The sequence below is a fragment of the Streptomyces sp. NPDC047880 genome (assembly GCF_040706515.1).
Taxonomy (GTDB): domain Bacteria; phylum Actinomycetota; class Actinomycetes; order Streptomycetales; family Streptomycetaceae; genus Streptomyces.
This window is the reverse complement of record NZ_JBEZOK010000009.1, coordinates 222,793-269,532: the sequence shown is the minus strand read 5'-3', so window position 1 is coordinate 269,532 and position 46,740 is coordinate 222,793. Positions and strand designations below refer to the sequence as shown.

Sequence of the window (46,740 nt, the reverse complement as noted above, 5' to 3'; positions counted from 1 at the left end):
GACAAACGCGACTACATCTTCAACGGCACCCTGACCGTCACCGCGATCGTCATCTGGCTCCGAGACACCGTCCAAGAGCCATCAGAAACGGCCTAATCGTCGTCCGGCTCGGCCGGCGGGGTGGGCCGGGGGCCTTCGTCTGGCACAACCACCAGGCGTACAGCCATGCGCCGTGAGTCAGGCGGGTGGTCACCGGGCTCGGTCAGATGCTTGCGCAGCAGCGTCTGGTACTCCTCGACGAACGTGGCGACCTGCTCCTTCGTCATCCGCAGCCCTGAGCGTTGGATCTGGTTCCAGCCTGCGGAGGAGTCGTACCCGGCGTATGCGCTCACGACCAGGTTCAGGTCATGGGTCATCCAGTGTGGGCCCGACCGGCGTACCGGTCGGGCCCACACTGCTGGTCAGGTGTCGGCTCGTGTCTGTTTACCCGGTCAGACCGTGACGGGGGTGCCGAGCATCGCGGAGGCGTGCTGCATCGGGCTGAGAATGCCCAGGGGCGCTGCCTTCGGGACGGCGCGGCAGGTGAAGCCGAGCTGAGCCATGGCCCGCAGGACTTCGGCGGCGCTGAAGTCACGGCGGTCCTGGCGCGTGATGACCTGGCCGACCTGCTTGGCGGGGTAGTGGCGGCGGCCGATGATCACCGATTCGCCGGTGACCGGTTCGGGCTTGATGCCCTTCATCGATTCCAGCACGCCGCCCTTGGTGAGCTCGAAGGGGAAGCGGGCGATGACGCAGCGCATGTGGCCTCACAGAGAGAAGAGGGGAGAACGGTCCGACCAGGGGCGAGGTATTGCGGCAGGCCGACGGCCGTAACCGCCGGAGCGGACGGGGGCGCCGGTACGGCGCGGTGCCTGCGAGCCGTTGCCGCTGCCGCCCCTTCCGGCGCCGGCACGGCCGTCACCGGTGCGGGCGGGGCGGTCGTTCGGGTACGTGCGGTTCATGCGGAACCTTCCTCGATGTGGCACATATCAAGGAATTCCCGCCGCGATGAATGGCATGGAGAATTACAAGTATGGACCGGTGGCAAAAGAATGCAGATCTGGCCGGCGGATACATCCGTGGGCGCAGGTGCTGAAATGGGTGACGCGATGGGGACCCTGAGATCCGGGCGCCGGCTGCGGTGCAGTGCTTCAGGATACGTCCGCGTCCTGAGGGAGGAACCGCTTGTGGTGGTACTGCGGATTCCTCCGGGGCGTCCCGCGGGTGAAAGCCGCTGCGGGATACGCATGCAGCTGGGGCCCGCACCCCGAAGGATGCGGGCCCCAGCTACGGATTGCGCGTGACCGTCAGGCCGGAACGATGTTCTCGGCCGTCGGGCCCTTCTGGCCCTGCGCGATGTCGAAGTTCACCTTCTGGCCCTCGAGCAGCTCACGGAAGCCCTGCGCGGCAATGTTCGAGTAGTGGGCGAACACGTCGGCGCCGCCACCGTCCTGCTCGATGAATCCGAAGCCCTTTTCCGCGTTGAACCACTTCACGGTACCAGCAGCCATGTCATATCTCCTTTGGGGCAGTGCATCAGCATCCGCACCCTGCGGACGCCGTGTCGCCGCGATGATTACCCCGCCCGGAAATGACCGGAAATACAAAAGCGCTCCCGACCAGCAGAAGCCTGATGGGGACACTTGAAGTTTCGGGAACCACAACTGCAACTGAGATAGACAGTAGCACGCCGAAGCGGCCCGTGTGCGGTGGATAATTCCACTCTGCTCTTCGCTGCAAGAACTCACTGCCGCCCGGCCCCCCAAAATCTGATCCCTGGGGAACAGATATTAATTCACTCGGAGTTTGACGTCTCAGGAAGAGTTGCCGACCGGCGCTCATCATGGATTGGCCTGGACGCCCACGGACGGTCTCTACAACGTGCCATGTGGTACCGCGGCCCCCTGGCTGGCACCACGTACCACTCATCAAGATCCGGACCAGGTGCGGACCGAATCCAGCCTGGAACTCGACGTTTCCACTCTTTGTCGCAGGTCAGGAGCGAGGTCAGGCGTGTACCACCAGCAGACGAAGAACATGCTGGTGTCGTACTCGGCCAAGTGGCTGGGCTTCTTCTAGACGCGGAGGAAGGGCGCCTGCCGGGGCAGACACCCGCAGGCGTCCTTCTCGTGCACACTTCGCACGGTCGCGGCCCGCGTCGCGGTGGCCGTTACAGGGCCTCGAACATCACGGCCTGGTTCTTGCCTGCGGTTTTGGCGCGGTACAGAGCGACGTCGGCGTCCCGCAGCGCTTCGGCCGGTGTGGTCGGCCTGGTGATGCACCGTGCTCCGATGCTTGTCGTCACGCGGACCGAGTGGCCACGGTCGAGGATGAAGGAGTCCATGAAGGAGTCGAGGATCCGCATGGTGTAGTCGCACAGCGTTCCGGCGTCCACGCCTTCCGCGAGGAGGGCGAATTCGTCCCCGCCGATCCTGGCGACCGTGTCCTGCTCACGGACCCTGGCTGTCAGCCGCCGGGCGACGTCGATGAGCAGTTCGTCGCCGGACGGGTGGCCCAGGGTGTCGTTGACCTCCTTGAAGCCGTCGAGATCGAGCATCAGCAGCGCGGCGGGGAAAGATGCGGTACACCGGCTGAGAGCAGACTCCAGGCGCTGGTTCAGCAGCGCTCTGTTGGCCAGCCCCGTCAGCGGGTCGTGGGTCGCCTGATGGCTCAGCTGTTTCTGGAGCTCTTCCTGTTCCCGCAGTGATGCCGCGAGGTAGTGGGCCTGTGTCCGGGCTTCGATGGCCCTGCTCTGGGCGTACTGGGCCAGGAACGCGATGCGCAGCACCAGCAGCAGCGAAAGGGTCGCCAGCATGCCGACGATCACCGTGATGTTCACGGGCTGGCCCCGGATGCCCCCGACATTGGCCAGCACGATCAACGGCCCCACCAGGATGAGCGCGATCAGGATCGACAGTCGCTTCCGGGGCATCCTTTCCTTGCCGTCCGACAGCCGTGCCGGCCAGCCGACGGACGGATGCAGCGCCGCAACCCCCAGCAGGAGGGACGACACCATCCACCCCACTTCGGACACGTCCTCCGCGATCGCGGTCCCGGTCGTGGCCATCGTTCCGTAGTAGAGGCCGTCGGCGGCGAGGAGGACCAGCAGCCATCCGCTGCACAACAGAATCGAGGGGGTGCGCTTGCCGGTGGTGAGCATCAGCCGTGCGGCCACGCACAGCAGCACCAGGTCGGCGACGGGATAGGCCACGGACACCGCGAGCGGCCACGCGGACAGCTCGCTGCGCAGGTAGGGGGCGATGATGAACGCCCACGCCAGGATTCCGAACCCCAGCGTGACGATGCCCGCGTCGAGCCACCCCGCCCAGTGCAGGCGGCCGGTGTGCTGCCGGGCCAACGTCACCAGCCCCGCGGCGAACAACAGGTAGCTGCCCAGGTAGAGAATGTCGGCCACACCCGGGAACGGAACCTCTGCGTCGCGGACCTGGTACAGGCCCCAGATCGCGTCCGCCACCGCGAACGGTGCCATGGCCGCCGCGAAGAGGAGCCACGGCAGGAAGGACGGCGGCCTGTTCCTGATCACTCCCCATGCGATCGCGAAGACGACCGAGGCGGCAATCAGTACGGGCAGCATGTAGCGCGCCGTGGAGGAGGTGACCAGATAGATGGTGATCAGCACGGCCCCTGTTGCCGCATACATCCAGGCCGTCGCATCACGGCGGACGGGCACCAGGACTTGAAGCTTGCCCACAGTTCTCCTTCCCTCCGGCACGTACGCCCGCCAGGGGGCGATATCCGAGCGGCTCGTCAGCCGGGTTCGTGGCCTGGAGGGTGGGAGCGCACCGTGTCGAGGGTGCGACAGGTCCGGTCGAGTTCGTCCTGGAGGCGAGGAGCGGTCTCGGCGAGTGAGGCCGGCTCTCCGGACCGCGCGTGCTCTTCCAGCTCCTGGCAACAGGCGGCGAGGCCCACAGCGCCGATGTTCCCGGCGGCGCCTCTGAGGCTGTGAGCCTGGTCTGCGATCTCCCGCGAGTCGTGGCGGCCGAGCGCGTGGAAGAGCGCGCTGGTCATCTCGGGGGCCCGGACGAGGAAGTGGTCCACCAGCCTGTCGACCAGTTGGTGCTCAGCCGGGGTGCCGGCGCCGCGCAGTTCGTCCAGCCGCTGCTCGATGGAGACTCGCAGGTCGTCGTTTCCCGCCTGTGGTGGAGTGGCGTGGACCCAGCGCGCGAGGGCTTGTTCCAGCTCGTCGGCGCTGACGGGTTTGGTGACGTAGTCGTCCATGCCCGCGGCCAAGCACCGTTCCCGGTCCTCGGCGAGGGCTCCGGCGGTCATGGCGATCACCGGCAGGTGCCCGTGGTCCCCTTCCCGGCGGCGCAGTTCACGGGTGGCGGTGTAGCCGTCCATCCGGGGCATCTGACAGTCCATCAGCACGGCCTGATAGCTGTGCTCTTGGGTCATGAGCAGAGCTTGGGCGCCGTCGGCGGCGATGTCCGTGCTGTAGCCGAGCCGGGTGAGCAAGCCCTGGGCGACCATCTGGTTGATCTCGTTGTCCTCGACCAGCAGGAGATGGCCCCGGTGGGCGTGCTGGGGCGCGGTGGAGGGTTGCGCTGCCGGAGCCGTCGCGGCCACCGGCGATGTCCGGGTGGCGAGTTCGACCAGGGCGTCCAGGAGTTGGGACTGGTGGACGGGCTTGGACAGGCTGCGGGCGATGCCGGCCGCGTGCAGCTCGGCGGCGGGCGGCTGGGGGCCGGAGGTGAGGAGCAGCAGCGGTACGCGGGCGAAGTTCTGGTCGGTGGTGATCCGGCGGGCGAGTTCCAGGCCGTCCATGTCGGGCATATACATGTCGACGATGGCAAGGGTGAAGGGACGGCCCGCGGCCTCCGCCTCGTGCAGGGCCACCAGGGCCTGAGGGCCGCCGGCGACCATGGTCGGCCCGATGTGCCATCTGCGCAGCTGCGCGTCGAGGATCAGCCGGTTGGTGTCGTTGTCGTCGACGACCAGGACCCGCATCCCGCGAAGGATGTCGGGGTGCGGCGGGGCCGGGGGCAGTTCGGGGGCGTCGGGGGCGCGAACCGGTACGCAGAAGGAGAAGGTGCTTCCCTGGCCGGGCCGGCTGGTGACGCCGATGGAGCCTCCCATGGCCTCGGTGATCCGGCGGCAGATGGCCAGCCCCAGACCGGTGCCACCGTAGCGGCGGGTGGTGGAGGCATCGGCCTGGGAGAAGGCGTCGAACATCCGCTCCTGATCGGCCGCGGCGATGCCGATGCCGGTGTCGGCCACCTCGAACTGCAGCCATGGCGCCTGCTCTGCGGGGGGTCTGGCCGGGGCCGGGCCGGCACGCAGCACGACCTCGCCGGATTCGGTGAACTTCACCGCGTTGGACGCCAGATTGAGCAGGATCTGCCGCAGTCGTCCGGAGTCCGCGAGCACCATCGCGGGCAGGTCGGGATGGCAGTCGCTGAGCAGTTCCAGGCCCTCGGCCTGCGCGGTCTGCGCCACCAGCGAGACGACCTCCTCCACCAGCACCTGCGGGCTGAAGGGGACCTCGTCCAGTTCGAGCTTGCCGGCCTCCAGCTTGGAGAAGTCGAGGATGTCGTTGATCAGCGTCAGCAGCGCCCTGCCGGCGGCATGGATGCCCTCGGTGTAACGCCGCTGCTCGGCATTCTGCTCGGTGCCCAGCAGCAGCTCGCTCAGTCCGATGACGCCGTTCATGGGGGTGCGGATCTCGTGGCTCATCGAGGCCACGAACTGCGACTTCGCCTGGGACGCGGCGATCGCCTGGTCGCGGGCCTCCGCCAGAGCGGCCTCCGCCTGCTTGCGCTCGCTGATGTCCCGGATGAAGGCGTTGAAGCAGCGCGCCTTCGCCGACTTCAGCCTCCACACCGCCAGTTCGACCGGGATCTCGTGACCGTCGTGATGACGGGCGGTGAGCTCGACCTGACCGCCCAGCACATGAGACTCTCCGCCGGCCAGTACCCGTCGCAGACCGGCCCTGTGCGCGTCGTGGTACCGCTCAGGGATGATCGTCTCCGTCAGCGGACGGCCCATCGCCTCGTGGTGACTGAATCCGAACAGCTTCTCAGCACTCTGGTTCCAGTCGATGACCAGGCCGTCCTCGTCGATGGAGACGAAGGCGTCCCGGGCGGTCTCGATGACTGAACGTGCCTGATCCTGCAACAGCCGCAGCGCTTCCTCCCTGCGCCGCTGCCCCTCCGCCTCACGGATGAACCCGCGCACTTCGAGCGGCTCGCCTGAGGGGTCCCGCACCACCCAGCACGTCATCTCCGTCCACATCGGGTGCCTGTCGGCATGCCTCAGACGCAGGCACACCGCCACCCGGCCGTCGCGGAGCAGATCGCGCTCGGCCCACTCGAATTCCTCCGCATCGGCCGGGTGGACCCAGGACTTCACCGAGGTCCCCACGATCTCCTCGGCCGGCCGGCCCAGCAGTTCCTGCCCCGCGGCGGACACCTCCCGGTAGACGCCGTCCAGCGTCCGGCGGAAGACCATGTCCGGGGAGTTCTTGAGCAGCAGCCGAAACCGCTCCTCGTCGTCCGCCGCATACTGCCTCGGCGTGGCTGTCGACTCCGGTTCCATCGTCCGCCTCCACATGTCAGGCGCGACCACGAAGCGTGGCCGGGACCATCGAACAGACCGGTCGCGACGGTTTCGATGCGGCGCATGCGATGACGGCGATCAGGCGATCCGCTCGTCGGACATTTCAAGCAAAGAATGAACCAGAGAAGATCGCAAATCGGGCAGGCCGAGGTTGAAGGGCTACGTTCGGCCTGCTGCATTCGGGGTACCCGGTCGCCGGGCACCCGTCTGCCTTCGCTTCCGGTGACAGTCTTCTGACGGTCCATCAATTCCCGGAGGCGAGGCCAAGTCGTCACACCCTCGACTGAGCGCTGGGCGACGACTCCGCCCGCCGGCCTCAGCGATCCCCGTATCCTGCACGGCTGGACCCGAAGTCCGGTCGCAGCGGCTCACGTTCCCCCGCGGCACAGGCCGCCCTCGACCGCTTCAGCGTCGGCCGCGCGCGGACCGGACGGCGCACCACCTCCAGGACGGCACCTCCGAACCCGCCCGCTGCGGCGACGCCGTTCAGGCGGAGCCCGCCGCACCGTCCGTATGACCCGTGAGCGGCAGCCACGTGGTGATCGTGGTTCCCCGGCCCTCTTCGGAGCACACCTGCGTTCGGCCGCCGTGGTTCGCCACGATCGTGTGCACGATGGTCAGCCCCAGGCCGGTTCCCGGGATGGCCTGCTCGGTGGCGTTCGAGGCGCGGAAGAACCGCTGGAAGAGCTTGGTCTGCTCGGTCGCGGGGATGCCGATGCCGGTGTCGCTCACGCGCAGGACCGCCTCCCCGTCCTGCGCGTCGGCTCGTACGCTGACCGTCCCGCCGCCCTGGGTGAACTTCACCGCGTTGGAGAGCAGGTTCATCAGGACCCGGTCGAGTTGTTCGCCGTCCGCCTCCAGCACCAACGGCTGCTCGGGGCAGCGCGTCTCCAGTCTCACCGAGGCGGCCTCGGCGGCCGGTTTGATCGCGTCGGCCGCCGCGACCACCAGCTTTCGCAGGTCGATCGGTGCCTTCCGGGAGGTGAACGCTCCCGACTCGATCCTGGAGAGCGTGAGCAGATCCTCGATCAGGGCCCGCAGCCGGTTGGCGTTGCGGTCGACGACCTCCAGCATGCGCAGCTGGGACGGGGAGAGCGGATCGCTGTCCTCGTCCTTCAGCAGTTCGATGTATCCCACGATGCTGGTCAGCGGGGTGCGCAGCTCATGGGAGACGGTGGACAGGAAGTCACTCTTGGCCTTGTCCAGGGCGCGCAGTTTGTCCACCAGGCCCGACTCCTTCTCGTAGAGAAGGGCGGTGTGCAGGGCCCGGCCGATTCCTCCTGCCATGGACTCGGCGAACTCGACGTCCACCGGACGCCAGGGGCGGTCCGCGCTGGTTCGGGCCACGGACACGGCACCGATCGGTTCCTCCCCCACCCCGATGGGGATGATCACCGCCGAGTCCAGCCGCAGCGCGGCCACGGCGGTGCGGTTCCCTGCCGGCATACCGGTCTTCCCGAAGGAGCCGGGGGCACCTGGCATGGGTCGGGTGTCCGACACGTACTGGGACAAGTCGGTGACCAGCCAGGGCGTTCCCCGCCGGTAGTGGTCGCGGACCACGTCGGCCGGGATCGTCGGGATGCCCCTTCGCTCGTCGTCGGACAGCAGGCCCCGCTCCGCGGACCACACCCGGGCCAAGGGAAACCCGGAGCCGCCGTCCTCGGCGAGCATGATGAAGACGTAATCCGCAGCGAGGACCTCGCCGATGCCGTTGCACGCCTCGTCGAGGACGTAGCCGACGTCGAGGCGGTCCCTGATCCGGATGCCGGTCTCCTTCGCGGCCGTCGACAGTCGCTGCCGTTCCTGCTCGACCGCGCGCAGCCGGTCCCTCTCGTCCGCGAGCAGGTTGACGGACCGCGCCACCGCCCGGATCTCCTCCGGCCCCGTCACCTCGGCCCGGGCGGCATGGTCTCCGGCGGTGAGCCGGCCGAGCGTCCGCTCGGTTCTCCGCAGCGGCCCGGTCAGGGCGCGCGTGGTGTGCACCGACGTGTACACGGCCAGGGCGAGGGCCGCGGCCAGTGCGGCGGCGAACCCGGCGATGCCCGCCCGGATCGCGGTGTCGGCGCGGTCCTCCAGACGCTGCTCTTCTTCGCTCATCTGGTCGTCCAGGCGGGCGTTGGTCACCTCGAACGCGCTGAAGCGCCGAGAGGCCTCACGGGTGAGCGTGACGGCCCGCGCGCTTCCCGGGGTGGTCTTCGCCTGGTCGTCCGCTACGCGCAGATACGCCTCGATCTGCCGCTGCTGCGTCATGAGATCGTCTTCGTCCAGGACCGCGTGCGCACGGACGTCGGCACTGATCGACGCGATGCTCTCCCGGGCGGCACGGAAGTCGGCGAGCTCACTCCGGTCGCCCGTGACCAGGTAGCCCCGCATCGAACGCTGCGCGCTGACACACGCGTTGAGCAGGCGCACGTTGTCGTCCTGGGCGGGGAGCACGCGGTCGATGATCCGGTCGCGCTGGCTTTCCAGCGCCAGCGCGCCGATCAGCGTGCTGGCCCCGCACAGGGCGATCAGCAGGATCAGCAGCCCGAACGCGAGGGCGAGCCGGTGCGCCACCCGGCCGGCGCTCCATCTGGAGGCACGGCTCATGCCCGATCGCCTCCCTTCTCCCTCACCGGGGCGGGAGAGTCGAATCCGGCCCGGGTCATGGAACCCCACACCTGAGGGGATTTGCGCAGCCCGTCCCACATGCCGCGCAGCCGCCACCACGCTGTCATCTGGCGGTATCCGATGTTCTCGGCCACTACCCCGACGATGCCTCCCCAGACGTCCCGCCACCGCGTGAACCGGTGGAAGGCGTACTCCTCCACCGCGACCGACACCATGCCGACGACGATGGCGTAGATGTAGGCGACGGCCAGGAAGCGCCACAGGAAGTCCGCGTTCACCGCGCCCATCAGTACGCCCAGGGGTACGAGGACGAGCCCCGCGAGTTCCACCAGCGGGGCCAGCAGTTCGAAGACCACGTAGAAGGGCAGCGCGAGCAGACCGATCCGGCCGTAGCGGGGGTTACCGATCATGCGGCGGTGCTTGAGCAGGATCTCCGTCAGGCCGCGGTGCCAGCGTCGCCGCTGGTGGGCGAGGACCTTCCGCTGCGAGGGCGCCTCGCTCCAGGAGATCGGCTCGGCGACGAAGACGATGCGGTAGTCGCGGCCCTGCTCGCGCATGTGCTTGTGCAGGCGGATGACCAGTTCCGCGTCCTCGCCGATGCAGTCCGGGTCCATTCCGCCGACCGCCACGACCGCGTCCTTGCGGAAGAGACCGAAGGCTCCGGCGATGATCAGCAGGCTGCCGAGCTTGGACCATCCGGTGCGGCCGAGCAGGAAGGCGCGAAGATACTCGACGACCTGAACGCGTCCGAGCAGGTCCGGTGGCACGCGCGCCTCGACCACGCGTCCCGCCACGACGGTGCAGCCGTTGGCGAGGCCGACCACACCGCCGGAGGCGACCACCCGCTGCGGATCGTCGCAGAACGGTTTGGCCACCGCGAGCAGCGCCTGGGAGTCGAGGATCGAGTCGGCGTCCACCATGCACACCAGCGGGTAGCGCGCCAGGTTGATTCCGACATTGAGCGCGTCGGCCTTGCCGCCGTTGTCCTTGCGGGCCACCACGAGGCGTACCGGGCCGCCCCTGGGCAGATGGACGGAGGTGACCCTGCCGCGTACGGGGATGTCGTCGTGCACCACGTACTCCACCTCGGCGAGGTCGAAGGCTTCCCGCAGGGCGTCCAGCGTGCCGTCGGTGGAGCCGTCGTCGACGACGACGACCTCGAACTCCGGGTAGCGCAGCAGCAGCATGGCCCGTACCGCTTCGGCGATGCCGGCCGCTTCGTTGTGCGCGGGCATGATCACGGAAACGGGTGGGGTGAGGGGACTGGTGGCGGCCTCGTCGTGGCCTGCGAAGGGAGCCCGTCGCAGCGTTCTGACGAACTCCCCGAGGGCGATGAGGATCAGCACCAGATAACTGGTGTTGATCGCCAGGAAGTACACGATCACCACGCTGTCGCACACGGTGATCAGCGAGTGCACCGCGCCCAGCAGCGACTCCCACGGTTCGCCGGCCGCCACGCTCACAGCGCCACCTCCGCGCGGACGTCGTGGCGTGCGGCCCCGACCGCCGATTCGGCGAGCACGGCTCTGGCCTGGGCGGCGGCCGGTTCGCCGGAGCGGTCGTCGGCCGCCGCGTGCAGCTCGGCCCGTCCTTCCGGGCCGAGCTGCATCAGCGCGCGAGCCGCGGTGGCGGCCACATGCCGGTCAGGGTCGCCGAGCAGTTCCGCCAGCGGGCCCGTCGCGGCGACGGCTCCCAGCGTGCCGAGGGCCCCGGCGCCCACCATGCGCAGGGCGACCGGCTGGCCGGGCCGGACGGCCGCCAGCAGCGGCTCCAGGCCCTCGGGCATGCCCAGTCTGCCCAGCGCGCGTGCCGCTTTGACGCGGACCTCGATCTGGGGGTCCTCGCGCAGTGCACGGGCGATCTCGGACGTACGGGAGACCACTCCGGTCGCGCCGAGGACCTCGATGGCCACGGCCCTGGCGAGGGGTTGCGGGTGTTCCAGCCCCGCGGCCACACTCCGCTGTGCCTCCGGCCCCAGGGAGACCAGCGCCCTGGTGACCGCGGCGGGTGGCACGGCCCGCGGTCCGTGGAGGGACTCCAGCAGGTACGACACGGCCTCCGGTCCCCCGCACCGGCCCAGCGCCCGGGTGGCGGCCAGGCGTACCTCGGGGTCGCGGTCGGCCAGCAGACGGCACAGCGACGGGGCGGCGGGGCGGTGGCTGAGCTGACCGAGCACCTGCGCGGCGCGCCCCCGCCGGACCGCGCTGCGGCTCGACAGGTCGGCGACGGCGTCCACGGCGGCCCCGCGCAGCTCGTACAGGCGGACCAGCGCCGTGCGGGCCCCACCGGCGACCTTGCCCAGCAGCGCGGTGAGGGTCGGCTCCAGCGCGACCCAGGTCCGCCTGTCGATCTCCGCGAGCCGGTTCAGCAGCTCGGCCTGCTCATCCTCCTCCGCGCACAGGAGCTGCAGCAGGGAGCCGCGCACCGGTGCCGCGATTCGCTCGCGTCTGCGCTCCCGGTGACTGCGCACCAGACGGTTGCCGACGATCAGCAGGCCCAGCGCCAGGACGACGGCCAGCAGGATCAGCAGCGCGCCGCGGACGATGCCGGCGGAAATCACCGTTCCACCCGGTTGAGCACCGCGGTGACCCTGCTGGAGAGCTCTCGCGGGCTGAACGGCTTGATGATGTAGTCGTCGGCTCCCGCCGCGAAGCCGACCTCGACGTCCGCTTCCTGCGACCGGGCGGTGATCATGATGACGGGGAGTGTCGCGGTCTGGGCCGTGGCGCGCAGTTCCCGGCACACGTCCAGACCTGACATGCCCGGCATCCGGATGTCGAGCAGTGCCAGGTCCACGGTGTTCTCACGTGCTGCCCGGAGCGCCGCCATGCCGTCTTCCACGGCCGTGACCTGGTGACCGCTCTGGGTCAGCTTGAACGCCACCAGATCCCGGATGTCCGCGTCGTCGTCAGCGATCAGGACATGAGCCATTACTCCTCCTGGGACTCCTGGGACTCCTGGGCCACAGAGCTCCGGTAGGAGTCAACGAGCCGCACCACGGCCGACTGCCGGAACGGCTTGGGCAGCACCTCGTCCGCGAGGCCGAACAGTTCTTCCCGGTCGAGCACCGAGGTGACGACGAGACGGCATCTCCTCGTCCGGTCGTCCGCCCGCAGCCTGTGGACGACCTCCCGTCCGTCGATGCCGGGCAGCATCACGTCGACCACCGCGATGTCCGGCGGGTCGGCGAAGGCGAGGTCGAGCCCCTCTTCCCCCGAGTGCGCGACCGCCACGGGGCATCCCCGCTCGCGGAAGTGCCGCTCCAGCAGAGCGCTCACATCCTGGTCGTCGTCGATGACGAGTACGCGAGGTGGGAACATCACCGTCCTGTCCACGAAGCCGAACTGTCAGTCACACATTAGAACCGTTAGTTAACCTTCACCACATATGCCCCATTTGCCCCACCTTGGGCCCGCTGCTCGGCGAAGGCAGGGCGGACCGGTCCGAGGCCTGCGCCGCGCCCGAGGGGCCTCGGCGCCCCTCACCCGGAGCCGCTGGACCCGGGCGTCCTGCATCCCGGGGTGCCGGGCAGCGCGACGAACAGGGTCAGCGTGCTCCCGCGGTCCTGGCGAGGCGGCGGGCGGGCAACGTGGCGGTGGGCATCGGGAGGCTGTCATACGCGGGGCGGTGAAGACATCGCACGTACTGCTCTCGCGGCATGAGGATGCCTCCGAGATCACGGACGTGCGGGCTGTCCCGCTGCGCGTCCAGCAGCTCGCCGCCGGCCTGCGCGAAACGCGCGGCGAGGTCGCTCACCGCCACCTTCGAGGCGCCGGGGCGCTGGAAGAACATCGAGTCCATGCTGAAGACCGATCCGACCCTGAGGCCGAAGACGCCGCCGACCAGATCGCCGTTCTCCCACACCTCGACGCTGTGAGCATGACCCAGCTCGTGCAGGCGGACCAGGCTCGCGATCAGCTCCTCGGTGAGCCACAGCGGGACACGGTCGCCGCGGCATGCGCGGACGACCCGCTCGAACCCCTGGTCCAGGCTGGTCGACCACGACAGCCCGTTGCGCAGCCGCCGGGCGAGGCTGCGGCTGAGATGCGCGGCCGAGACGGGCAGCACTGGCCTGGGGTCGGGTGACCACCAGGAAACGGCGAAGGGATCGGCCGGCTCCTCCTCCCCCACGAGCGGGATGCGGCCCTCCTGCACCTGATCGGCGAAGACCACCTCATTGAGGGCACGGGTGTACTCGTCGGACGCCGGGAACGGATAGACCCCGGCTTGGTACGCCGCCAGGAGGCCGGCGGGGCTGAGGTCGGCGGAGAACGCCACCGGACCGTCGGGCGCCGCTTCCAGCACGTTCAGCGCCTCCCATCCGGGGCATCGACTCACCACCGTGCCGCTCCCTGCCCCCGGTCAGCCACCGGCCCCACTGGCTCGGCCTGTTGCAGGAAGTCGATGAAGCAGTCCATCATCTTGGCGTCCACGGGCGGAATGCCGATCCCGGCGTCCACCAGTGCCCGCTCCGCGTTGTCGCGGGTGAACTCCGGGAAAACCCCCTGGAAGTACATCTCGCTCACGGTGATGTCGGCGCCGTGGCACAGGTCGACGAAGAGCGGGACGAACGGCGTTATCGCGTCGGTGGGGTGCCCGGCCGCGTACTTCACCAGAGCGGCGATCCACTCGGCGTACGGGATCTCCTGGACCGGATACCCCCGTTGGCGCATGCGCTCGGCCAGCGAACCGAGCAGTGCGGGACGGGGGTTGGTGAGGTGATACACCTCGCCGCGCGGAGGACGGCGGGTGGAGATGTGCCCGATCGCGCGCACCAGGCAATCGGCCGGCAGGAAGTCCAGCGGCAGCCGGACGTCAGGGCACAGACCGGTCCGCGCGATGAAGCCGAAGAGGGCGGCCATCTCGCTGTTGGTGTTCATCACGCCGGTTCCACTGCTGCCCGCGATGTCCATCAGACGGTAGACGGCGACCGGCAGTCCCGCGTCGGATGCCTTCTTCAGCAGCGCCTCGGCGACCCACTTGCTCTCCACGTATCCCACCGACAGGTATTCCGGGAAGCCCAGCGGCGTGCTCTCCGTGACCTCGCGCACGCCGGCCGGCCCGAGTCCGGCGAGCACCGCCATGCTGGAGGCGAAGTGCACGGGGACGGCCCGGCCGGCGGCGAGGCGGATGATCTCGTAGGTCCCGTCGACGTTGACCGCGCGCAACTCGTGGTACGGGTAGATGAAATTGACCTGGGCGCCGAAGTGGTAGACGGCGTCGATGGTCGATCCCAGCTCCTCGAACCTGCCGGGAGGCAGACCGAGTCCCGGCTTGCCCAGGTCGCCGACGACCGGCTGGACGCGCGGGCTGGACAGATCCCTGAGGACGTACCGCTGGTGGCTCGCGCGGATCATCTCCATGCCGTGCTGCTCGTCCGAGGCCCTGACCAGGCAAAGGATCCGGCCCGTCGTGCTGCGCAGCAGCTCGTCGATCATGTGGGCGCCGCAGAATCCCGTCGCCCCGGTGAGAAGGACGTCGCCGGAGCGGCGGTGATCCGGAGCCGGCGCGTCACGGCCCACCTCCGGAATGCGCCGGCCGGTCTCCGAGGCGAAGTCGACGCTCAAACCGTCCGGGCGGGTCAGCGTGCCGGCACGTGCCTGGCGCACGGACTCGGCGAACGCGGCGAGCATCGGCTGGCGCAGCAGCGAACGGGTCAGGTCGCGGATCTGTGTGACGCCGATGCCGAATATGACGCGGGTCCGGGCGAGCATCTCCATGGCCAGCAGCGAGTTGCCGCCCAGCTCGAAGAAGTCATCGTGCGGACGGATGTAGTCCACACCCAGGATCTGGCACCACAGCTGTGCCATTCCCTGCACCACCGGACGGTCGTCGGCGCCGTCCGGCTTCGGCGCGGACCCCGATTCCGGTACGGCCTTGCGATCGAGCTTTCCGCTGGGCGCGACGGGCAGTTGATCCACCGGGTGGAAGACCGCCGGGATCATGTAGCCCGGCAGGACCTCGCCGAGTGCCGACCGCAGCCGTGCGGGCTGCGCAGCCTCGCCGCCGGCCGGCGGCGGGGCGGGCGTGTAGTAGGCGACCAGGTCCCGGTCGCCGTTGTCACGCGTCCGCGCCACCACCATCGCCTGGCCGATCTCCGGACGGGAGACGAGTGCGGCCTCGATCTCCGCCGGGTCGACCCGGAAGCCGCGGATCTTCATCTGGTCGTCGACCCGGCCCAGCACCTCCAGATTGCCGTCCGGGCGCCGACGGCCCAGGTCCCCCGTGCGATACATGCGGTCCCCCGGCGCGGAACCGTGCGGATCGGGCAGGAACTGCCGTGCGGTCAGGGCGGGTTGCCGCCAGACGCCGCGCGCCAGACCCTGCCCCCCGATGTAGATCTCGCCGCGCTCGCCCGGCTGCACCGGGCGCAGGTCGTCGTCGAGCACATGGACGTGACTCCCCTCCAGAGGCCGGCCGACCGGGGCGACGGCGGTGTCCGGCGCGGCGAGCACTTCCTGACTCAGTTCGCAGAGCGTGGAGGTGATGGTGGTCTCGGTGAGCCCGTAGGCGTTGACGAGCCGTACGCCGGGGATCTTGCGCAGAACGGCGCGGCAGTCCTTCGCGGTGACGATCTCACCGCCGACGATGGTGAGTCTCAGCGACGCGAGCATCTCGCCGCGGTCCGCGACGGAGACGACCCGCTGCCAGTACGCGGGGGGCAGGTCGGCGACGGTGATGCCGTACTCGGGCAGGCGGCGCAGCAGGTCGGTGGGCGCCCATGTCGGGGTGCCCGCGAGGATGAGCGTCGCGCCACTGATCAGCGTGGCGAAGATCTGCTCCAGTGAGGTGTCGAAGCCGAGCGCCGCGGCGTGCAGCACCCGGTCGGAGGGCGTCAGATCGTAGGCCCGGACCACCGCCGTGAGGGAGTGGGCCAGCGACCGGTGGCTGATCATCACACCCTTGGGCGGCCCGGTGGAACCGGAGGTGTAGATCACATAGGCGAGGTCGTCCGGGCAGGGTCCGGGTGCCGGCCGCGAAGCCTCCGGCGGCGCCTGCGCATCCGGTTCCCCGGCCTCCTCGGCGTGGACGATGCGCGCCTCGCAGCCGGCGAACATCGGGGCGTGCTCGCGGCTCGTGATGATGAGACGTGAACCGGTCTCACCGACCAGGTGGACCATCCGTTGCCGCGGGGTCGCCGGGTCGAGGGGCAGAAACGCGCCTCCGGATCCCAGCACCGCCAGCAGGGCGACGATCAGCTCCGGCACGCGGTCCAGGCACACGGTGACGACGCACTCCGGGCCGACGCCCCACTCCCGCAACCGGTCGGCAAGCCGGTCGGCGCGACCGCTCAGCTCGGCGTAGCTGAGCCGGCCGTCCTCCGAGAGCACCGCGAGAGCGGACGGCTCACGCCGCGCTCGCTCCCGCACCAGCTCGGGCACACCGCCCGGCCAGGACTCCGGTGTCCGCTCGGCGCGGGCACTCGCGGGCCGCATGTCGGTCCAAAGGCGCTCCACCAGAGCCCCGCACCCCGCGTCGGACTCCGGTCCGCCGATCTGATGCCACCCGGCCGGAATCCGGCGGTCTGCGGGCCAGATCGCGTACTGCTCCTCGTCGTTGCGCAGCACGACGCACGGTGCAACCGACTCTGCCCTCCGAGGATCACGTTCCGTCACCTCGAGCCTCCTGCCTCGCGCGGCATCTTGCGGAGCACGGTCTGCGCTCCTGGCGGGAAGGGGCCGCCGCCATCACTGCTTCCCTTCCGCGGGCCTCACAGGCAATTCGGCCAGGCGGCCGAGCGGCGGTGCGAGGATCAGTTGCCCGGCCTCCTCGGCACTGACCGGTTCTGCGAAGAGATAGCCCTGCGCCAACCGGCAGCCCATGGAGATCAGCAGCTCCTGCTGCCTCACGTTCTCCACGCCTTCGGCGATGACCGTGAGGCCGAGCGTGTCCGCGAGGTGTGCGATGCCCTCGACGAGGGCGTACTGTTCCGGCGATCGCCCGAGTTCGTCGACGAACGACTTGTCGATCTTGAGTATCGAGATGGGGAACTCACGCAGATAACTCAGCGACGAGTAGCCCGTTCCGAAATCGTCGATCGCAATGCGAATGCCGAGCTCGGTGAGCGCATTCATCTCGCCCAGAATACGCTCGTCGTTGTACATCAGCACACTCTCGGTCAGTTCCAGTACGAGAGACGACGGTTCGATACCCGAGAGATCCAGGGCACGCCGGACCACGTTGTAGAAGTCGTCGTCCCGGAACTGTCGCGGCGACACATTCACGCTGATGTAGGGCGGTTTGCGACCGGTCGTCCCGTCGCGCAGGACGGAGCCCTCCCAGCGGACCGCCTCGGCCGCGGCCTGGTCGAGCACCCAGGCGCCCAGGGGGACGATCTGCCCGCTCTCCTCGGCCAGAGTGATGAACTGCTCCGGCAGCACCATGCCGCGCGTGGAGTGGGGCCAGCGAACGAGCGCCTCGAAGCCGGCGATCTGACCACTGACCAGCTCCACGATGGGCTGGTAAAGCACCAGGAACGACGTCTCGATCGACGAACTGTCCAGGGCCTCCTGCAAATTGGCGCGCTCGGCCATGCCGCTCTGCAGCTCCGGGTGGTAGCGGCGCCACTGGCGCTTGCCCGCCGTCTTCGCCGAGTACAGCGCGAGATCGGCGTGTGCCAGCAGTTCGACCGAGTCGATGCTGTCCTCTGTCGTCGCCACGCCGATGCTGGCGTACGTGCTCATCGGCCCCACACTGAGCCGGAACGGCTCGTCGAACACGGTCATCACGTGTTCGGTGAAACGCTCCACGCCCTCTATCGCCGCGGAGCCTTCCACCAGCAGTGCGAATTCGTCACCGCCGATGCGCGCGGCGGTGTCGGAGGCACGGACCGTCGTCTGCAGCCGGAGTGACAGCGCGACCAGGAGCTCGTCGCCCACACCGTGGCCGTGTATGTCGTTGACGACCTTGAATTCGTCCACGTCGATGAAGAGCACGCCGACCACCGTGCCGTCGCGCTGAGCCTGCGCCAGGGCGTGGTTGACCCGGTCCTGGAAGAGCACGCGGTTGGCCAGATTGGTGAGCGAGTCATGGAACGCCTGGTGGGTGAGCTCGCGTTCGAGTTTGCGCTGTTCGGTCACGTCCCGCAACGTGAGCACCACTCCACCGACGGTCGCCTCCTCCCTCAGGTCGCTCCACTTGAGCTCGACCTCGATGGAGGACCGGTCGGCGCGGAGCACGCGCCAGTGCTCGCGCCCGGTCTGCGGCTCGCCCCTGCGTATCCGGCCGAGCGTCTCGACCACCGCGCGACTGTCCTGCGGTGGCACCAGATCGACGAGGAGGGTGCCCTCCAGGTCCGGCAGGCCGAGCACTTGGTCGGCGGAGGGGCTGGCGTAACGGACCCGGTCGTCCTCGTCGAGGATCAGGATGACATCGGAGGCGTTCTGCACCAGCGTGCGGAAGTACATCTCGCTGTTGCGCCGGTTGACTTCATGGGCGAGGGTGACCCGCTCCGCGGCAAGCGCGGCCTGCGCGGCGAGAGTCACCAGCGTGTCCCGGAGCACCAGCAGGTCGTGCTCCTCCCCCGCCACGATCAGCACCCCGATCACCGGATCGTCCGAGGGATGACCCTGCGCGGCGAGTCGGCAGACCAGCGCGTGGTCCTTGCGGGTCGGCTCCACCGTGAGGTGGTCGACGAGGGCGGGCCCCACACCGTCGAGGGCCACCAGGCGGTTCTCGCCGGTCGCGACCAGTTCCCGTGCGGCTGTGGTCGCCCGCGTGGCCAGGGGCCCGCGCAGGACGCTGTGAGCCCCGTTCACCCAGAGTGTGCTGTCCGGCAGGGTGAGCAGCGCGGAACGGGGCGGGCCGGCCGGCATCAGCTGCGTCACCGCGGAGTGGACTGCCGCGGCCACATCCCGCAGCTCGCCCGCTCCGCCCAGCGACGACACCGCGTCGCGCAGCGCCTTCTCCCGGCCGACCGCCCGCCGGTGGGTCGCCACCACCCCCGCCAGGCGGTAGAGCACGAGGAGGAAGAGCACCGCGGAGAAGACCCCGATGACGCCGACGTTGGACCTCACGCCGCGCACCGCCTCCGTCAGGAGGATGGCGGGCGCGATGAGCGACGCCAGGGTGAGCAGGGCCAGCCGGCCCGTGCCGGTCTCGGCTCGCCATGGCAGCGGCTGCGTCAGCAAGCGCATGGACGGATGGAGCGCGGCAACCGCCCAGGCGCCGTACAGGACGGCCCAGCCGAGTTCGACCGCGCTACCCGTGCGCCACGTCCCGTTCAGCTGGATCAGGCCGTACAGCACGTCGGCGGTGAGCAGGCCGACGGTGCCCAGGGTGAGCAGCATGAGCGAGCTGCTCTTGCCGCCACGGCCGACGAGCAGCCGCAGCAGCATCGCCAGGACGAGGATGTCGCCGAGCGGATAGGCGATGGCGAACGCCTTCTGCACCCAGGTGAGACCCTCGGCGCGGGCGTACGGATCGATGAGGAAGAGCCACGACAGCAAGGCCAGGCCGACGGTCAGCGTCAGCGCGTCGACGAGGTTCGCCCGGTCGCGCCAACTCGTGCGCCAGTGCGCGAAGCCCAGCAGTCCCGCCGCATAGAGCGGATATGCCGCGAGATAGAAGCCGTCAGCGATAGACGGGAACGGGATGTCTTCATTGAGTATCTCGATGAGAATGATCTGGGTTGCCTGGCCTGCGGCGAAGGCGAAGTTTCCTGCGGCGAGCAGCAGCCAGGGAAGTCGATGCGCCGGATGGTTGAGAAAGACACCAAGGACGATTCCGATGACGCCGGTCGCCCCTATGGCGACGAAGAGCAGCCGCTGTTCCGGGAATGCGTAGTACAACGCCGTCAACACGACGATACATGAGCTGACGACGACCGTCGCAGCCTGGCTTCGGAGTCGTGCGTTCATCCCGACTAACCTCCTGAGAGGACCACTTGGCGGGCGGGTCGAGCTGGGCGAACGACACCGGAAGGCGACGGAGAGGCCTGTCGGCCGAGCTGATGAAGGAGAATTCTCCGGGCCCCGGGACGGGACGCGACCCTGATCGCCTGTGAACGTGTTTTCCGGTGGACGTGGACTCCGGTATACACGGTCACCGTTATGCGGGCTCCTTCTGTTACGAGACATCGCCGTGCCCTCATCCAGCTTACCTGGATCGCCCTTTCTCGCACGCGAGCGGCGAGATACCGCGTCGCCTCGCGCAATACCACGACTTGCGCGAAAACGCAGGTCGCGGAGACCGGGCCCGGTCCGGTTTCCGCGACGAGTTGGCTTTGCCCGCGGCAGCCGTTGTTCGCCGAGGGCGTGGAAGGCCTCCGTACAACTCCTCATCGGAAATGTCCGATGGTGACGACCCCCTTCGACCTGGCGCCGGTCCTGTTGTCCTCGAGGACTTCGCCGGTGGACTTCTTCCAGATCTTGATGCGGAAGGTGTCCGGGTCGTCGGTGACGGTGACTCTGAAGGCGTAGCCACTCTCGGCACCCAGGGTGAACGCCGCCGTGCCGGTCAGCCTCGGCGCGGCCGGGGAGGCGCCGGCCGGGGAGGTGATCACCCGCTCGGTGTCGACGGAGGTCATGTCGTCACCGAGCGGGACGACGCAGGCGCGGCCGTTGCCCCCGTAGAGGTACTGCTTGCCGTCGTCGTCGGTGAAGACCGCCGGGTCGATCATCTGGCCGCGGAAGTCACCGCCCTTCAGCAGCGGCTCGCCCAGGGCGTCCTTGAAGGGGCCGGTGGGTGAGTCGGAGACGGCCACGCCGATGTTCGCGTCGGCGCAGACGTAGCCGCATCCGGCAGCACGCACGACTTCAACGAGCCGGTGACGTACGAGGTCACCGGATCCGACGCTACGACCGGGCCCTCACGGGCACCGAGGTCATGAGGCTCAGCGGCAACCCGGCGGGCAGACGGGCCGCTTGACGCCGTCGGTGTACGCGGCGATCACCGTGGCCGGCAGGACCGGTGCGTCGCCGACCCGGGTCTTCACCGACACGTCCTCGACGCTCTGCACGATCCGGTCGGGCTGGTAGGCGCGCAGCAGCCGGTGGTACTCGGCCTGGGTGACCGGCGGCACGGTGCCGTGGCGGCGTTCGGCGGGCAGGTCGTAGACCGGTGGAGGGGGTCCAGGTGCCGGAGTCGAGGTCGGTCGTCTCGAACGGGATGCAGCCCGGGGCTGCTGCGCGTGCTCAGCCGTCGCCCCTCGTCGCCACAACGGCCCAGGTGCGATGCGGGACTTGGACCACCTCGCCGGGGAAACGCTCGCGCAGCACGCGGCCGAGGGCGTCGTCGAAGCGTGCCACCTCGTCCGGCGGCAGGCTGGCGCCGACCCCGGCGCTGGCCCGGATCCGGCCCCGCCACGCCTCGGGCGGGTACGGCACGGTCAGGTCGAAGGAGAAGGTCTCGATGCCGGTGAAGCCGGCGGTGGCCAGGTCGGTCAGCCAGCGCGGGTACAGCCCGGTACCGCCGCCCAGCGTCCAGGCCGGGTTGAAGGAGCGAATCAGCTCCTCGGTCGCCTCGACCACGTTGCCCGGCAGGGGCAGCCAGTCGAAGTGGGCGATGACCGCCCGCCCACCGGGTCGCAGCAGCCGCCTCACCTCTGACGTGGCCTTCGGCGCGTCGAACCAGTGCCAGCACTGGCCGGCGGCCACCACGTCGTAGGACGCGTCCGGCAGCCCCGTCGATTCGGCCGTGCCGACCCGGTAGTCGATCTCCACCCCGGCTTCCCCGTCCAGCTCGCGAGCCTGCTCGAGCAGCGGCGCCGCCGGGTCCACGCCGGTGACCCGCGCCCCCGCCTGCGCGAACAGCCGGGCCAGGGTGCCGGTGCCCGTTCCGATGTCGAGTACGTCCTTGCCGGGGAAGGCGATGCCGTGCCGATGGAGGTGCGTGACGATCTGCGGCGGGAATCCGGCGCGGTGGCGGCCGTAGTCCTGCGCGGTGAGCCCGAAGTCAGGACGGAAGCTGCTGGACATGGCGGAGCTCCTGGAAGGCTGTACGTCGGCAGGCGGCGTCCACCCTGCCACCGTCACCACTGATCGACAAGGTGACCGGCCGTCGCACGAGTTCGGCCCCTGACCTGCCCGGAGCGGGACGTGGCAGAAGGCAGCGAGCGGGCGAAGGGGCCAACGCGGTGTCCCCCGGCTGTGTCGAGCGGCCGGGGCGCAGCGGTTCGGCCATGCTGGGGCAGGTCGCGCCCCTTCCCCACGACAAGGAGCCTCGCATGCCCACGGACCCGCTCGGACGATTCCTCGCAGCACTGGACCCGGAGCACCGTGAAGCGGTCGGTGCCAGGCCCCGCGAGGAGCAGGAACGCCTCGCGGCGGCCTGGGAACGGGAACTGGAGGCGGACGACGAGCTCGACACTCTCGACGAACTGTCCCCGCCCGCGGCCGAGGCCGAGGCCGCACGCCGCGTCCTGGCACGCGGCGACGACTAGAACGAACCGGTCCGGAGCACCCCCCGAAGCGCACCCGCACGATGCGCCCCGTCCGCGTCGCCGCCGGAACGTCGGTCGCCGTGTCCTCGCCGAAACGGGTTTGTCCGTGATCCGTAACAGACGGATCCACCGGGCGCCTTCCGCCCTCTTGCCGTATGCACGGGCTCCACGGCGACGGCGAAGGAACGGAAGACATGGTGCGAAGCGGCGGACGGGGATGGTACGCCAAAGTGGCGGCGGCGGCGCTCGGGGTGACCGCGGTGGCGGGCCTGACCTCGTTCTGGAACGCGCAACTCGGTTCCGCCGAAGGGCGACCCGCCCAGGGCGTCGCCGCGCCACCCGCCGCGTCGCAGGGCAAGACGACGCCCGTCTCGGCGGACATCGCGCATGCCTCGGACGCGGGCGACCGCGGCGTCAACATCACCATCGACGACGGACCGGACCCCGTGTGGACGCCCGAGGTGCTGCGGGTGCTGCGGGACAACGGTGTGAAGGCCACGTTCTGCATGGTGGGCGGGCAGGCCAAGGCCCACCCGGACCTGGTCAAGGCGGTCGTGGCGGCCGGGCACCGGCTCTGCGACCACACGGTCGCACACGACGTCACCATGGACCGCAAGCCCACGTCGTACCAGTCCCGGCAGATCCTGGACGCCGAGCGCATGATCACCGAGGCGTCCGGAGGCGTCCGCCCCCAGTACTACCGGGCGCCCGGAGGTGCCTTCACCCCCTACAGCCGTCGTCTCGCCGCATCGCACGGCATGCGCCCGCTCGGCTGGAACATCGACTCCAAGGACTTCGAGCGCCCCGGCACGAACGCCATCGTCGCCACCGTGAAGGACGAGATCGCCAACGGCCCGACCCTCCTCTTCCACGACGCGGGAGGAGACCGCTCGCAGACCGTCGCCGCCCTGCGCGAGGTCCTGCCGTGGCTGAAGGAACAGGGCTACTCCTTCGGCTTCCCCGAGCGACAGGCACGGGCGGAGTAAGGCGGCCCCGGACACGACGGACCCGCGGCACAGCGCTCCGGGGGGGCCAGGCGGGTACCGGCCTTCGGGGGAATTGCGGGCCCGCTCCGCGCTTCGGCGGCCGGTGGGTGGTACGGGCATGAGATGTCGACGCCCTCCGATCCCCCCGCCTCGGCGCTGCCGCGCCTGGACGACGCCGAGTCCCGCGTACCGGGCGTGCTGCGCACCGCGGCCGCGTACGCGTGGCGGCTCATCGCCGTCGGCATCGTCGTCAGGGTCGCGTTCTCCGTGCTCGGGCAGTTCCACCGGATCGCCGTCGCCCTCTTCCTCGGTCTCGTCATCACGGCGGTGCTCCGGCCCGTGGCGGGGCTGCTGGCCCGGGTCATGCCCCGGCCGCTCGCGGTGGCCACCGCCCTCATCGGCGGCATCGTCCTCGTCCTCGGGGCGCTGGCCCTGGTGGGTGAGACCGTGGCGGACCAGCGGACCGGGCTGGAGAAGGAGTTCGTGGCGGGCATCGACCGGATCGAACGGCGCCTTGAGGAGCCGCCCTTCCGGCTTCCCGCGAACGCGTTCGACGACCTCCAGTCCCGCATCGGCAAGCTCCTGTCGGACCACCGTTCCGCCCTCATCAGTACGGCGCTCAGCGGCGCGACCCGGCTGGTGGAGGTGCTGACCGTGCTCGCTCTGGCCCTGTTCTGCGCGGTCTTCTTCACTCACTCCGGTGAGAAGCAGTGGCAGTGGCTGTGCGCCCAGCTTCCCCGCCGGGCCCGGCAGCGGTTCGCGGTCGGGGCGGGGGCCGCCTGGCGGACCTTCACCGGGTATACGCACGGCATTCTGCTGGTGGCGGCGACCAACGCGGTCCTCGTGGGCATCGCGCTGTTCGCCCTCGGTGTGCCGCTCGCCGTGCCGTTGGCCCTGCTGGAGTTCATGGCCGCCTTCATCCCCCTGATCGGATCGCCCATCGCACTGGCGATCGCGGCGGTCGTCGCCCTGGCGTCGAAGGGACCGCTCATCGCCCTGGTGGTCGTCGCTCTGATCGTGGTCATCGGCCAGATCGAGGGGCACGTGCTGCACCCCGTGGTGATGAGCTGGGCCGTCCGGCTCCACCCGGTGGTGGTCGCCCTGGCGGTGGTCGGCGGGGCGGTCGCGGCGGGGGTGATCGGTGCGGTGGTGGCCGTACCCCTGGTGGCTGTGGTGTGGTCCGTGTACCAGGCGCTGCGGGGCACTGCGGGCGAACCCGCCTGAGTGCCCCGGAGGCGCCCGTGCCGGCTCGTCCCGTTCGCACCTCTCACCGCGTTCCTCCGCGAGAACCCGCAACAGGAAGGCGCCCGGGGCTCAGGCAGCGTCCGACAGCCGCCGCATCAGGCGTTGCTCCTCCTGCGCGAGTTCGTGCACCAGCTTCGACGCGTGCTGGAGGGGAGCCCGGTCCCTGGTGGTTCCCGCCTCGTGGAGGAGCTCAGCCACCCTGGTCCAGGTCCTCGACACCAGGCGGTACGCGTCCGACAGGTCGCGGAACTCCGCCGCACCCGTGAGTTCGGCGGTCTCGGCGAGGAAGTCCGCCCACATGGTGCGGAAGAAGCCGCCACCGGTTCCGCCCTCCTCCATGATCGTGGCGATCTCGACGAGCGCCTCCCGGGGCGATGCGAGGTCGTCGATCCAGCCGGGCATCAGATCGGCGGCCTTGTGCATGCCCTTGAAGCCCAGGTTGGCGATCGGAGGGTTCAGGAAGCTCTCCGCCGTCGTCCTGACGGCTCGGCGGGCGGCCTCGCCCAGGTCGGGCAGCGGGCCGTCCGGAGGGGCGATGGTGAAGGAGAGGTTGCGCGAGCTCATCGGGCCCCGGGCGCTGCGCGCACGCGTCAGGGACTCGCCGGAGGCCCACCGAAGCCCCAGCGGCCTGGTCTCGACGAGGGCGAATCTGTCGCCGTCGTAGCCGACGCAGGCGACGTAGTGGGCGGCGAACCGGTAGTCGTCCGTGGAGTAGTCGAGCTCGTAGCGGTCGAGCTTGAGACCGACCACCGTCCCCGAGTCGAGGTCCTGGAGCAGTTGTTCGCGGGCCCGCTTCTCGGAGGAGGTCTCCCTGACCCTCAGGCGCAGGCCGAGCACCTCGGTGACATGCGCGGTCAGCCGGTCCGGCTTGACACGGCCGCCGAGGAACGGTGCGGGCATCTGCTTGGTGCGCCAGTAGGTGAAGGACAAGCCGCTGCCGAGGCCGAAGACGAGTGGCTCCGACAGGTCGACACCGTGTTGCCCAAGGAGGTTGACCAGGGATGTCGATTCGCAGTGGTGACCGACATACGGTTGCCCGTCGACGAGTAACACGGCTCGCTTCTCCTCTTGGTTGACGGTTCATCACATAGTGCCGGCCATGTTCACCCGGGGGGCTCCTTGCCCAGCGCCATCAGGGACGTCCGCGTCGCCGGGTCCATCTTCTCGATGGCGTACCGGAAGGTGGTGCGGGCCATTCGGCCGTGCCACGTGCGCAGGAACGCGGCCACTTCGTCCTGATGGACCTCGGCGGTGACCTTGAGCAGCCACCCGCAGCCCTTCTGCACGTACACGTCCTGGTCGTGCATGAGCCGGGTGCAGTTGTCGAAGACGTGGGACAGGGGCAGTTCGAACACCGTGCGCCCCACGGTGCGCCGTACGAACTTCACGACGGCCACGTTCGCCGCGCGTCTCGCCCAGGGCGACCGGGACGCGACCCAGCGCCGCGTCCGCGGGATCCGGTCGAGGTGGCCGAGGAAGAACGGGTACAGCAGCTTCAGGCAGAGGTCGTCGCACTGCGCCCAGTTGGACACATACGCTTCGAGCCAGTGCTCGCAGCGGTCGAGGAGTTCGTCACCCAGCCCGGTCCTCGCGACCTTGTGCAGGAGCGCGAAACCCAGCAGGACCTCCTCGTGGTGCGAGGCGCGGGACAGCACCTCTTCCGTCAGGGCCAGGCGGGTCGCCGGGGGGATGTCCGGCCGGGCACGGAAGCAGCCGTTCGCGAGCTCGACGACGGAGGCGTTGCGCACCCCCAGGGCGCGAATGCCGTGGGGGAAGTACCGCTGCGCCCCGGCGGCGACATCCGCGTCGGCCCGTGCCGCCAGGGACGCCAGAAGGTCCCCGGCCACGGCTGGCACGTCCATGGCCTCAAGCCCCTCCCTCACCTCGATCCCGGAACGGGAGAGACCGACGTGATCACGATCGCCCCCGGTGCCTCGTTCGGCAGCGGTCAGATTCGCCCAGATCCGCCCCGGGTTCAAGTACCGGACGGTGCCTCGGCACGGCCGCCGGCAGCCGGCGGGTCCTCGGTCCGCGGCAGGACCGCAGGTCGGCGCCGTATCATCGCGCGGTGGGCACTGGGGTGGGGATCACGGCGCCGTTCGGCCGGCTGCTGCGCACGCTCCGGCAGAGCCGCCGGCTGACGATCGAGGAACTGGCCGAGGCGTCGGGGATCTCGGGGCGGGCCATCGGCGACATGGAGCGGGGCCGGAGCCGGCGTCCGCACCGGAGCACCGTCACCGCACTCGCCCAGGGCCTCGGTCTGGACGAGGCGGCACACGCCGGCCTCCTCGCGGCAGCCCGCGCGGCCCGCCCCGGAGCACGGACCGCCGAGTCGGTCAGGGCGTCGGCCACACGCTGCCGAGGGGCGTCCGGGACTTCGTCGGCCGGCAGGCGGAACTGACCGAGCTGCGCGCTCTCGTGCGGGAGGCCGCCGAGGGCCGGGGAGTTGCGCCGCCGGTGGCCGTGGTGTCCGGCCCGCCCGGAAGCGGGAAGACCTCGCTGGCGGTCCGGCTGGCCGAGGAGCCGTCGACGCCCTGCCCCGACGGGGCGTTCCTGGTGGACATGCGAGGTCTGGACGAGCGGCCACCGTCCGCGGAGCAGGCCGTGACGGGGCTGCTGGGCACGTGGGGTGTCGGGGACGCCGAACTGGCCCGGCTGACCGCCCAGGAGCGTCTGGCCCGCTACCACCAGGTCGCCGCGGGGCTGCGCGCGGTCCTGGTGCTGGACAACGCGGGCAGCGAGGCCCAGGTCAGGCCGTTGCTGCCGCGCGCGGGGCGGCTGCTCGTGGTGGTGACGAGCCGCCGTACGCTCGCCGGTCTGGAGGGGGTGCGGCGCGTCGCGCTCGGGGCGCTGAACCCGCGGGAGTCCGCCACCCTGCTGCGTGCCGTGGTGGGTGCCGGGCGCGTGGACGCCGAACCGGGGGCCGCGGACGTCGTGGCCGGGCTGTGCGGGCATCTGCCGCTGGCGTTGCGGGTGGCCGCGAACTGGGCCGCCACCCGCACCAACTGGAGCCTGGAGCGGCTGGCCGGCCGCCTCGCGGACGAGGACCGGCGGCTCGACGCGCTCAGCGCGGGCGACCTGAAGGTCAACTCGGCCTTCGCGTTGTCCTGTTCCCGGCTCGCCCCCGACGCCGCCCGGATGTTCCGCTTGCTGTCGCTCCTGCCGGGCGGGGACTTCGGCGCGGCCGCGGCCGCCGTGCTCGCGGACGTGCCGCCGGCCGACGCCGAGGACCTCCTGGAGGAACTGCTGGAGGCCGGACTGCTCATGACGTCTCGTCAGGACCGTTACCGGCTGCACGATCTGCTGCGCCTGTACGCGGCGGCCCGTCGCCGCTCGGAGGACGGAGAGGAGGGCTCGCTCGCCGCGCGGTCCCGGCTGCGGCACTGGCTGCTGGACACGGCCGTCCTCGCCGGCCGCTGGCACGAGCCGGACTACGGCAGACCACCGGAGGACCCGGGCCGGCTGGTCGCCCTGGACGACCGCGAGCAGGCGGCGCGCTGGATCAGGGCCGAGGGCGACACCTGGCTGGCCGCGTTCCGCGATGCCGCGGCGCACGGCGAGCACACGCGCGTCGTGGAGGTCGCGGAGGCCATGCACTGGTTCTCCGACCACTGGGTCTCGTGGGGCCACTGGGTCGAGGTCTACGAGCGGGCCGCCGCGGCCGGGGCGGCCCTGCGGGACGCCACACTGGAGGCGACCCACCGCAACTACCTCGCCTGGGCGTACTGGGCCTGCGCCCGCCGGCACGAGGAGGCGGTGGAGTCGGCCACGAGCGCGCTGCGTCTCGCCCGGGCGGCCGGGGACACCCTCCAGCAGGCATGGGCATACGCCTGTCTCGGCTGGCTGCGGGACGCCGTGGACGATCTGCCGCTCGCGGCCGATCACTATCACCGGGCCGCGCGGCTGTTCACGGCGGCGGACGACGTCAACGGTTACCTCCAGGTCTCCTGCGGGATGATCCGGGTGCTGCGCGGGGCGGGGCGCGCGCACGCGGCCGTGGAGACCTGCCGGGGCATCATGGACGCGCTCGCGGACCCCCGCCACCAGGACCGGATTCCGCCCAACGTGCGGGAGTTCACCGCCCTGTCGGCGCTCTACGCGGTGTCTTTCGTCCATCTCGACGAGGAGCGGTGGGAGGAGGCCGTCGACGCGCTGCGGTCCATCCGCGGGCAGTTCGACGCCCGCGGATGGCACAAGCAGGCGGGCAAGGTCCATCTGCATCTGGCCCACGCGCTGGCCCGTCTCGGCGAACGGGCCGAGGCCGCCGCCGAGTACCGTGCCGTGCTCGCGCTGGACGCCCGCGTTCCCGCGGACGTGCGGGACGACGCGCGCGCGGGTCTCGCCGCACTGTCCGCGGGCCGGCCGGCAGCGCTCACCCGGTTCGCGCAGTGACGCCTCAGCCCCGGCGGCCCGTCGCGGAGGCGAAGCCCAGCCAGGTGTGGCGGTTGTTCCACCAGCACCAGCCGACCTTGGGGGCGTTGCGGCGCTCGCGGCCGTCCCTGCCGGTGCCGTTGCTGATCCAGAGGGCCGGGGTGCGGGCGTCCAGGGTGCCGTTGGGCTTGCTCAGCCGGGAACCGATGGTCATGAAGCAGCGGTTGCGCTCCAGGGCCCCGGGTTGCTGGAGCACCCAGTGGATGCCCTCGGTGAGCACCAGCGGGGTGCGGTCCTCCTTGGTGAGGGCGGGCAGGGCCTCGTCCGGGGACCAGTTGGCCATGTGGTCCCCGCGGTCGATCCCCGTGACGAGGTAGAGCGGCGCGTCGGGCAGGTCGAGCGCGCTGGGGGCGAACTCGTCGACGTCGGGCATGTCGACGACGACGAAACCCGGCTTGCCGTCGCGGCGGAGCAGTGGCGCGAGGGCGGAGGCGGGGGCACGGTCCGGATGTACGGCCAGCAGGGCACCGTCGCCGACGGCCCCGGCCTCCGCGGCGAACGTGCGGATCTCCTCGGCGGACAGCCCGCCGATCTCGTGCACCCCCAGCTCGATCAGCCGCTCGGCCTGCACGCTCAGGGGCGGGAGTGCGGGGAGGGCGGTGGACGGGTCGGGCTCGGTGCCGGGCACGGTGCTCCTCGGGTCGGTGGTACGGGCGAACTCGGCCGCGGGCGCGTACGGATGGGGGCGAACGCGGACGGGCGAACGCGGACGGGCGAACGCGGACGGGCGAACGTGGACGGGCGAACGTGGACGGGCGAACGTGGACGGGCGAACTCATAGGCAACGAGCCGTTCCCTCGGGACGTTCCCGCTCCACCGCGTTGGTGCTCACGGCGCCCGCGCCCAAGCCTGCGACCGGCCTTGCGTCTGTGCCTGTGCCTGTGCCTGCGCCTGCGCCCGTGCCTGCGCCTGTGCCTGCGCCTGGCCCCACGCCCTTGCCCGTCCTCTCACCGGACAAGCCGTGCAGTTGCCACTCACGGGGCGTCATCCCGTACGCCGCTCGGAAGGAACGGCTGAAGTGGCTGGGGCTGGTGAAGCCCCAGCGCCTGGCGACGGCCGCGACCCCGGGCCCGGCCGCCGGGGAGCGCAACAGGTCCCGGCGGCGACGTCCCAGCTGCGGCGGACGGCCTCCTCGCTGATCCGCGGGTTGTCGTCGGACTTGAACAGGCAGGGCTCCAGGGAGGCGAGGAAGGCGACCTTGGCGACCCGGTCCGCGACCGGCTGCCCGGATCCGTGGTCCTCGTAGTAGAGGTCGATGGCGGTGGAGTTCTCCTGACCCACGGTGATGTACGGCATGTGCTGCTTCCTCGTTTCCGAGCGGCTGGTGCAAGGGACGTCACCACGCCAGGACCGGCGCGAGCGGAGCGATTGCCCTGGAGCGCACGGGTGTTTGCCCGGCGGCGCACACACACGGGCCGTGAACCGACCGGGTGCCCCGGCGCACCCGGTGCGAGGGCACCGGCCGCGGAGGGCCGCTCATCCGGGCAGCGGGCGGTCGTCGACGACGTGCTTCATGACGAGGGTGGAGTTGAGGCGCTGGACGCCGGGGAGCCGGGCGAGCTGCTGGTCATAGAGCTGCTGGAAGGCGGTCAGGTCGGTGGCGGCGACGCGCAGGAGGTAGTCGGGGTCGCCGAACAGCCGCTGGGCCTGGAGCACGTGCGGGACTGCGGCCACCGCCTCTTCGAACGCGGAGACCGTGTCGGCGTCCTCCAGGCGCATGGTGACGAAGACGAGGGCCTCGAAGTTCAGGCCCACGGCGGCCGGGTCCACCACCGCGCGGTAGCCGCGGATCGCACCTCCGCGTTCGAGGTCGCGCAGCCTGCGGTGACAGGGCGAGACGCTCAGCTTCACGCGCGCGGCCAGCTCGGTGACCGTGAGACGGCCGTCCAGCTGGAGCTCGGTAAGAATTTTCTGATCCAGGGCATCCATGGAGAAGATTCTGCCTCAGACAGCGCGATCAAGGAGTAAAGAAGGGAACACCTTCGACGCGATCCGGCCTAACCTTCCTCTCGTACCAAGGCATGTGAGAGGGAACGATCGATGGACACGACCACGCTGGCGGCCTTCCTGGCGGTGGATCTGCTGCTGATATTCACCCCCGGCGCGGACTGGGCCTACGCGATCACGTCCGGCCTGCGGGACCGGTCGGTCGTGCCGGCGGTCGCCGGGCTGGTCGCCGGATACGCGGGCTACACCCTGCTCGCCGTGGCGGGGCTGGTGGTGATCGTGGCGAGTTCGGCGACGCTGCTCACCGCGCTGACCGTGGCCGGGGCCGGTTATCTGGTGTGGCTCGGCTGGGGAGTGCTGCGGCAGCCGGCCGCCTTGACGGCCGCCGGGGAGGAGGCGGGCTGCGAGGGCGCCTCCCGTCTGCGGGTCATGCTCAGGGGCATCGGGACCAGCGGGCTGAACCCCAAGGCCCTGCTCCTCTACTTCTCCCTGTTCCCGCAGTTCATCGACCCCGCGGGGGCCTGGCCGGTCGCCGGCCAGACCGGTCTGCTCGGCTCGCTGCACATGATCGCCTGCGCCGTCGTCTACCTCACCGTCGGAGTCCTGGCCCGCACGGTCCTGCGGACCAGGCCCTCCGCGGCCCGGGCGGTGACCCGCGTCTCCGGTGCGATGATGATCGTCATCGGCGGCTTCCTGCTGGTGGAGCGCCTGGCCGGCTGACGGAGCCGGTGGCCTCCCCCCGAAGGCCCGGGCCGGTTCCCCGGCGCGGGATCACGTACGTCCGCCCTCGACGACCTCCCGGCCTTCGCGTCGGCGCACCGCTCGCGCCGGCCGGCGATCCGCGTGGCCATCCGAGCGTTCCTGCTGGTCACCGCGGCGCCTGTCGGCAGACGAGCCTCGGCGGGCCGGTAGCGGGACAATCGGGTGCAGGGAATGGAGAGCAGACGGGGCGGCACATCCGGAGGCACCGTGCTGGGACGCGTACCGGAGGACTTGGCGGTCGTCGTCGACGCCGGCGGGGCGATCATGGTGTGGAGCGACGGTGCGCGCCGCCTGCTCGGCTACGAACCCGCCGAGCTCGTGGGCACGGCCGTCGCCGACCTGCTCGCCGCGCGTCTCCCGGAGTCGACACGGCAGCGCGTGGAGGAAGGCCTGCGGTGGGCCGGTGAGGTCGCGCTGCGGCACCGGGTGGGCAACCGGATCGTGGTCCGGCTGCAGGGGACGCCGTTGCTGGACGCGGAGGGCCGGCGGCTCTGGCTCGTGACCGGCACCGCACCGGCGTACCCGCCCGCGCGGGCCGAGCGCGGGCGCGTGCCCCTGTGGGACCTCACGCTCGACCAGCTCCCCGTCCCGGTCGCGGTCTACGACCGGGACGCCCGGCTGGTGGGCGCCAACGACATCATGAGCGAGTTGATGGGCCGCTCCGAGGAGGAGATGAAGGGCCTGACCCTGTGGGAGATGGAGCCGAACCCGCCCTTCGACACCTACGACCGCCTCCAGCGGGAAGTGCTGCGCACCGGCGAGATGATCTTCCACGAGCAGTACGGCAAGGCCCCGGGCGAGGTACGGCCGCACGCCTGGTCCATGTTCCTCTCGCCGCTGAAGGACGAGACCGGCACGGTCCAGGGCATGTCGGCGACCGTGTTCGACACGACGGAACAGTCCTGGGCCCGACGCCGGCTGGCGGTGATCAACGAGGCCAGTCTGCGGATCGGGAGCACCCTGGACGTGAACCGGACGGCCGAGGAGATGGCGGAGGTGGCCGTCACCGCGGGGTTCGCGGACTTCGTCACGGTGGATCTGCTGGAATCCGTGGCGCGGGGCGACGAGCCGGGGCCGCTGCCGCCGGACACACCGGTCACGCTGCGGCGCGCCGCGCAACGGTCGGTGCTGGAGGGCAGTCCCGAGTCGGTGGTGGGCGTCGGCGGCACGGTCCACTACCCGGTGGGGACGCTTCCGCTGCGGACCCTGACCGCCGCGCGGGGCGCCCGGCACCGGCCGGGGGACCCGGAACTCCTGGAGTGGCTCACGGCCTCCCCGGCCCGCGCCGAGACCGTGACCAGGTACATGATCCACTCAGTGATGATGGTGCCGCTGCGCGCCCGGGGCGTCACCCTGGGCCTGGTGCACTTCCTGCGCCACCGGACCCCGGACTCGTTCAGCGAGGACGACCTGCTGCTCGCGGAGGACATCGTCGCCCGGGCCGCGGTGAGCGTGGACAACGCCCGCCGCTTCACACGGGAACGCCGCACGGCCCTGGCACTGCAGCGCAGCCTGCTGCCCGAACGGCTTCCGGAGCTGGCGGCGATGGACATCGCCTACCGCTACCTGCCGACCGGGGCCGGTGCGGACATCGGGGGCGACTGGTTCGACGTGATCCCGCTGTCCGGCACCCGGGTGGCCCTGGTCGTGGGCGACGTGGTGGGCCACGGCATCCACGCGTCGGCGACGATGGGCCGTCTGCGGACCGCCGTACGGACGCTCGCGGACGTCGACCTCGCCCCCGACGAACTGCTCACCCAGCTCGACGACCTCGTCATCCGGCTCGACCGGGAGGAGGGACCGGAGGTGCGCGGGGCGGAGGAGACGTCGGGGCAGGTCGGCGCCACCTGCCTGTACGCCGTGTACGACCCGGTGTCCCGCCGCTGCACCATGGCCCGCGCCGGGCATCCGCCGCCCGCGCTGGTCACGCCCGGTGGCGGCGTACGGTTCCTGGACCTGCCGGCCGGGCCGCCGCTGGGCCTGGGCGGCCTGCCGTTCGAGGCCTCCGAGGTCCGGCTGGAGGAGAACAGCCTGCTCGCCCTCTACACCGACGGTCTGATCGAGGCGCCCGGCCACGACGTCGAAATCGGGATCGCCTTGCTGCGCCAGGCCCTGAGCACCCCCGCGGACGGGCTGGAGGAGACCTGCGAGCAGGTGTTGCGCACGCTGCTGACCGGCAAGCCCGCCGACGACGACGTCGTGCTGATGCTGGCGCGGACGGCCGTGCTCGACGCCGGGAAGGTCCGCACCTGGCAGCTGCCACCGGACCCCGCGGCCGTCGCCCGGGCCCGCAAGATGGCCGGCGAGCAGCTGGCCGAATGGGGGCTGACGGAGGCGGAGTTCGCCACCGAACTGATCGTCAGTGAGCTGGTCACCAACGCGCTGCGGTACGGCGGCGCGCCCATCGAGCTGCGGCTGATCCGCGACGCGACCCTCATCTGCGAGGTGTCCGACGGCAGCAGCACCGCACCGCATCTGCGGCGTGCCCGGGTCTTCGACGAGGGCGGGCGGGGGCTGCTGCTCGTCGCCCAGCTCGCCGAGCGGTGGGGCAGCCGCCAGACGGCCACGGGCAAGACCATCTGGGCGGAACAGCCCCTGCCCGCCGGGGTGTGAGCCGGGCTACCGCGTGTCGACGATGCCGCCGGTCACCGCGATGACCTCGCCGACGGCGCAGCCGGAGACCGGCGTCGGAGGCGAGACAGACGTATGCCGGAGCGATCTCCTCGGGCCGGGCCGCACGTCGCAGCGGGGCCTCGCTGCCCCTGTGGGTGAGCCCGTCCGGTGGCATCTGCGGGCCGGCCTCGTTGAGGGGCGTCCGGGTCGGGCCGGGCGCGACCACGTCGGCGCGTACCCCTCGCTCGGCCGGGTGCGTGGTGACGGGCTTGGTCAGCGTGATCAGCGCGGCCTTGGACGCTGCGTAGTCGATCATCGTGGTGCTGCCCTCGAGGGCCCCCTCGGTCGCGGCGGCGATGACCGCGTCCCGGATACGGCAGGGACGTGCGCAGGTGGAAGTACGCGTGGACGTCCGTCTTGAACGTCAGCTCGAAGTTTTCCGCGGTCGGCTGCTCCCCTTACAGCTTGGCGCATGTCGGCCTCCAGGCCGGGCCGCCGCTGTTTGGCGGAGTCGAGGGGCGGGTCCGGCTCGGACACGGCCCGGGGTGCGGACTGTTCCTGCTCGGGCTGCACCTCTTCCCCTTTGCCGGTGTCGTCCACGGTGTCGCTCGGTTGACCGGCCACGCCGTCCTTGCCCGCCCCGCGTTCCCACCTCAGCGGCGGGCATGTCCCTTCTCGCCCGGAACGCGGCGCGGTGCCCGGAGCGGAATGCCGTCGGGCCCGGCGGGTACTCCGACGATCTTGCAAGCCGGCCTTCGGGCCGTACACCGTCGGAAGGAGAGCCGTGTCTGACGAGACGGTGAAGAACGTCTTCGTGATCGGGCTCGACGAGGCCAACCTGCCCACGCTCCAGCAGGTCCCAGGAGCCGACCAGCTGCGTTTTCACCAGCTGCTGACGATCGAGGAGCTGCAGGTCGGCGAAGTGGATCTGCCCGCGCTGCTCGACAAGGCCCAGGGCGTGCTCGACGCGTTCGACGGCAGCATCGACGCGATCGTCGGCTACTGGGACTTCCCGGTCAGCACTCTCGTCCCGATGCTGAGCGAACGCTACGGCACCCGCAGCACCGGCCTGGAGTCGGTGGTCAAGTGCGAGCACAAGTACTGGAGCCGGCTGGAGCAGCAGAAGGTCACCGACCGGCACCCGCGGTTCGGCCAGGTCGACCTGGCGGCCGAGCCGCCGCACCCGCCGGAGGGCGTGAGCTACCCGATGTGGCTCAAACCCGCTCTCTCGTACTCCTCCGAACTCGCCTTCGGAGTCGATGACGAGGAGGAGTTCCGCAAGGCCGTCTCCGAGATCCGCGACGGCATATCCCGCATCGGCCGTCCCTTCGAGCACATCCTCGAACGCATCGACCTGCCCCCGGAGATGAACGGCGTGGGCGGCCGGGTCTGCCTCGCGGAGGAGTCGATGTCCGGCGTCCAGGTCGCCGTAGAGGGCTACGTCCACCAGGGCGAGGTGACCGTCTACGGGGTCCTGGACTCCATCCAGTACCCGGACTCCCCCTGCTTCCTGCGCCACCAGTACCCCTCGATGCTGCCGCCCCCGGCCATCGCGCAACTGCACGACGTCAGCGAGCGGGTGATGCGGCAGATCGGGATGGACTCGGCCACCTTCAGCATCGAGTACTTCTACGACCCGCGGACCCGGGAGATCAACCTGCTGGAGATCAACCCACGGCACTCCCAGTCGCACGCGGAGCTGTTCCAGTACGTCGACGGCGTGCCCAACCACCACTGCATGGTCCGGCTCGCCCTCGGCGAGGACCCGCGCATGCCGCACCGCGAGGGCGAGTACGCCATGGCCGCGAAGTGGTACCACCGCTGGTTCACCGACGGTGTGGTGCGCCGGGTGCCGGGCCCCGAGGAGATCGCCCGCATCGAGCGGGAGACGCCGGGCGTGCGCATCGAGGTCGTCCCCGCGGAGGGCGACCGGCTCTCGGACCTCCCCGGGCAGGACAGCTACAGCTACGAGCTGGCGCACATCTACACCGGCGGGGCCGACGAGTCGGAGCTGCGCGCGAAGTTCGACCACTGCGTGGCCGCCCTGGGCCTGGCCTTCGAGGACGCCCCGGCCGGGGCCGACGCCACGCGAAAGTGAGGAGCACGTCACTTCCATGCGTTACGTGACCAACCTGCCGTACGAGACGAAGGAAGAAGAGCACGTCACGATCCCGATGTCCGACGGGGTCCGGCTCTCCGCGCACATCTGGCGCCCGACCTCCTCCGACCAGGAGCCGGTGCCGGCGGTGCTGGAGTACATCCCGTACCGCAAGCGCGATCTGACGGCCGTACGGGACTCGATCCACCACCCCTATCTGGCCGGGCACGGTTACGCCTGTGTCCGCGTAGACCTGCGCGGCACCGGCGACTCGGAGGGTGTGCTGCGCGACGAGTACCTGGAGCGGGAGCAGGCGGACGCCGAGGAGGTCCTGGCCTGGCTGGCGGAGCAACCCTGGTGCGACGGCGGCACGGGCATGATGGGCATCTCCTGGGGCGCGTTCGCGGCGCTGCAGGTGGCGGCCCGCCGGCCGCCGTCCCTGAAGGCGATCGCCATCGCCTCCTTCACCGACGACCGGCACGCCGACGACATGCACTACATGGGCGGCGCCCTGCTGTCGGACAACCTCGCCGAGGCGGGCACCATGTTCGCCTACGGCACCTGCCCGCCCGACCCGGCCGTGGTGGGCGAGCGCTGGCGCGAGATGTGGCACGAGCGGCTGGAGAACACCGAGCCGTGGGTCCTGGAGTGGCTGCGCCACCAGCGCCGCGACGACTACTGGCGGCACGCCTCGGTGTGCGAGGACTACGCGAGTGTGAGCTGCCCGGTCCTGGCCTCCAGCGGCTGGGCGGACGGCTACTCCAACGCAGTGACCCGGCTGCTGGGGAATCTGGACGTGCCCCGCAAGGGGCTGATCGGGCCCTGGTCGCACAAGTTCCCGCACCTCGGGGAGCCCGGGCCCGCGATCGGCTACCTCCAGGAACTCGTGCGCTGGTGGGACCACTGGCTCAAGGGCGTCGACAACGGCGTGATGGACGGCCCCATGCTGCTGGCTTGGATGCAGGACAGCGTGCCGCCGTCCACCTCCTACGAGGAGCGTCCCGGCCGCTGGGTGGGCGAGCCGGACTGGCCGTCCCCGCACATCCGGCCCGTCAGGCACCCGCTCGGCCGGCACACGATCGGACCCGCGCAGGACGGCGCGACGGTGCCGGAGGCCGGTGCGGCGATGACCGTGCGCTCACCGCTGTCCGTCGGCCAGTTCGCGGGCAAGTGGGCCTCCTACAACGCGCCGCCGGACCTGCCCTATGACCAGCGCGAGGAGGACGGCGGTTCCCTCGTCTTCGACAGCGAGCCGCTGACCGAGCAGGTGGAGATCCTCGGCTCGCCGAGCGTGGAGCTCGACCTGTCGGTCAGCGAGCCGGTCGCCCTGGTGGCCGCGCGGCTGTCCGACGTGAGCCCCGACGGCGCGGCGACCCGTGTCTCGTACGGCATCCTCAACCTGACCCGCCGTGACAGCACGGAGTCGCCCGAGCCGTTGGAGCCGGGCCGGCGCTACCGGGCGACCATCCCGCTCAACGGTGTGGCGCAGGCGTTCCCGCCGGGCCACCGCATCCGGCTGTCCTTGTCGACGTCCTACTGGCCGCTGGCCTGGCCCGCGCCGAAACCGGCCCTGCTCAGCGTCCACGAGCACTCCAGCACGCTCACCCTGCCGGTGCGGCCGGTGGACGAGCCCGACGAGGTGCCGTCCTCGCCCTTCGGCGAGCCCGAGGGAACTCCGCCGCTCACCGTGACCCAGGTGACGCCCCCGGAGGAACGCTGGGACGTGAAGCGGGATCTGATCGACTACCGCTCCGAGCTGGACATCGTGAAGGACCGGGGCACGGTCCGCTTCGAGGACATCGGCCTGGAGTCCGGCCGGCGCGCCCATGAGCGCTACAGGGCGGTCGCCGACGACTTCACGTCGGTCGGCGGCGAGACCACGTGGACCATGCGGTTCCGGCGGGACGACTGGGACGTGCGGGTGGTCACCCACACCCGGCTCACCTGCGACGAGTCGGACTTCTTCGTCGACGCGACCCTCGACGCGTACGAGTCCGACCGCCGGGTCTTCTCCCGCACCTGGAACGAGAAGGTCCCCCGCGACCTGCTGTAGCCCGCATTCCTGGGCCGGGAGGCGCGGCAGCGCTTCCCGGCCGCGCGCGGCGGCGGCTGCCCCTAGGGTGGCCTCATGTACACCTCACGGGTCTCCGGCCATGTCGACGCTCCCCGTGCCGCCGTCTACCGGGCGCTGGTGAGCGCCGAGGCGATCGCGTGCTGGCGGGTGCCGTCCGGGATGCGCGGCGAGGTGCACGAGTTCGACGCCCGCGAAGGCGGCAGGTTCCGTGTCTCGCTCACCTACGAGGCACCGGACGCCTCGGGCAAGTCCTCCGCGCGCACCGACACCTACCACGGGCACTTCGCCCGGCTGGTGCCGGACGAGCAAGTGGTGGAGGTGCTGGAGTTCGAGGCGGCCGACCCCGCGCTGGCCGGCGCCATGACGCTCACGACCACGCTCACCGACGCCGAGGGGGGTGGCACCGACGTGCTCATGGTGCACGAGGGCGTCCCGGACGCGGTGCCCGCCGCGGAGAACGAGACGGGCACGCGCATGGCCCTGGCGAACCTGGCCCGGCTCGTGGGGACCGGCGGCTCCTTCTGAAACCGCATTTTCGCCTGGATGCGCACATTCCGCGCATGCCGAGCATCCCGCGCATTCCGAGTATTCCGTTTATTCCGTGTATGCGAAAAAGACATCCGGACCACCCCAGAAGTGGGAGTGACGGAAGCGGACAGCCTTTCGCATGACGTGCTTCGGAAGTGATTCACCCAGCGCTTCCCTGTGCACCCGTGCGCCCCCTTGGAGAAAGGGTTCGCCAAGTCGACGGCCCGTTTGCACTGGGCAGGACATGGGGCAAGCGCCGCATCGGTGAAACTCACCGTTTTCCCCAGGTCGACTGAAGCAGGTGGTATGCGATGAACGGCTGCGTTCCTGAATCGGAACAGGCATGGACGGTCGGTACTGCTCCCGGCATATTCCCATCCATCGGCCACGGTATCGCCCTGTTCCGTCGGCCGCTGCAGTTTTTGAATTCCCTTCCCGCGCAGGGCGATCTGGTGGAGATACGCCTGGGCCCCCAGCGGGCGTGGATGGTGTGCCACCCGGAACTCGTCCACCGGATGCTCCGGGACACCCGCACGTTCGACAAGGGCGGCCCTCAGTACGAGAGGCTTCGGGTGCTGATGGGCGACGGCGTGGTCACCTGCCCGCACGCGGAGCACCGGCGTCAGCGCCGGTTGCTGCAACCCACGTTCCGCCCCGCCGGCGTCGCCGCGCAGACGAGGGTGATGGCCGAGGAGGCCGCGGCGCTGTGCCGGGACTGGCGTACCGGACAGCGGATCGATGTCAGTGCCGTCACCCTGAGTCTGACCACCCGGCTGATCAGCAGGCTGCTGCTGTCCGACTCGCTCGGTCCGGCCGCGGCCGACGAGGTGCGGCACTGCCTCGCCGCTATCGTCCGCGGCCTGTTCGTACGCACGGTCGTACCGGTCGACGCCCTGTTCCGGCTCCCCACGCCCGCCAACCGCCGTTACCGGCGCGCGGTGGAGCGGGTGCGCGAACTCATCGACACGGCCGTCGACGAGCGCCGCCGGGGCACTCCCCGCGATGATCTGCTGGGGCTCCTGCTCGCCGCCGCCGGGACCGGCGACGGCGCCCCGGTCACCGACGGGGAGGTCCACGACCAGCTGGTCTCCCTGCTGCTCACCGGTTCCGAGAGCCCTTCCATGTGTCTGGCCTCCGCCTTCAGCCTCCTGGCGCAGCACCCGGAGGCGGAGCGGCGGCTGCACGCCGAGGTCGACACCGTCCTCGCCGGCCGGTTACCGGACGTCGACGACCTGCCGCGGCTGGTCTACACCCGGTCCGTCCTCACCGAGACGCTGCGCCACTCACCGCCCGGCTGGCTCTTCACTCGGGTCACCACCAGGGAGACGGAGTTCGCCGGTCGCCGGCTGGCGCGGGGGACCACGATCCTTTACAGCCCCTACCTCCTGCACCACGACCCCGCGTCGTTCCCCGAGCCCGACCGGTTCCTGCCCGAGCGCTGGCTGGAGGGCGAGGCCCCCGCCGGTCCGCACGGGGCGCTGATCCCGTTCGCCGCGGGCAGCCGCAAGTGCATCGGCGACCTGTTCTCCATGGCCGAGATGACGGTGTCGCTGGCGACCGTCGCCGGCCGCTGGCGACTACGGCATCCGGCCGGACGCATCGCGGCACCGCGCCCCGGGGCGACGCTGGGGCCGAGGTCCCTGACCATGATCTGCACGTCACGGGCGGACGCACCGGGCGGCACCGCCCCGCACGCCGTCGCCCTCACACCCGGAGCCGTGACCGCGGCATCCGGGACGGAGAACACCCGGAGGGACGGTGACAACGGTGTCCACCACGCATGAGGGTGGTGCGGTGGTCACGCAGGACGTGCTTCCCTCGTCCACCTTGGTGGAGCTGATCGACGCGCACCTCTACATGCCCTATCCGTTCCGGCGCAATCCGCACGAGCCGGCGGCCGCGGCGGGTGTCGACGAGTGGCTGCGCACGACCGGACTGAGCGGCGAGCCGGGCGTCACGGCCATGATCTCCCACACCCGCCCGGCCGAACTCGCCTCCTACAACAGCCCGGACGCCGATGCCGGCATCCTGCAGCTCGTGGCCCGCCAGATCGCCTACCAGTTCGTCTTCGACGACCGGGCCGAGGAGGTCGGGCGGCACCGGCCCGGCCGGTTGCTGCCCATGCTGGGCGAGAGCGTCGCGATCCTGCGGGACGGCTCACCCCCCGGCACTCCTCTGGGAGCGGCGCTGTGCGATCTCTACCAGCAGGTCCGCGAACGGTGCACCCCCGCACAGGCCGCACGCTGGGCGTGGAAGAGCCGCGAGTACGTGCACGGGCTGCTGTACGAGTCGGTGGCCCAGACTCACCCCTCCCCCCTGCGGTCCGGGCTGTGCACCTCGATACGGTCCCTCACCGCGGGCGTCGAGCCGTTCCACCCGCTGTGCGAGGCCGCGCAGCCGTGCGAGCTGACCTCCGAGGAACTCCACCACCCGCTCATGCGGCAGCTGAGCCGGCTGTCGGCCGACGCCGCGGTGTGGATCCCCGACCTGTTCTCCGCGGTCAAGGAGCAGCGCGCCGGCGAAATGATCAACCTGGCGCTCGCCTACCAGCGGGCCCACCAGTGCCCTCTGCCGGTGGCCGTCACCCTGGCCATCCAGCAGATCAACCGCACGATCCGCGAATTCGAGAGGCTCCAGGCCGAGATCGCACCGGAGCTGAGCCCTTCGGGCATCGGCTACGTGGACGGCATGGCAGGCTGGATCCGCGGCTGCTACTACTGGTCCCGCACCGTTCCGCGCTACGCGGACGCGGCGGCGCCGGTGCCGCGGTGAGGGGGCCGCCGTCCGAGTGCGCGGCACGTGCACATTCGGGTCACGGTACCCACCCGGCCCGCCTCTCACACGGCTGCGGCAGGTGATTCACCCTTCTTCGTCGTGCTCGTTCCAGAATGCGGAACGGCGCCCATCGGGAGACATACGCTCGCGCTGCCTCCCGATGGCCGACGACAGGAAGCGGTACGGCACATGGCGAACGAGCTGCGGCAACCCACACCCGAGAACCGGCCGTTGCTCGAGCGCCGCAAGGAGCTCCGGGCTCTCGACTCGGCGTTGGCGGGCCTGCGGGACACCGTCGACGGCGTGCCGCAGGCACCGCGCGGTGGGCTTCTCGCCTTCACCGGTCCGGCCGGGATGGGCAAGACCTCCCTGCTGACCGAGGCCCGCGCCCGCGCCCGGGAGCAGGGGTTCACCGTGCTGTCGGGCCGAGGCGGTGAGAAGGAGCAGGAGCCGGCGTTCCGTCTGGTGCGCCAGGTCGTCCAGCCAGCGCTGGCGTCGATGGACGAGGAGGAGCTCCGTGCCTTCCTGGGCGGCTGGTACGACATCGTCGCCGCCGCCCTCGGGCTGGTCGCCACGCCGAGCGGCCATGTCCCGGACCCGACCGGGGTCCGGGACGGTCTCGACTGGGTGATGACACGTCTCGCGGTGACGCGTAAGCCCTTGGTGCTGCTGCTGGACGATCTGCACTGGGCTGACGCCGAGTCACTGACCTGGCTGACCTCGTTCGCGCCGCGGGCCGTGAACCTGTCGCTGCTGATCGTCGTGGCCTTCCGGCCCGACGAACTGCCCCTTGAGGCGGCGGCGTTCGGATCTCCCTCCGCCGACCTGGGGAACCGTCCGTTCGCACTGGCGCCGCTCAGCTCCACGGCCGTGGCCCGGATCGTCCGGGACGAGGTCGGTGAAGAAGCCGAGGACGCGTTCTGCGAGGAATGCTGGGAGATCACCGGCGGGAGCCCGTTCGAGGCCGTGGAGCTCTCCATCCGGCTCGGCGAGCGCAAGCTGCGGGGTACCAGCGAGGACCTGCCCACGATGCGCGACCTGGCTGCCGCGGTGAAGGGGCCGGGGCTGATCGAGCGGCTCCAGCAACTGGGCACCACCACCGTCCGCTTCGCCTACGCCGCAGCCGTCCTCGGTCAGGCCATCCGGCCGGAACTGGCCGCCCGCATCGCGGCGATCGGCGGCACCGCGGCGGCAGAGGCCACGGAGAAGCTGCGCGCCGCCCGCGTCCTGGCCGACGGTGAGGTGTCCGGCGAGACGCTGGAGTTCCTCCACCCGCTGATCGCCGGCACGATCTACCGGTCCATCGGGCCGAGCCTGCGGGAGGGCCTGCACAACTCGGCAGCCGAAGCCGTCCGGGCGGCCGGCCTCGGCTGCGCCGCCGCGGCCCGGCACCTGCTGGAAGTCCCCTGCGAAGGCAGCGCCGAGGCCGTGACCTGTCTGCGGGAGGCCGCCCGTGAGGCGCTGCACTCCGGCGCCCCGGAGGCGGCCCGACGGCTGCTGAACCGGGCTCTGCAGGAACCACCACTGCCGGAGGAACGCGCCGCGCTGCTGCACGAACTGGCCTGCGCGACCTTCCTCATCAAGCCGACGGCGACCGTGACGCACCTGCGGGAGGCGCTCGCGGAACCGGGCATCGACCCCGAGCTGCGGGCCTCGATGGTGTACCGGCTGACCCAGGCTTTGGCCCACACCGACCGGATGGCGGAGGCCGCGACGGTGGCAGCGGACGAGGCGCGGCGGGCCGCCGCCCATCCCCGCATCCGGCTGCGGATGCGGGCCGACCACTTCGTGTGGAGCGCGTTCCGCACCGACGAGGTCGACTCGTCGGGTCGTTCGCGCAGGCTGGCCCGGCTCGCCGACCGGCTGACCGGGCGCGGTCTGGAGGAGCGCTACATCCTCGGGTCGCGCGCCTGGGACGCGATGATGTGCGGCGAGCCACGGCAGAAGGTCCTCGCCTACGCCGAGAAGGCCCTGCGCGGGGGACTGAGCTGGACCCACGAGAACCGCGGGTTCGAGGTACCCGTCTCGGTCGCGCTGGTGTTCATGTACTGCGACCAGCCGCGACGGGCCGAGGAACTGTTCGCCAGGGGCATGGCCGAGTGCGAGTCGAAGGGCTGGCGCGGCTCCCACCTGGCCCTGGGCCAGACGCTCTCCGGGTACATCCGCTACCGTCGCGGCAGCCTGGCCGAGGCCGAGAACCTGGTGCGGGAGGGCCTGAGCATCGCCGATCGGGTGGAAGGCGCGGTGCCCGCCCAGTGGTTCGCCATCGGCATCCTGATCCAGACCCTGCTGGCCCGAGGCCGCGTCGTCGCGGCACGGCGACTGGCCGACAGGTACCGCTACGGCGACGTCATCCCGAACGCCGTCATCTACCCCGACCCGCGCACCGTCTACGCCGAACTGCTCCTGGAGGAGGGGCGGTCCGACGAGGCCGCGGACCTCCTGACCGATGTCGGGGAGTGGCTGGAGGGGCGGGAATGGCGCAACCCCGCGTGGTGCCCCTGGCAGCTGGGACTGGCCTCGGCCCTGTCGCGCACCGCTCCCGACCGGGCGGTGCGGCACGCCCAGGACGCGGTGAAGCGGGCCCGGGACTTCGGCGCGGCGTCCGCGATCGGCCAGGCGCTGCACACGCAGGCGGAGGTGACGGGCGGTGAGGCGGGGCTCGACCTGCACGCGCAGGCCGTCGACCAGTTGCAGCAGTCGCCCGCCGCGTACGAACTGGCCCGTGCCCTGGTCGGCCACGGCGCCGCACTGGCCCGCGACGGCCGACTGCACCAGGCCGCCGACCGGCTGTACCAGGGTCTGGAAGGGGCGGTGCACTGCGGTGCGGAGGGCCTGGCCGCCCGGGCCAGGAGGGAACTGTCCGCGGCCGGGCTGCGGCCGCTGCCGCTGCGCTACGCACAGACCGACACGCTCACGGCGCAGGAGCGCAAGGCCGCCGAGATGACGGTGGGCGGCCACACCGCGGCGGTCGTGGCCGAGGAACTGCGCCTCACCGAGGAGGGCGTGCGGCAGCTCCTCTCGTCCGTCTACCGCAAGATCGGCACGGACTCGGCGGGCCTGGTCACGGCACTGGAGACGTTCCCGCGACCGCGGCCGTAACGGCCCTGCGCGCACCGGGCCGGCGGACAGGGCCCGGCCGGGTCCGTGAAGGCCGGGTGCCTGCTCACCGCGGCCGTGCAGGCGGCTGACGACGTCTGCGGGCCGGTCGCCACGCTCGGCCAGGTCGAGCAGCACCCGGGCTGCCCGGTCCGCGCTGCGGCCGACCGCATCGTCGTCAACTTCCGCGCGCTACCGGGCCGACGCGGTCGTCGTCAACCTCGGCACCGACGACGTCTGCTGTACGCCGACTGGAACCGCGCCGCACTCACCCCGGGCCCGCCGCAGACCGAGGCCGCGGTGACCGCCGCCATGGCCGGCGGGGACACCCGGGTGTCCTTCGTCGACACGACCGGCCGGCTGGGGTCGGGCGACCTGACGGACTCGGTGCACCCCGACGACCGGGGACACCGGGTCATCGCCGACCGGCTGGCGCCGGTCATCGCGGCGCGGATCGGTTCGTAGCGGGGCTTCGAGGCGGCGGGGCCGGGCCTCACATCGGGCCGGGGCCCGCTCCTCCTCCCTTGAGGCGTTCCAGGTCGGAGGGGCGTACCTGGATGACGACCAGGGCGATCAGTGCGGCCACGGCGGTGAAGATGGCGGCCATGACGAAGGCGGCCGAGACACCGGCGGTGAGGATCTCGTCGGACCAGGGTTTGGGCAGCTGCCCGGTGCGTTCGAAGCGGATGCGTTCGGCCGGGGTCGCCTGCCGGAGGAAGTCCGGGACCTGCTTGTCCGCCTCGTTGGTGCTGGCCGTGCCGTACATCGTGACCAGGATCGACAGGCCGAGGGAGCCGCCGACCTGCTGGGTGGCGTTGAGGAGCCCGGAGGCCGCCCCGGTTTCCGGCGTGGGGACGTTGGACAGCGCCATGAGGGTCAGCGACACGAACTCCATGCCCATGCCCAGACTGAAGACGAGCATCGGGCCGAGGACGCTGCCCGCATAGGTGGAGTGGACATCGGTCAGGGTGAGCCAGGCCAGGCCGGCCGCCGCCAGAATCGCGCCCACCACCATGAACGGCTTGGGCCCGTAGACGGGCAGGAAGCGCGAGGCGAGTCCGGCTCCGACGGCGATGACCGCGCTGACCGGCAGGAAGGCCAGTCCGGCCGAGAGCGGGCTGAACCCGAGCACGTTCTGCACGAAGAGCGTGAGGAAGAAGAACATGCCGAAGATGGCCGCGGCCAGGCACAGCATGATGCCGTAGGTGCCGGCACGGTTGCGGTCGGCGAACATGTGCAGCGGCGTGATGGGCTGTCTCGAACGCCGCTCGATCATGATGAAGGCCGCGAGCACCACGACCGCCCCGGCGAACGAGGCGAGAGTCAGGGCATCGCGCCAGCCGTCCTGGGCGGCCCTGATGAAGCCGTAGACGAGCAGCACCATGCCCGCGGTGGACGTGAGTGCGCCGGCGATGTCGAAGCGTCCGGGATGCCGCTCCGACTCCCTGATGTATCGCGGTGTGGCGAGCACGATGAGCAGGCCGATGGGCACGTTGACGAACAGCACCCACCGCCAGTTCAGCCACTCCACCAGCATGCCTCCGGCGAGCAGGCCGATCGCACCGCCGCCGGCCGAGACCGCGGCGAACACCCCGAAGGCGCGGTTGCGTTCCGGGCCCTCGCGGAAGGTGGTGCT

At 70.8% G+C, this 46,740-nt stretch carries 35 protein-coding genes and 4 pseudogenes (1 of these 39 only partly in view); 15 read left to right on the top strand and 24 right to left on the bottom strand.

Going from position 1 to position 46,740, the window contains the following annotated elements; genetic code table 11:
* Positions 1-92 precede the first annotated feature (92 nt).
* The 3 genes from AB0937_RS17125 to AB0937_RS17115 form a co-directional block, all read right to left on the bottom strand.
* Positions 93-356 (bottom strand): hypothetical protein, encoded by a 264-nt coding sequence (locus AB0937_RS17125; RefSeq protein WP_366712534.1) that lies wholly within the window; start codon positions 354-356, stop codon positions 93-95.
* A gap of 75 nt (positions 357-431) precedes the next feature.
* Positions 432-740 (bottom strand): SCO5918 family protein, encoded by a 309-nt coding sequence (locus AB0937_RS17120; RefSeq protein ID WP_366712532.1) that lies wholly within the window; start codon positions 738-740, stop codon positions 432-434.
* 546 nt (positions 741-1,286) lie between these two features.
* Positions 1,287-1,490, bottom strand: a complete 204-nt coding sequence (locus AB0937_RS17115) for a cold-shock protein (RefSeq protein WP_003973099.1) — start codon at positions 1,488-1,490, stop codon at positions 1,287-1,289.
* A 433-nt stretch (positions 1,491-1,923) separates the two neighbouring features.
* Between AB0937_RS17115 and AB0937_RS17110 the strand changes: the two genes are divergently transcribed.
* On the top strand, positions 1,924-2,058 hold the full coding sequence (locus AB0937_RS17110; protein ID WP_366712530.1) for a hypothetical protein: 135 nt from the start codon (positions 1,924-1,926) through the stop codon (positions 2,056-2,058).
* A gap of 91 nt (positions 2,059-2,149) precedes the next feature.
* On the opposite strand, the gene AB0937_RS17105 is transcribed toward AB0937_RS17110, so the two are convergent.
* The 13 genes and pseudogenes from AB0937_RS17105 to AB0937_RS17045 form a co-directional block, all read right to left on the bottom strand.
* Positions 2,150-3,691, bottom strand: coding sequence for a GGDEF domain-containing protein (locus AB0937_RS17105; protein ID WP_366712528.1), 1,542 nt, complete (start codon positions 3,689-3,691; stop codon positions 2,150-2,152).
* A gap of 56 nt (positions 3,692-3,747) precedes the next feature.
* Positions 3,748-6,534, bottom strand: coding sequence for a response regulator (locus AB0937_RS17100; RefSeq protein WP_366712527.1), 2,787 nt, complete (start codon positions 6,532-6,534; stop codon positions 3,748-3,750).
* Between the two features lie 507 nt (positions 6,535-7,041).
* Positions 7,042-9,144 (bottom strand): ATP-binding protein, encoded by a 2,103-nt coding sequence (locus AB0937_RS17095; RefSeq protein ID WP_366712525.1) that lies wholly within the window; start codon positions 9,142-9,144, stop codon positions 7,042-7,044.
* Complete coding sequence (locus AB0937_RS17090; RefSeq protein ID WP_366712524.1) at positions 9,141-10,628, bottom strand: glycosyltransferase; 1,488 nt, start codon at positions 10,626-10,628, stop codon at positions 9,141-9,143. The genes AB0937_RS17095 and AB0937_RS17090 overlap by 4 nt, the downstream gene beginning before the upstream one ends.
* On the bottom strand, positions 10,625-11,725 hold the full coding sequence (locus tag AB0937_RS17085; protein WP_366712523.1) for a HEAT repeat domain-containing protein: 1,101 nt from the start codon (positions 11,723-11,725) through the stop codon (positions 10,625-10,627). Before AB0937_RS17085 ends, AB0937_RS17090 begins: the two co-directional genes overlap by 4 nt.
* The gene (locus AB0937_RS17080; protein WP_102909533.1) at positions 11,722-12,096 is read right to left on the bottom strand and encodes a response regulator; all 375 of its coding nucleotides are present in this window, start codon (positions 12,094-12,096) and stop codon (positions 11,722-11,724) included. Before AB0937_RS17080 ends, AB0937_RS17085 begins: the two co-directional genes overlap by 4 nt.
* Positions 12,096-12,500 carry a response regulator gene (locus tag AB0937_RS17075; RefSeq protein WP_366712520.1) on the bottom strand — a complete coding sequence of 135 codons (405 nt, stop codon included), beginning with the start codon at positions 12,498-12,500 and terminating at the stop codon, positions 12,096-12,098. The genes AB0937_RS17080 and AB0937_RS17075 overlap by 1 nt, the downstream gene beginning before the upstream one ends.
* Before the next feature lie 211 nt (positions 12,501-12,711).
* Positions 12,712-13,503: a leucyl/phenylalanyl-tRNA--protein transferase gene (locus tag AB0937_RS17070; RefSeq protein ID WP_366712518.1), complete on the bottom strand. Its 792-nt coding sequence runs from the start codon at positions 13,501-13,503 to the stop codon at positions 12,712-12,714.
* A complete protein-coding gene (locus AB0937_RS17065) occupies positions 13,500-16,733 on the bottom strand; it encodes an amino acid adenylation domain-containing protein (RefSeq protein WP_366712516.1) in 3,234 nt (1,077 codons plus the stop codon). Before AB0937_RS17065 ends, AB0937_RS17070 begins: the two co-directional genes overlap by 4 nt.
* Before the next feature lie 120 nt (positions 16,734-16,853).
* Positions 16,854-20,024 (bottom strand): EAL domain-containing protein, encoded by a 3,171-nt coding sequence (locus tag AB0937_RS17060; RefSeq protein ID WP_366712514.1) that lies wholly within the window; start codon positions 20,022-20,024, stop codon positions 16,854-16,856.
* Positions 20,025-20,647: 623 nt separating this feature from the next.
* A pseudogene (locus AB0937_RS17055) lies at positions 20,648-20,890 on the bottom strand (family 43 glycosylhydrolase); the annotation flags it as partial.
* A gap of 108 nt (positions 20,891-20,998) precedes the next feature.
* Positions 20,999-21,187, bottom strand: a complete 189-nt coding sequence (locus tag AB0937_RS17050) for an Ig-like domain-containing protein (RefSeq protein WP_366712512.1) — start codon at positions 21,185-21,187, stop codon at positions 20,999-21,001.
* Between the two features lie 112 nt (positions 21,188-21,299).
* Positions 21,300-22,082 (bottom strand): methyltransferase domain-containing protein, encoded by a 783-nt coding sequence (locus tag AB0937_RS17045; RefSeq protein WP_366712510.1) that lies wholly within the window; start codon positions 22,080-22,082, stop codon positions 21,300-21,302.
* Positions 22,083-22,330: 248 nt separating this feature from the next.
* On the opposite strand from AB0937_RS17045, the gene AB0937_RS17040 reads away from it, so the two are divergent.
* The 3 genes from AB0937_RS17040 (at position 22,331) to AB0937_RS17030 (ending at position 24,756) form a co-directional block, all read left to right on the top strand.
* Positions 22,331-22,546, top strand: a complete 216-nt coding sequence (locus AB0937_RS17040; RefSeq protein WP_366712509.1) for a hypothetical protein — start codon at positions 22,331-22,333, stop codon at positions 22,544-22,546.
* A 194-nt stretch (positions 22,547-22,740) separates the two neighbouring features.
* Positions 22,741-23,532 (top strand): polysaccharide deacetylase family protein, encoded by a 792-nt coding sequence (locus tag AB0937_RS17035; RefSeq protein ID WP_366712507.1) that lies wholly within the window; start codon positions 22,741-22,743, stop codon positions 23,530-23,532.
* Between the two features lie 123 nt (positions 23,533-23,655).
* A complete protein-coding gene (locus AB0937_RS17030) occupies positions 23,656-24,756 on the top strand; it encodes an AI-2E family transporter (protein WP_366712505.1) in 1,101 nt (366 codons plus the stop codon).
* A gap of 90 nt (positions 24,757-24,846) precedes the next feature.
* Here the strand turns inward: AB0937_RS17030 and AB0937_RS17025 are convergent, their stop codons facing one another.
* Together AB0937_RS17025 and AB0937_RS17020 are read right to left on the bottom strand one after the other, a co-directional pair.
* Entirely contained in the window at positions 24,847-25,830 is a 984-nt protein-coding gene (locus AB0937_RS17025) for a BtrH N-terminal domain-containing protein (protein ID WP_366712504.1), read from the bottom strand.
* A 50-nt stretch (positions 25,831-25,880) separates the two neighbouring features.
* Positions 25,881-26,639, bottom strand: coding sequence for a DNA alkylation repair protein (locus AB0937_RS17020; RefSeq protein WP_366712502.1), 759 nt, complete (start codon positions 26,637-26,639; stop codon positions 25,881-25,883).
* 206 nt (positions 26,640-26,845) lie between these two features.
* Here AB0937_RS17020 and AB0937_RS17015 point away from each other — a divergent pair, with 206 nt between their 5' ends.
* Together AB0937_RS17015 and AB0937_RS17010 are read left to right on the top strand one after the other, a co-directional pair.
* Positions 26,846-27,178, top strand: coding sequence for a helix-turn-helix transcriptional regulator (locus AB0937_RS17015; protein ID WP_366712500.1), 333 nt, complete (start codon positions 26,846-26,848; stop codon positions 27,176-27,178).
* A 17-nt stretch (positions 27,179-27,195) separates the two neighbouring features.
* The gene (locus tag AB0937_RS17010; protein ID WP_366712499.1) at positions 27,196-29,169 is read left to right on the top strand and encodes a transcriptional regulator; all 1,974 of its coding nucleotides are present in this window, start codon (positions 27,196-27,198) and stop codon (positions 29,167-29,169) included.
* 4 nt (positions 29,170-29,173) lie between these two features.
* Here the strand turns inward: AB0937_RS17010 and AB0937_RS17005 are convergent, their stop codons facing one another.
* The 4 genes and pseudogenes from AB0937_RS17005 to AB0937_RS16990 form a co-directional block, all read right to left on the bottom strand.
* A complete protein-coding gene (locus tag AB0937_RS17005; protein ID WP_366712498.1) occupies positions 29,174-29,836 on the bottom strand; it encodes a DUF5701 family protein in 663 nt (220 codons plus the stop codon).
* Between the two features lie 147 nt (positions 29,837-29,983).
* A pseudogene (locus AB0937_RS17000) lies at positions 29,984-30,277 on the bottom strand (AraC family transcriptional regulator); the annotation flags it as partial.
* 26 nt (positions 30,278-30,303) lie between these two features.
* A pseudogene (locus tag AB0937_RS16995) lies at positions 30,304-30,504 on the bottom strand (hypothetical protein); the annotation flags it as partial.
* Between the two features lie 180 nt (positions 30,505-30,684).
* Positions 30,685-31,137 carry an Lrp/AsnC family transcriptional regulator gene (locus AB0937_RS16990; RefSeq protein ID WP_366712497.1) on the bottom strand — a complete coding sequence of 151 codons (453 nt, stop codon included), beginning with the start codon at positions 31,135-31,137 and terminating at the stop codon, positions 30,685-30,687.
* Positions 31,138-31,248: 111 nt separating this feature from the next.
* Here AB0937_RS16990 and AB0937_RS16985 point away from each other — a divergent pair, with 111 nt between their 5' ends.
* On the top strand, positions 31,249-31,875 hold the full coding sequence (locus AB0937_RS16985; RefSeq protein WP_366712496.1) for a LysE family translocator: 627 nt from the start codon (positions 31,249-31,251) through the stop codon (positions 31,873-31,875).
* A gap of 213 nt (positions 31,876-32,088) precedes the next feature.
* Positions 32,089-34,530, top strand: a complete 2,442-nt coding sequence (locus AB0937_RS16980; RefSeq protein WP_366712495.1) for a SpoIIE family protein phosphatase — start codon at positions 32,089-32,091, stop codon at positions 34,528-34,530.
* A 130-nt stretch (positions 34,531-34,660) separates the two neighbouring features.
* Here AB0937_RS16980 and AB0937_RS16975 read toward each other — a convergent pair.
* Positions 34,661-34,846 (bottom strand): annotated as a pseudogene (locus tag AB0937_RS16975) (SDR family oxidoreductase); the annotation flags it as partial.
* A gap of 468 nt (positions 34,847-35,314) precedes the next feature.
* On the opposite strand from AB0937_RS16975, the gene AB0937_RS16970 reads away from it, so the two are divergent.
* The 7 genes from AB0937_RS16970 to AB0937_RS16940 all read left to right on the top strand — a co-directional run bounded on the left by AB0937_RS16970 (position 35,315) and on the right by AB0937_RS16940 (position 45,569).
* Positions 35,315-36,628, top strand: a complete 1,314-nt coding sequence (locus AB0937_RS16970; RefSeq protein ID WP_366712494.1) for an ATP-grasp domain-containing protein — start codon at positions 35,315-35,317, stop codon at positions 36,626-36,628.
* 16 nt (positions 36,629-36,644) lie between these two features.
* On the top strand, positions 36,645-38,681 hold the full coding sequence (locus tag AB0937_RS16965) for a CocE/NonD family hydrolase (RefSeq protein ID WP_366712492.1): 2,037 nt from the start codon (positions 36,645-36,647) through the stop codon (positions 38,679-38,681).
* 75 nt (positions 38,682-38,756) lie between these two features.
* Positions 38,757-39,227, top strand: a complete 471-nt coding sequence (locus tag AB0937_RS16960) for an SRPBCC domain-containing protein (RefSeq protein WP_366712491.1) — start codon at positions 38,757-38,759, stop codon at positions 39,225-39,227.
* A gap of 314 nt (positions 39,228-39,541) precedes the next feature.
* On the top strand, positions 39,542-41,014 hold the full coding sequence (locus AB0937_RS16955) for a cytochrome P450 (RefSeq protein ID WP_366712489.1): 1,473 nt from the start codon (positions 39,542-39,544) through the stop codon (positions 41,012-41,014).
* Positions 40,998-42,002 carry a (-)-alpha-amorphene synthase gene (locus AB0937_RS16950; protein WP_366712487.1) on the top strand — a complete coding sequence of 335 codons (1,005 nt, stop codon included), beginning with the start codon at positions 40,998-41,000 and terminating at the stop codon, positions 42,000-42,002. The genes AB0937_RS16955 and AB0937_RS16950 overlap by 17 nt, the downstream gene beginning before the upstream one ends.
* A 192-nt stretch (positions 42,003-42,194) precedes the next feature.
* Positions 42,195-45,107, top strand: a complete 2,913-nt coding sequence (locus tag AB0937_RS16945) for an AAA family ATPase (protein ID WP_366712486.1) — start codon at positions 42,195-42,197, stop codon at positions 45,105-45,107.
* Positions 45,108-45,152: 45 nt separating this feature from the next.
* Complete coding sequence (locus tag AB0937_RS16940) at positions 45,153-45,569, top strand: hypothetical protein (protein WP_366712485.1); 417 nt, start codon at positions 45,153-45,155, stop codon at positions 45,567-45,569.
* Between the two features lie 28 nt (positions 45,570-45,597).
* On the opposite strand, the gene AB0937_RS16935 is transcribed toward AB0937_RS16940, so the two are convergent.
* Positions 45,598-46,740, bottom strand: the 3' portion of a protein-coding gene (locus AB0937_RS16935) for an MFS transporter (RefSeq protein ID WP_366712548.1). The gene runs 342 nt beyond the window's last position; the window shows 1,143 of its 1,485 coding nt (coding positions 343-1,485); its start codon lies off the right edge, out of view; the stop codon is at positions 45,598-45,600.

Coding starts and splice junctions, on each gene's coding strand:
- AB0937_RS17125 (WP_366712534.1), bottom strand. CDS start 356: ATGACCCATGACCTGAACCTGGTCGTGAGCGCATACGCCGGGTACGAC.
- AB0937_RS17120 (WP_366712532.1), bottom strand. CDS start 740: ATGCGCTGCGTCATCGCCCGCTTCCCCTTCGAGCTCACCAAGGGCGGC.
- AB0937_RS17115 (WP_003973099.1), bottom strand. CDS start 1,490: ATGGCTGCTGGTACCGTGAAGTGGTTCAACGCGGAAAAGGGCTTCGGA.
- AB0937_RS17100 (WP_366712527.1), bottom strand. CDS start 6,534: ATGGAACCGGAGTCGACAGCCACGCCGAGGCAGTATGCGGCGGACGAC.
- AB0937_RS17095 (WP_366712525.1), bottom strand. CDS start 9,144: ATGAGCCGTGCCTCCAGATGGAGCGCCGGCCGGGTGGCGCACCGGCTC.
- AB0937_RS17080 (WP_102909533.1), bottom strand. CDS start 12,096: ATGGCTCATGTCCTGATCGCTGACGACGACGCGGACATCCGGGATCTG.
- AB0937_RS17060 (WP_366712514.1), bottom strand. CDS start 20,024: ATGAACGCACGACTCCGAAGCCAGGCTGCGACGGTCGTCGTCAGCTCA.
- AB0937_RS17045 (WP_366712510.1), bottom strand. CDS start 22,082: ATGTCCAGCAGCTTCCGTCCTGACTTCGGGCTCACCGCGCAGGACTAC.
- AB0937_RS17040 (WP_366712509.1), top strand. CDS start 22,331: ATGCCCACGGACCCGCTCGGACGATTCCTCGCAGCACTGGACCCGGAG.
- AB0937_RS17035 (WP_366712507.1), top strand. CDS start 22,741: ATGGTGCGAAGCGGCGGACGGGGATGGTACGCCAAAGTGGCGGCGGCG.
- AB0937_RS17030 (WP_366712505.1), top strand. CDS start 23,656: ATGTCGACGCCCTCCGATCCCCCCGCCTCGGCGCTGCCGCGCCTGGAC.
- AB0937_RS17020 (WP_366712502.1), bottom strand. CDS start 26,639: ATGGACGTGCCAGCCGTGGCCGGGGACCTTCTGGCGTCCCTGGCGGCA.
- AB0937_RS16990 (WP_366712497.1), bottom strand. CDS start 31,137: ATGGATGCCCTGGATCAGAAAATTCTTACCGAGCTCCAGCTGGACGGC.
- AB0937_RS16985 (WP_366712496.1), top strand. CDS start 31,249: ATGGACACGACCACGCTGGCGGCCTTCCTGGCGGTGGATCTGCTGCTG.
- AB0937_RS16980 (WP_366712495.1), top strand. CDS start 32,089: ATGGAGAGCAGACGGGGCGGCACATCCGGAGGCACCGTGCTGGGACGC.
- AB0937_RS16965 (WP_366712492.1), top strand. CDS start 36,645: ATGCGTTACGTGACCAACCTGCCGTACGAGACGAAGGAAGAAGAGCAC.
- AB0937_RS16960 (WP_366712491.1), top strand. CDS start 38,757: ATGTACACCTCACGGGTCTCCGGCCATGTCGACGCTCCCCGTGCCGCC.
- AB0937_RS16955 (WP_366712489.1), top strand. CDS start 39,542: ATGAACGGCTGCGTTCCTGAATCGGAACAGGCATGGACGGTCGGTACT.
- AB0937_RS16945 (WP_366712486.1), top strand. CDS start 42,195: ATGGCGAACGAGCTGCGGCAACCCACACCCGAGAACCGGCCGTTGCTC.